This is a genomic window from Paenibacillus sp. FSL M8-0212 (genome assembly GCF_038004645.1).
Taxonomy (GTDB): domain Bacteria; phylum Bacillota; class Bacilli; order Paenibacillales; family Paenibacillaceae; genus Paenibacillus.
The window spans coordinates 6,516,492-6,574,162 of the sequence record NZ_JBBORP010000001.1 but is presented as its reverse complement, the minus strand read 5'-3'; the positions used below and the strand labels follow the sequence as shown (position 1 = coordinate 6,574,162).

Genomic DNA, 57,671 nt, shown 5'->3' with positions numbered 1-57,671 from the left:
TAATGTTCAGGCAACCTCCATCGGTGTAGGTGGCGTACCGGGATTCCTGTCGATCTTCCCTAACAAGTGGGGTGTCTTCTTCATCGGCATGGCGATTGTTTTGGTTGTACCGTTTGTACTGACCGTCCTTTTTGGCAGAGCCAAACTGAGAAAAGAAGATCGTAGTGCAAGCAACGGAACCGTTGCTGAGCCCACAGCGGCTACATCGCAGTCTGCTTCGGGTGTTACCTCTTCAACTGCAAAAACAGATCCAAACCAGCGCACACGTAGTGCAGCTCAAGTAGGGGACGAAGCAGTGAATACGCTGGAAATCATGGCGCCATTAACTGGCCAGGCCGTATCACTGGAGCAAGTGCCTGATCCGGCATTTGCCGAGAAACAAATGGGTGAGGGTGTAGCGATTGAGCCTTCAGGCAACCTGGTTGTTGCTCCGTTTGATGCGCAGGTAGCCCATGTGATTAAGAGTAAACATGCGGTGATTCTTGAACACGCGAGTGGATTACAAGTTTTGATCCATGTCGGGATTAATACGGTATCTCTCAAGGGTGAAGGTTTTAACATGCATGTCGAAGCTGGCGAACATGTAAAGGCTGGACAAAAGCTGTTGGAGTTTGATCGTAAGGTCATTGAAGATGCGGGATACCCGCTGATTACACCGATTATCATTCCGGATGGTCAGGATATGGTTGAGCGGGTGGAAGTCACGACAGGTGATGTTACATCCAATCAAAACGGTGTGTTGAAGGTTCATCTGAAAGGTTAATCAAATACAACAACATGAAGGGGCTGCGTGATGCGTAGCTCCTTTTTTGTTGTTATATCGTTATTTTCATGACGATCATGATAAACTGTATATAAAATGGAAGAATCACATTTTTAAAATAATGGTTACTAGAAGGTATCGTTCGATAAAGCAAGCAACAGGCATGTTCGAGTTGTGGCGTTCATATGGTGGAGAAAGAGTTCCTAGTCAAGTGATGAGGAGGAGAGCCATGACACGTATTGCGGTGATGGTCATTCATGGGCTGGGTATGCGAAAGGATGGGTACGCGGACAAGCTGATTGCTTGTTTGCATAAGGAATTGGACAAGGTGATGGTCTTGCCTGGAGCCTCCAAACAGATGCTGGATATCGAACCTGTATATTGGGCGGATGTATTTGAGGAGCGGGAAGAAGCGCTGTTTCAACAGCTCGTCAGCTCTCCGGGATTGAATTACCAGACGCTGCGTCGATTTGTCATCCATTACCTGGCAGACGCGGTTGCTTATCAACCGGTGGAAAATCAAGGCCATAACTATGATGCTGTACATCGAACGTTAAATCAGGCGATGCATACCCTTGCACAGCGTAACGGACCCGAAGCTCCGCTCTGTGTGGTTGCCCATAGTTTGGGTGCCGTAATCGCGAGTAACTTTTTCTACGATCTGCAATATCCGTCCAGTCGGATTCCTGAGGTTGTGGATGTGAATTCGGCTTTGGAGCGGGGGGATACACTGACCCATTTTTACTCGTTTGGTACAACCCTGCCCTTATGGAGTTTGCGATACCATGACTTTAGTCGCCCGATTCAGGTGCCCTCTCCCCATGTGAATCAGTATTATGCCGGACTGGAAGGGGAATGGGTGAACTTCTATGATCGGGATGATATTCTGGGTTATCCGTTACGCCCCATTGATCCTGCTTATGAGAAAGCCGTCAAAGAAGACATTGAAGTGAACTCGGGTGGCCTGGCCTTGAGCTGGAATCCGTTAAGTCATGGAGGTTATTTCTCCAATGCAAGCATGAATCGCAGAATCGCGCAGGGGCTGGCTCGCACATGGACCTGGATAAATCGTTCATAATATAAGAGGTAGTTCAAAAATCCCGTTTTTGATTACGAAGGATGCCTAATGGCATCATCAGCATCGAATATGGAATTCAGCCCATTTTCTTGGTACTGAAAACCGGTATTTTTGAACACGTATTGTAAGTTCTATAGTTATTGAAATGAGGAGGGAATACGTATGGAATGCAGGACAGGCTGTGCCGCATGTTGTATCGCGATTTCCATATCATCACCGATACCGGGCATGGCTCATGGCAAGCCGGCAGGTGTACGTTGTGTGCAGCTTACCGATGATAATCGTTGCGGAATTTTTGGCCAAAAAGATCGTCCTGCGGTATGCAGTGGATTGCAAGCTGAGGAAGAGATGTGTGGTAGCACCGATCAGGAAGCATTTGATATTCTAACCTGGTTGGAGCAAGAAACTGCACCGAAGGTAATATGAGTAGGTTGTTTTAATGAATAGGGATAATTATACTTAATATGGAAGAAGGTTGATTAGAGAGAGGAGACGCGAATACAATGGGGCTTGTTAAACGTTTTGTATTGGTTGTTGTGAATATGATCGGAGAGTTATGGATGGGGTTTTACCGACGTAACTCGGATTATTATGACCATCAGACTTCGGAGTCCAAAAGTAAGATTGGCTATTATGCATTTATTATTGGGGCAACAGTGGTTACGGTAGGCATTGTGGGCTGGATGTACAACCGAATATATTCATAATTAGTCATTATGCTTAAAATTGAATGAGGCAAAATGCTGAAGCAGAGTCTGTACAAATAAAAGAGGGTATCCGCAGGATGTGACATCAAATGGATACTCTCTTTGGCATGGGATCAGACAAGATATGATCATTAAAGATAGGGCTTAGCTTTCTTTCCCTTTAGCATATTTACAAGAATCATCTTTAGTACGGAAGAGACGATGAAGAAAATAAACAGAATCCGAAACAATTGATACCCGGATACAACCGAAAGATCGGCATTCACTTCATGTGCCATGATACTCATCTGATCCATCCCGCCAGGGGCCATACTGAGTAGTGAGGTTGCCGCAGAGAGGGAGAACACATTCATTAACAGATAACTTAATCCAAGTGCACCAACAATGAGCAGTACACTACTCATCACCGCTAGCGTGACTGTCTGTGTCTTGCGTTGCAACTGTTCCGGCTTGAGCATCAGTCCAACGTGACTGCCAATCATCAATTGCGATACGTTTAAGAGGGAGGTTGGCAGACTGGGTGTGTGCAGCGCTGTGCTTAATTGAACAACACACATGACAATCATGGGACCCAACATAAAGGCCGTCGGAAATCGGAGTTTGCGTGCAACCCATGCACCCGCTACACAGAGCGGAGCATAGAGAAGAATCTCAGGGAAAAGGGTACCCCATGTTGCTACGTCAATGAAAGGCTGATCTGTTCCACCACCTGCAGTACCTCCAATCCAAGGACTGAATAGCAGGAACGGAACACAGAAGACAATCATGATCAGCCGAGTCACCTGCAAAAAAGTAACCAGCGTCAGATTGATGGATTTCATCTCTTCTGCAAGGGACACCATCTGGGATAGTCCTCCTGGAATGCTGCCAACCAGCAGGGAGGGAAAGTCAAAGTCGGTTACCTTCGAAGCGATGTAGGCTGTAAGGACACACAATCCGATTAACAACAAGGTCATCAGAAGCATCATGGGAAGTTGTTGCAAAATGCCGTGCAGTGCCTCTTCTGTTAAGGTGAGTCCAATCGAATAACCAACAATGAGAATGCCATAGTCCCGGATGGAGGCAGGCCACATAAGCGGCCATTTTGCAACTTGGGAACCAAGCAGCATAAATACCATTGGCCCGAGCAACCACGGGATCGGTGTATGAATGACTGTGAACAGCAATCCGCCAAGAACAGAGACACCCAGACTAAGAAAAAACCGAAAGACAACGTGGGAACCGAGCTTATGCATCAGTTCCATCCGTTTAGCCTACCGGTTGAATGAGGTGGTATGAGATTCAGGTATACATTCAGGTTTAATGAAAGATTCATGTTCATGTGTGATCACTCCTGATGATGAGATACGTTGCGTTATCTGCGGAACAACCAGGCTACTTCTGTTCAACTCATTAAGATCCTGCGAGAGCCGTAGCGGAAGGTTTGGGTTCTCTGAACATTACAAAGTACATCAGTGATGAAATAACGTATAGACAGCCTGTGATGCTGAACGTGATTGCATAACCCCAATACGTTCCGTACGTGGTGACCAGATAGGATTGGACAGGTCCCATGGTAGCCCAACCAATCATGAACGAGGTCTGCATCAGTGAATTGGCAATGCCGCGGCGTTTGTCAGAGATCCGATCCACCAGTATGGCTGAATGAATGGGATTGGCTGCGTTCATCAATGCTTGTCTGAATAAGAAACTGAGCGAAGCAATGAACAACAGATTGGTGAAGCCTGTTAATAGAAGGAAGGGCAGCGACATGACCTGGAAAATGACAACGGCTCTTACGCTTCCGACCTTTGCCGCCAGGGTAGGTCCAATCAGCATGGATACAATCGTCATAATCTGACCAAGTGCAATCAGTAAGCTCATACCGCTCAGAGAAACCGAGAACCGATTGGTGAAATACAGATTCAGATACGGTACAACCAGTCCAGAACCTAATCCAATTAACAACTGAGTCACTATAAACTGACCAATCAGTCGGGAATCTTTTTTCTTGGTGATCGAATCGTCGTTGCTTGGGTTATTTGTTGAACTTTCTTTTAGATCTGCATTGGGTTGAAGAACGGGTTGCGCCGGAATTGTGGTCTGCGGAGCAGCCTTGCCTTCGGTTACAAATAACAGTGGAATAAATGCAGCCAGTGTTGCTGCACCACCGACAAATAAAACCGTCTGCAATCCGGTTACTTTGGCGAGTCCTGCCGTATGTAACAAATCTGCGAATACGCCGCCACCCAGGCTACCAAGCACCTGGGAAGCGAGCACAAGGGATGAATAATAACTGAACATTTTCAGCCGCTGGCTTTTTTTGACGTTTTCCGCCAGATAAGGAATGGCCAGTACTTGGAATACCCCAGCGAAAAGGCCAGAAAATACCGCGAACCAAATCAGTCCTGTAGCCGAATAATCGAAGGAGCGTCCGATCAGAAAGATTCCGCTGAATAACGCCCCGGTAATGAGTAATCGCTTGCGGCTGAACAGATCACCGCATAGACCGATAGGAACAAACATAATGGCTGTTGCGAGTGATTGAATACTTACAATCTGGCCGTTCATTGTATCATTATAGCCCAGACCCTGAATGTACAGATTGTACAAGACAGAGAACATGCCATTTCCGATCTGATACAGAATGCTAGCCAGGAAAAACAGTTGAATATTGCGGGACCAGCCGCGAATTTCATCATTAATATGTTGTAAAACTCTCAAGTGGTTCCCCCCAGTCTGCCTGTGCAGTGATTCCAGTTTAACAGGAAAGGGGAATTTGCGGAAGAATTGACCGCTGTTTATTTTGGTTCAGGGGCATCAATCACACGAGCAATGACGAATCCATCGTAACCTTTGCTACCGACCGTTTGCAGTGCTGTAGCTTCAAGTCGAGGGTGATCCGCGATCAACTGCAGGAATGATCGAACGCCCTGAACTCTGGGGTCTGTGCTGTCTGTGCGGATTACTTCACCGTCCCTGACGATATTATCACCAATAATAAGACTCCCCGGCCGAGTCAGTCGCAGGGCCCATCTCAGATAATCGGGATTACTCGGTTTGTCAGCATCGATGAAGATCATATCAAACGGTTCCCTGTATTCTTCCTGAACATCGGGAAGGGTGGTTAGGGCAGGACCAACTCTCAGGTCAACCTTGTGCATCAGTCCTGCTCGTGTGAGATTGGCTCGCGCCAAGTCCGCATGGTGTGGTTCGGATTCCAGTGAGACGATGCGTCCGTGTTCAGGCAGTGCTCTTGCCATCCAGATGGTACTGTACCCACCCAATGTGCCGATTTCAAGTACACGGGATGCGCCTTGGATTTGCAGCAGGAGTTGAAGTAACTTTCCTTGATTTGGTGTTACGTCATGAGCCGGGAGTCCAGCTTCGGCATTGCTTTGCAGTGTATGTTCCAGCAGGGAATCGGATGGAATCAGCAGATCGTTCATGTAGTCGTCGACTTGAGTCCAGGTATGCTGTAGGTTGGTCGTATTTATATTTTTCATTTTCACATGTTCCTTTCTTTGTTTCGTGTATTGGATTTCATAATTCAACTATAGATGGAGTGAATGTATAAATAAAATATATATTATGTATGTTAATATAACTTTAGATTATGTATTTGACGTGGAAGAGGTGTAACACATGAATCTGCATGGATTACGATTATTTCATGCCATCGTGAGATATGGCGGGGTCACTCGTGCCGCAGAGGAACTAAATATTAGTCAACCTGCGGTATCTTCTCAGGTGAAGAAGTTTGAACGTGAATTGGGAATCCAGCTTTTTGTTTCGGAGGGAAGAAGACTGGTGCTTACGGATGCGGGGGTACAGTTAACCGGTTATGCGGAACGCCTGTTCATGCTGGAGCAGGATGTCGAGAATTTTGTGCAGGATTTTCGGGAGGGCAAGAAAGGACTAATCCGTCTTACCGCAACCTACTTGCCTTCGAATTTTCTGTTGCCGGGCTGGATTGCGCGGTTTAAGCAAATGCATGAGGATGTGGAGATTGTTGTGAGCACAACCAACACCCGGATGGCTTTTGACCAGTTACTTCGTTATGAGGCAGAGATTGCAGTGTATGGTGGAAGTGGCATTACACATGCAGGTGTCCAATGGGATGAATTGTTTGACGATGAGATGTGGTTTGTTGTGCACCCTGACCATCCGTATGCGGGAAAAGAAATCGAGCTGAATGAGATGGTGGCAGAGCCGTTCATCATGCGTGAAGAAGGAAGTGCCACACGTGAGCGACTCGTTTCCCTATGCACAACAAATAACCTGGCCGCTCCCCGCATTGCTCTTCAGTTCAACGGGCTGAACGAAACGATTAGTGCGGTGAAGGCAGGTTATGGGGCCAACTTTATATCTTCTTTGGTTGTGAAGGAGGATGTGCAGCAAGGCAGGCTCGCGCGTGTGTTCGTTCGAGGTGTGCAGCTGAGAAATACGGTTGCCGTATGTACACGAGCCGGGGAGGTATTATCGCCTGCTGCACAGCATCTGGTCAAGCTTATCCGCCAAGAAGCTGCTTTGATGAAATAAATAGCGTGATTATACTTAAAATAACTTAAAGTCCATGTTCAAAAAGACCAGTTATCAGTATCCTAAAGTGGATTTTTGAACAGCCTCTTGAAAATGAATAGGTTGCTTCTCCAACTATTAACTTTCGCTTTGTTGTGAAGTTCCCCATGCATGTAATCGGGCGTATAGGGTTACGCCGCCAATGATCAGGACAGGAATCCAGACTGCAATCATGGGCAAACGGTGGAATAACAATGCGGCTGCAATGACGCCGATCAAATAGATGACAACAGCACCTGCACGAAGGTAGGCGTCTATGGACAAGGCTTTGGCTAACGATCGGATATTGGCGTGTCGCAGCTTTTTGAGAATGCTTACGGTATCCTCAACCACAGCAGCCAAATTATTGGTGAGCACGGTTGTTGAGATGCCAGCAATGCCAATGCGGCGTGCCGCAGTTGTTTGCATCCCCATTGCAACGGCTAGGATGACAATTAACAGATAAGACAGTTGCTCTGAAAATGGACTAATCATGGTGATCGCGAACAGCAGGAGTAATATGCTTTCAACAGTGAACACGGCTGTGACCCTGGAAGACCAGCCATTTTTGGTCTGCACAGGTCCAACCATATGTGCTGCAATGGCATTGCCGGCAATAAAACCAATGAGAGCAAGCAATGACCGCAGCACAACAAATTCCTGAGCACGGGCAATGGCAATACCCAATAAAACAATATTTCCCGTCATATTGGCTGTAAGCACATGCCCGAGTCCCAGATATCCGATCAGATCCACCATTCCGGCAGTCATGCAGAGAAGCAGCATAGCGTATTTTTGGAGGGTGCTTTGATTCATTCTATCCGTCCTTTCAGAAAAACGTAGCCCCTCCAGTATACAGCCATAACGCATGATTCTTCAAAATGAAATTCATAGTGAAAGACTTAAGGTGCAGCGAGCCAATCAAACATATTGTTCACCGCTGACTCATGTATTTTCTCGTGAAAATGATGATCCTGCCCGCCATAAGCGTGAAATGTGACGTCTGCACCTCGGCGCTTAAGCCAGTGATACATTCGGGTTCCGTGACTGTAATTCACCTGTGTATCTGATGTACCATGCATGATTAGCACGGGACAAGATAATTTGTTTGCTTTTGACAAGGGAGAGCGGGCGAGATAAGCTTCCGGAACTGCGCGTGGGGAACCTCCCAGCACACGTTTCAATGTGCGCCTCAGGTCGGTTCGCTCTTGGTAAGTGCGTTCGACATCGGAGACACCGCTCCAAAGAATTAACTTATGTACTTTGTCCGGTCCCTCATTGTAGGCAGTTGCGGTATGTACAGCATTAATGGCTCCACGGGAGAACCCCATTAACGATATCCGAGTTGGGTCGACAAAAGGTAAACGCTGTATCAACCGGTAACCGGCATGCACATCTTCGGCATCTCTTCCGCCATACTCGTCACGCCCCTCACCGCCTTCGTTGCCACGATAGGATGGGGCGAACACGATATAACCTTTATGTACAAATTGCTCAAGCCAAACGGTATTTACCCCGCCATAGCTGCCAAGTCCACCGCGACAATAGATCAGCACCGGCCACTGTTCTTGTGTGGGAGTGATATCATGCATGTTTGCAGCAGGGTAGTGGCTGGCGAGTGGTTGCAGATGTAGAGACTTATGTATGGAAGCGAAGCCTGGGAAGGAAGAGGAGACAGAGCCGGGATGAGAAGTTTCATATGTCGTGATATCAGGTAATGAACAACCTTGTGGCAGGTATAAATAAGCTTTAACTCGAAGTGTATCGGATGAATACGTCACTTGATAGAGCAGTAAAATCCACCTCTTTTATTAATATTTGCGTGCCAAATGACAGGGATGCTTCTATATCATGCGCGTAAAATAAGTTCCCATACCTTCCAGGCTGAATCACCAGCCCAAATGTGAGAAATTCGTTTATTGGCTCCATATGATTTATAATGGTTCAGGAGACCTGTGGATTGACCGCTTGTTCTCATATTCATAAAACTAATTTTAGTGTGCAGAAAGAAAGGGAGAAAGCCATGATGAACGCTCCACATCCAATTGATCAATTCAAGAAATTCAAATATGAAATTACCAGATTTATGATGATCTATAAATTTGCTCTGGATCAAATGGAGACCAAGATTGAAGTCCTGAAGGAAGAATTCCAGTCTTTGCATGATTACAGTCCAATTGAGCATACAAAGTCCAGACTGAAATCTCCTGAGAGCATTATGAACAAGATGTTCCGCAAAAATCATGAGTTAACATTTGAGAGCATCAAGCAAAATATCAAGGATATCGCCGGGGTACGGATTACATGTTCCTTTATCTCGGATATCTATCGAATTAAGGATATGCTGTGCAACCAGAGTGATCTGCGTGTACTGGAGGTCAAAGACTACATCGAAAATCCAAAGCCAAACGGCTACCAAAGCCTTCACCTTCTGGTGGAAGTGCCTGTGTACATGTCCAATGGTGAGGAACGAGCATGTGTGGAGATCCAGATCCGTACAATCGCGATGGATTTCTGGGCGAGTCTGGAGCATAAGATTTTTTATAAATACAATAAGGATGTTCCCGAGCATTTGACGAGAGAGTTAAAGAGTGCGGCAGATTCGGCAAATGCGCTGGATCAACAGATGGAGCGACTTCACCGGGAAATTCAGGAGATTAAGGACGCCGATAATGAGCGGGATGAAGAAGAACTGCGCCGTATTATTATTAACAATCAACAGTTCACACTGCCGTCCAACCTGCTCAAGCTACTGGGTAGCGGGGAGTAGTATTTGATGAAAAGTACAACAGCTTCATTGAACACAAACTCCACATCTCGTGTACGGATGGCTTTAATTCTGGGGACATTGTCGGCCTTCGGGCCGTTGTCCCTGGATATGTATTTACCCGCATTGCCCACGCTGGCTGATGAGTTTGGTTCATCTACTTCGTATGCTCAACTCAGTCTGACGGCGTGTGTGATTGGACTTGCGGTTGGACAGTTGCTTGCCGGACCTCTAAGTGATGTACGTGGTCGGCGAACACCGCTCATTGCAGGGCTTGTGCTCTATACGATCGCCTCCATACTTTGCCTGGTCAGCCCGACGATGGGCTCTTTTGTTGTGCTGCGGTTCATTCAGGGTGTAGCTGGAGCAGCAGGGATTGTCATCTCGCGCGCAATCGTCAGAGACGTATATTCGGGCCCGGAACTGACACGATTCTTCTCCCTGTTAATGCTGATAAACGGCGTAGCCCCGATTGCTGCACCAATCATTGGTGGACAATTGTTGACGTATACATCGTGGCGCGGCGTATTTATTTTGCTCAGCCTTATCGGTATACTGACGCTGTTGGCTGTCATTTTCGGTCTTGGAGAGACATTACCTTCCAATCGCAGATCAAGCGGAGGATTGAAGCAGACATTACTTACGTTTCGCCAAATCGCAGGGGATCGTCAGTTTATGGGTTATGCGTTAACCCAAGGATTTGTAGCTGCTGGCATGTTTGCGTATATATCAGGTTCACCGTTTGTGCTTCAGAAAATATACGGGGTGTCCCCGCAAATGTTCAGTGTCTGCTTCGCCATTAACGGGTTAGGCATTATTCTGGCCAGTCAGATTGCCGGCAGACTTGCAGGAAAGGTATCAGAGACTCGCCTGTTAATCGCGGGGCTGCTAACCGCGGCGCTCGGAGGAACTTCACTGCTCATCGCCATTCTGGCTGGAGGTAATCTAATCTCTGTACTGATTCCGCTATTTTTGGTGGTATCCAGTGTTGGGTTGGTCAATACCGCGTCCTTTGCCTTGGCGATGGCCAATCAGGAGAAATCGGCAGGCAGTGCGTCTGCGCTTATTGGTGTGATGACATTCCTGTTCGGAGGTATTGTCGCTCCCCTCGTAGGTCTCGGGGGAGAAGGAACAGCTGTGCCAATGGGAATCGTTATTGCGTGTGCTGATCTCGGTGCCTTGGTGATTTACTTCCTAATGGTCAGTAGAGGCAGGAAGCGCCAGAACGATCAGGTGTTGAGTTAAATGTACTGATTCTGAACACCTTGCGTTTATGAAGTCTTAAAATAGTGTAAAGTTACTTTGGGTTAAAGAACGAACAAGAGCCTCACTTGGAAGGAATTATGCTTCCAAGTGAGGCTCTTGCTGTAGGTAAGGACAGGTTTAGCAAAGCGCAAACAAAATCTGTGTATTGGACAGTATACCTGGCGTGAGGAATGGATAGAAGTACCCCACCACAAAACCAAACAGATTAATCGCAGGCCACATCAGGTAGACATCATTGTATGTGAAGACAAGGGACCACCGGTTATAGCAAAAGTTGGGCAGCGCACGTTCTTCGTTCTCTCGTGGTGCCGCTGCACCAGTCTGTGCAAATTGCACAGCTTGAGTGAGACTTTGCGGCTGTTGCTGGAGGAAGAGCGGGAGCAGACCCGGGCTGCTTTTGATCAGGTTATACAGAAAAAGCATTTCTGCCGGAGGCTGACCTACCGGACGAGGATAGGCACTAAGTAGGGTGGGCAGGTTGCCTTGAGTCAGTTGCGCAGGTACGCCCGGTGCTGTACCCGGAATTGTACCTGGAATGCCTCCAGGGATATATGGACCGGGTCCTCCGCCTGGAATGTATGGAGGATAGGTGCCTTGACCGCCAGGGATACCAGGAAACGTCGGACCCCCCGGTGTGCCGCCACCGCCACCTCCTGGGAACAGGGGAGGCAGTTGAAAGGAACGGTCTTCTCCATAACTTAGATAAGGGTTATATTCGTAATACATGTACAGAACATCCTTCCTGTCGTCGTATTCTGCATTCAGCATATGGCGGCATCCGCCTATATGTGAGTGCCGCCAAGAAGATTTTATATGATCTATATAGTTGAACTAATCATTTACACCAAACGGAGAAGATAGAAAAAACCTGAAAAAGCGAAGCGCTCGCCTAAAAGCTTTCTGAAAGAAAGCTGCATCGGAAGCATACGCTATCACCGGATTTTCCCTTAGAGAAAGGGGGATCGAAAAAATCTGGGGATAACAGCGATTGGAAGGTTGTTCTATCATCGAAGTGTCAGTGTAAATAATCTTTAGTTCAACTTTATAGCGCAGAGCATAATCGAATTGACAACTGAACTGATAACAATTATCATTGTCAATGGAATCGGACAAATGTACATACGGATATTATATGTATCAATAATAGTATCAATATTTTTGAACGTAGATATCTGTCATAATAACGCCTAATGAGGTGTTCATATTGAAAGGGGTTAATACAGTGTTTAAGAGAAATAGAAAGATGATCATGCTTCTAATTACGGTGATGGTCATGTCCATCTGGTTGGCCGCGTGTGGAGCGAAGCCTGCAGAGAACGGAGCAGCAGGAGAGAACGATACAACAACGGAGGCAGAGACGCAAACAGAAGCCGCTACAGAGCGCACATTAACAGATGCAATGGGACACGAAGTAACAATTCCCGCAAATCCGGAGCGCATTATCGCTTCTTATCTGGAAGACAATCTGGTAACACTAGGCGTTAAGCCAGTTGCCCAATGGTCCGTAGCCAACGGAATTCAGGAATATTTACAAAAAGATCTGAATGGTATCCCCACGATTGCTTTCGATCTGCCTTTTGAAGCGGTAACAAGTTTTAATCCGGATCTGATTATTATCGGTTCCGAAAGTGTAGTTGAAGGTGAGAAGTACGAACAGTACAGTAAGATTGCACCGACGTACGTACTCGGTGATGAGATCAATAGCGACTGGCGCAAAACGCAGCTGAAAATCGGTGAAATTTTGAATAAGAGTGCCGAAGCTCAAAAAGCGCTGGATGATTACGAAGTTAAAGCTACAGAAATCAAGGAAAAGATCAACACCGTTACAGGGGGAACGAAATCGGCAGCGGCTATTTGGTTGGTTAGCGGCAAGTTCTTCATCGTAAGTGACAATGTATCGAGTGGAGAAGTAATGTACAAAGAACTGGGACTTGTAGAGCCTGAAGTTGTAAAAGAAATCTCTGCCAATGCGACAGGTAACTGGTCTTCCATCTCTATGGAGAAGCTGGCTGAAATGGATGTAGACTACTTGTTCTTTGTGAATAGTGATGAAGGTACAGGGTCAGAAGCACTGAAAGATCCGGTATGGCAAAGTATCCCGGCTGTGAAAAATGGTAATCTGTTCGAGTTTACCCGTTCCAGCAGCTGGCTGTATAGTGGTGTTCAAGCGAATCTTCAAATTATGGAAGACATTCAAAAGAGCATTGTTAAATAAGAAATGGTCAATTGTAAAACATGTTTGAACTCCTTGGTGCAATGGACACCAGGGAGTTTTTTTGTTAATACAGCATTTTAGGATATATAATAAAGAAGTTAGTTTATTCTATTGTCATGAAGTAGAGTGGTCATATACTTTGTGGCAGGGAAGGAGATATTACATATGTATACATTGGATCCACGTGAAATAACGGGAAGAGACAACTATAAATTGATGAGTGGTTCGGTGGTGCCACGTCCAATTGCTTTTGTGACGACACTTTCAGATGAGAATGGTGTGATCAATGCAGCGCCTTTTAGCTTCTTTAATGTGGTTAGTTCGGACCCACCGCTGTTATCCATATCCATTGCACGTAAAGACGGTATCATGAAAGATACCGCACGTAATGTGCTTGCTCATAAAGAACTGGTCGTGCATATATGTGATGAAGCGATCATAGCAGAAGTGAATGAGACAGCAGCTATTCTTGAACCCCACGAAAGTGAGCTTGAGCGGACGAAACTGACTACAGTGCCGAGTACAAAGGTCACCGTGCCAGGAATAAAAGAAGCACTTATTCGGATGGAGTGTGAGCTGTATCAACACATTCCTATCACGAATGATGATGGTAAACCGGTGAGTGACCTGCTGCTGGTACGCATTGTGCAGTATCATTTCAGCGAACAAGTCTATAATCCGGACAAAGGCTATATCCTCATGGATCATTTGAAACCAGTCAGCCGACTGGCAGGTAATGATTATGCCAAACTTGGGGAGAGATTTACTATAATTCGGCCTGAGTAGTTCTGACAGATCGAATATGTAATATAGGAACGGGTTTAATCCGGTAGCAAAGGCGGACAGCACGTGCGAAACTCGCATATGTTGTTCGCCTTTGCTTGTTAATATGAACATAAACAGGACAGGTAGTGAATAGACTTGTACTATATCCTGCACACATGTCATATGAACCTATTTTATATATAGGTTGTTTAAAAAGCCTACTTTTGAACACGTACTATAAGGGGGTTAAGCCGATGAACCAGCTTGAGGCAACTACTGGGGCAAGTATTATGGGAATAGGAACGGCGTGGCCTGCCCACCGTATTGAGCAAAAGGATGTGTCTGCCCGTCTCGCGCAAGCGCTGGAACATGAGCCAGATGCGAGAAGGTGGGCCAAACGAATCTTTAATCAGTGCGGTGTGGAGACTCGGTATACGTGTGAACCGAATCTGCTTGAGCCTGTTGATTCTTGCCGATATTTACCCTTTACCAATGCGGACGAGGTTCCGACTACATCCGAACGTATGGGCAAATACAAAGCTGCTGCTGTTCCACTTGGTCTCGAGGCGGCCGGACAGGCCATTCAGGATGCAGACGTAACCTCCTCGGAAATTACACATCTCATTACGGTGAGTTGCACGGGGCAATTCTTGCCGGGACTTGATGTTCGGCTGATCCAACAGCTTGACCTGTCACCGCAGATCAACCGGATTCCACTGGTGTTTCAAGGATGTGCAGCCGGTCTGAAGGCGATCCAACTGGCGAATTCCATTGTAACGGCAGATCAGAAGGCTACGGTTCTTATCGTGTGTGTGGAACTATGTACACTTCACTTTCAGCCATCTGCCAAACGGGACGACCTGTATGCCGCATCGTTCTTCGGAGACGGCGCCTCTGCCTGTGTTATTGGTGCGACCGGAACAGACCGCAATGAATGTTTTCGACTGGGTCGTGGGCACTCAACGCTCCTCCCGGATTGTGCAGAAGAAATGATCTGGGAAGTGGGCAATACAGGCTTTGATCTCTACCTGTCACCACAGATTCCGAAGCTGCTTGGTTTACATCTTGGTCCAGAGGTAGAACGGTTGCTGGAGGGTAGCAGTTTACCGGAAATATGGGCGATCCATCCGGGAGGCAGAGGCATCGTGGATGCCGTTCAGAAGCTGTATCAGTTGACAGATGAGCAGGTCTCCTACAGTCGAAACATCCTGCGGGATTATGGCAACCTGTCGTCCGTGACGATTCTTTTTGTTCTTCAAGCCATCCGCGAGGATTACAGACAGAAGGAAGAGCATTCCAGTGGGATAGCGTTGGCCTTTGGCCCGGGACTGACGGCAGAGTTACTTCCTTTTACATACATCCCTGCCCGCATAGCGAACAGAACACCTGTGAATCATGGCATCCAATAGTTCGCGAACCCGAGTGAAGGAGATATACACCGCAAGTGTATGAATGTGCTTAGATCTTACCGATGAACATAATCGAAGGACTAATCTGATCGCAGAGGAGCTTAGGTATGGGTTATCGCAGACTTGCTGCCTTCATCAGCCGATATCCGAGGTTCATTATTCTCTGCTGGGTATTTATCATCGGGATGTCAGCGGTCTGGGCATGGAAGTTACCTGACATAGTTCAGGATCACGGATTAAAACGGGTTCACGGGGATGCGCAAGCAGTTGATGCTGTTCTGGAGGACGAATTCGGTTCTCCTGCTGATCCGGTTATTCTGGTTTTTGAGAAAAAGGAAAATACCTCGCCGTTACAGTTCCGGCAGTGGATCAAGGATCAATTGACACAGGTTCAAGTATTGCCTGCGGTAACCTCTATCACGGCCCCTTTGGATGTTAGCGAAAGAGTGACGATGCAAGACCAAAGGGCATATGCTCTTGTGAAAATGGATGTGCCCGCGCATCAGATGGGTCCCCCACTGGAGCAGTTGCGCGCCGTGTTGGCAACAGATGGTCCAGGTACGGTGCAATTGACGGGAAAGGCAGTCGTGCAGCAGGATGTCAATCATCTGAGCTTTCGTGATCTGGAACGTGCAGAAATGGTCGGCCTGCCGATTGCCCTGATCGTTTTGTGTTTTGCATTCAGGGGGCTATATGCCGCGTTGATTGCTGTTATGATGGGCATCAGTGCTGTGATTACCGCTATGGGAGTCACGTCACTCCTTGGTTATCATCTGGAATTGTCCAATTTTATCATTAATGTGATTCCCATGGTGGGCATGGCACTCAGTATAGACTTTGCCCTGATCATCCTGAGCAGGTACAGGGAAGAACTTCAGCGGGTCTACGAAGATGAAGGCAAAGCTAACGTTACGGGCAGCAGCCTGGATATGCAAAGCGAGGTTTTGCGGAGCGAGATTTTTCAGCGAACATTGCGTACAGCAGGTAGAGCGGTATTGTTCTCGGCAGCTTGTGTGCTCCTTGGGCTGCTGGGTTTGCTCTGGATCAGACTGCCAATGTTTCTGAGTGTCTCCTCGGGGGCCATTATTGTTCTGCTCCTATCGCTATTGTTAAATGTTACGCTGCTGCCAGCTCTACTGTCACTGTCTGCGGATCGGGTCTTCAAGCGAAAGTTAGTCCATTCGTTACCCAGACGCTCGGTCTGGCATAGATGGTCAGCAATGGTCATGAAACGACCAGTCAGTATGGCCATTGGAGGTACGGTTGTACTGCTCCTGTGTGTTTATCCAGTCACCAGACTGGAACTGTCCGTTCCGGATGCCTCATCACTGCCAGAGAGAATGGAGTCCCGTCAGGCAGCAGAGCAGTTGCAACATGATTTTGGTCAAAAAAATACCTCCGCCATCGAGATCGTGATTGGCGGACAGCAGGAACTGTTGACTGCCTCTCACTGGCAGTTGGCCCACAACAAAGCCCGTCAACTACTGCAGGACTCAGACGTATTGAGCATTGTTTCACCATGGGGCCTATTACAGCCGAATCAAACTGACTCGCGGAGCCTTTTTCAAATTCCACCGTCGGCGCTCACTCCTTCCATAGAAGGCAAGGAGTCAACAAGGACGGCATGGCTGCGTTCAACGGTCTCTGACCATACCATACGATTGATAGCCACCGTACACGGGGAGCCCGGGTCGGAGCAGGTCGCAGATTGGCTGGAACGAATGAGGAATAGCGATTATACGTTTGGTTCCAACACCGTAAAACTACGTTATGGTGGGGAAGCTGCCAAGCAGTATGAAATAATGCAGGAAGTCACAAGTCAACTGCCCAAAGTGCTGGTATTTGTAGTGGTCACCAATTATCTTGTGTTACTGGCGGCATTCCGATCGATGCTCATTCCAATCAAGGCAATTCTGATGAATCTGCTCAGCTTAGCCGCTTCATTTGGCATATTGGTGTGGGTGTTCAATGAAGGACATCTAGGTATGGAGCCGTCAGCCATTGCCATTATGATTCCTGTATTCATTGCAGGATTGGTGTTTGGCATATCCATGGATTATGGTGTGTTTATGCTGAGCCGTATTCAGGAAGTGTATAGACGAACCGGAGACAGTGATGTGGCTGTCCAACAGGGATTGGCTTCTACGGGTCGTCTGGTCACCTCCGCAGCGGCAATACTGCTTGCGGTGACCGTACCGTTTGCTTTTGCCGAAGTCGCAGGTGTGAGGCAGTTAGGGATCGGAATCACGGCAGCGGTGTTGATTGACGTTACATTAATTCGGCTAATACTGGTACCTGCATTGATGAAATTAATGGGCAGGTGGAACTGGTGGCTGCCAGGTCAGATAAAATGAAGGGTATTTCCGTAACCTGTCTTCAGGTTGGAGATATCCTTTTTGGCTAGAAATCGTGTGATTCTATTCAAAACAGGCAAACATGTTCAATTCATGGCTGACCTAGATGTTCTATAATGGATGGGATTAATTCCATATGACAGTCTTTTATCTATGTTATCCTACGAAAAACAGGAGGGACACAGGCCCATGTCTGATATTGAAGCCTATCTACAACAACAAATGAATCTTCGTGGTCGTTCCGCGTATCATGCAGATCAACCCCTGGAGTTATGGCGCAGTCAGTTACGTACTCGTGTCAAAGAACGGCTGGGCGGTTTCCCCACGATGGCGGCAGCACTGAATCCTGTCTTACTGGAGCGCATTACATGTGACGGATATATTCGGGAGCGGATTGAAATCACGACCTATGCAGGACTTCGTATGCCTGTATATTTATTAATTCCAGGTGATGGAAGCATTATCGAAAACAAGACACCTGCTATCGTTGCTTGTCATGGGCATGGCTATGGTAGCCGAGAGATATCGGGCATGGAACCTGATGGGTCGCCACGGACAGGAGAGCCCGGATTACACAAGGACTTTGCAGTAGCTCTTGTGAAGCGTGGTTATGTGGTTGCGGCTCCAGAACTGCTCGGATTTGGTGATCGAAGACTGGACGAGGACCGTGATGCGCCACCAGGTGTAAGTTCCTGCACGAAGATTGCTGCGCATCTGCTCATGGTGGGGAATACCCTTGCCGGTCATAGGGTGTATGAAACAACACGTGTATTGGATTATGTATCGACTCGGCCAGAAGTGGATTCGGAGCGAATTGGAAGCATGGGTATCTCGGGCGGTGGGCTGGTGACCGCATTTACAGCCGCATTGGATGAACGGTTCAGGGCAACTGTGGTAAGCGGTTATGCAAATACATTCCAGGGCAGCATATTGGATCGGAACCATTGTCTGGACAACTATGTGCCAGGTATCCTGCGTGAAGCGGAGTTGCCGGATCTCATCGGCCTGATTGTGCCTAGGCCACTTTTTATTGAAGCCGGAAGTGATGATCAGGTGTTCCCCATCCATGCAGCGAGAGAGGCGTATGCCCGTTTGACACACATATATGAGCAGGCGGGAGCATCAGAATCACTGGATGCGGATTTCTTTACAGGTGGACATGAGATTAGCGGAGCGAAAGCCTATGACTGGCTTGATCAAGTTCTGTGAAGCTGAGGCTTAAAAAAACTGAAAAAGCGAAGCTACAAGCTTTCTTGAAAAAACGCTACATCGGAAGCATACGCTATCACCGGATTTTCCCTTGAGAAAAGGGAATCGAAAAATCTGGGGATAACAGCGTTTGGAAGGTTATTCTGTCTTCGTAGTATATTCGAGAGGAGAATTCAGTGATGAAATGGTCAATATCGGTAAAGCTTCTGCTCTGTCTTGTTCTGTTTGCGAGTACAATGGGCATCGGTTTGGGAAGCAGTGGAGGGCGAGTCGCCGAAGCGGCAACAGACAATTACAGATTTGATTTTGGTTCGGGTGCTGTTGAGAGCGGTTACACAGGTGTGTCCGCAGGAGATGCCTATACACCTACGAAAGGTTATGGCTTCAACACACCTGCACAGATGAGGAATGTGTCTGCCTCAGGAAGCGGGGTTAAGAGTGACGCTGTGCAGTTTCTGACTTACGGCACCAAGAGCACCAATACCTTCAATGTGAATCTGTCCAATGGACTATATGAAGTTAAAGTGGTCCTGGGCAATACAGCCAGAGCGAGTGTAGCGGCAGAAGGTGTATACCAGATCATCAATATGACAGGCAACGGGGCAACGGACCAATTTCAAATTCCGGTGACTGACGGGCAATTAAACCTGCTGGTTACGGAAGGAAAGACAGGCACCGCCTTCACACTTAGTGCACTCGAAATCCGGAAGTTATCCAATCAGACCGTTACCAACCGCACAATCTACATTGGTGGGGATTCAACAGTCTGTAATTACTATCCACTGGGTAGCAGTGTACAAGGAGGTTGGGGACAGTTGTTTCCGTCCTATGTGAACAATTCCACCTTCCAGGTTCGCAATATGGCGGCAAGTGGTCAGTTTGCGAGAGGATTCCGCGATGATGGTCAGATGGAAGCGATTCTCAAGTATATCAAGCCGGGAGATTATTTTATTTTGCAATTCGGAATTAACGACACCAATGCCAAGAACAATACAACAGAGGCGCAGTTCAAGGAGATTATGCGGGATATGGTGCGTCAGGCGAAGAACAAAGGAGCAACGGTCATTCTCTCTACGCCTCAAGGCCGGGCAACGGACTTTAATTCAGCCAATGTGCATCAAGCGGAGAACCGCTGGTACAATCAATCCACCCGTGCACTAGCTCAGGAAGAGGGAGTCACCCTGGTTGAACTGAATAAGTTAAGTTCTGCCTATTTCACGTCCATTGGTCCAGCGGCAACACTTGGTCTATATATGACAGGGGATAGTCTGCATCCGAATCGTCAAGGGGCTGCGGAGCTTGCGCGTATTGTGGCTGCGGATCTGAGAAGACAGGGACTGAATGGATTTTGACTTTACTACTTAATCAGTCTTCATAATCAGTGCTTGATATGATCCGTGTATGAAAATAAAAAATACCCCCAGGACGTACCGCAAAACGAGCGGTTGATCCGTTGGGGGTATTCGTTATGGGCCTAGGCTTGGGATTATTCCATCATATCCTTGGCCTCATGGTTCACCTTTTTCCCTTTTAACAAAGGTTCCAGTTCATCTTGAACGCTCTGCTCCCACAGTGGTACATCTGTGCGATAGGCGGCCCGTCCGTTCAGATGTCCGGCCACCGGAGCCGTGATGAATACAAACAGGATACCAAGCAACAAGCGGGCACTGATATAGTTATCGAAGTACCAGAAGTAGAAAAATGTAGCGCTTAATACACAGAATACTCCAAGTGTCATACTTTTGGTTGCGGCATGGGCTCTCAGATATACATCAGGCAGACGAATAAGTCCGAATGCACTGAGTGCACTGAGTAGTGCACCGAGCAGTACGAGTAGACCTATAGCGGTTTCAGTGGTTACTTTAACGATCTCCATCATTTTTGAATACCGCCCCCCGTTCGATATAACGTGCAAATGCCACTGTACTTAGAAAGGCCAGAATACCAATCAGCAAGATGATATCCAGATAGGCTTGGGTTTGCAGCATCATCGACAGAACGGCAACGATGGCAATTACATTGATACCGATGGTATCCAATGCTGTAATCCGATCAGCCATGGATGGTCCCCGCAGCACCCTGTACAAGCAACCCAGAATGGCTAAGGAGAGAATGAGCAATGAGATGAACAACAGTGAGGATAACATTAACGCGTCACCTCCATAATTGCTTTTTCGAATGTATTTTGGATATCATCTCTCATTTTCTGTTCATCCTTGATATCCAGTGCGTGAATAAACAGTTTGCGTTGATTACCCGAGATCTCAAGCGGCAGAGAACCCGGTGTCAATGAGATGAGTAAGCAGAGCAGAGTAACCTCCCAATCCGAGGACAATTGAGTTTTATACGTAAAAATACCGGGCCTTATATCGAGCTTGGGCTTGATAATCTGGCGTATAACCTCAATGCTGGCTCGCACCAGTTCCTTGAACAGCAGTGTAATCAGTTTGAAGATGGCCCAGACCCGCACAATATAGAAGCGCTGGGGGAAGAATCTGCGCATCCCCCCGATGAGAAGCAGTCCAAGCAGGTAACCTATGAGAAAACCAACACCATTCCAGGCATTGTTCAGAAACATCCATACAAAAGCAATGATAAGATTCAGTACAATCTGAAAGGCCATAGACATCTACTCCTTCAATACGGCATCAATATAAATATTGGGATGCAGTAGAATATCGCCTGCGCGGGAGGTCAATTGGAACATGCCTTCAGCCCCCACACCCATTACGATGATGAATACAAACAGAATTCCGGCAGGAATCAGCAGGCCGTTCACCGCGTAAGGGCGTCTTGTAACCCCGGCAGGCGGTTCGCCCCAGAACGCTTGTATGAAGATGCGTAGTACCGAATATAACATCAACAAGCTCGAAAGCACCGCAATGCCGGTAAGACCATACAAGCCTGCCTGCAAGCCTCCTTCAAAGAGAAGCAACTTCCCTGGAAATCCACTAAATGGCGGCAAACCTGCCAAAGCAAGTGCGCTAATGAAGAACATCCAGCCGAGCAGCGGATAGCGATGGATTAGCCCACCCATGTTATCGAGTTTTGATGTTCCGGCAACAGCGATCAAGGCACCGCCGAGCAGGAAGAGCAATGTTTTGATCAACATATCATGCAGCATATAGAAGAGCAGCCCCTCCAGTGCAGGACGACTGGCCGAAGCCATACCAAAAGCGACAAAACCTACACCTGCGACCACGTTGTAAATGAGAATTTTGTTCACATCGCGGTATGAGATCGCACCAATGACACCAAGGACCATCGTTGCACCAGCCATCCATCCGATCAGTGTATGGAAGAAATCAGGATCATGATAGAAGATCAGTGTGAATGTTCGCACAATTGCGTACAAGCCAACTTTGGTGAGCAATCCTGCGAACAATGCAGTGACGACAGCAGGTGGTGCAGCATAAGAGCCCGACAGCCAGAAGAACAGGAACAGTCCGGCCTTGATGCTAAATACGATTAGGAAGAGTACGGCAATTAAGGTAATAACCCCGCTCTGTCCCACTTCAGCAATTTTTACGGACAAGTCTGCCATGTTCAATGTGCCAGTAATAGAGTAGAGGAAGCCGATGGAAGCGACAAACAGTGCTGAAGAAACGATGTTAATCAAGACATATTTGATCGTTTCACGCAATTGTCTTTCCGTCCCTCCCAATACGATCAGTGCATAGGAAGAGATGAGCATCAGTTCAAAGCTGACAAACAAATTGAACAAATCTCCGGTTAGAAATGATCCATTAACTCCCGCAATCAGGAAATGAAAGAACGGATAGAAGTGGTGCTCTTCCCGCTCCTTGTTCACACTGCGGAAAGCATACAGTAGACACGCCAGTGCAATGATGGAAGCGGCTACGACAAGTAGCGCCGACACCATATCCGCAACAAGCACAATACCATAGGGAGGTGCCCATCCACCCATATTAAGCGTTAGAACTCCAGTCTGTGCTACCCGCGTAATGAGTATCGTTGACACCGCTGCTGTAAACAAAAGTCCAATGACACTAATGATCCGCTGGATATTTGTTTTTCGGAAAAATAGCAGAGCCAGAACACCTGTAATCAAAGGCAACAGAATCGGCAGAACGACGAGATTATTCATATGGGCGCCCCCTTACTTCTTCCATATCGTCTGTTTTTAACTTCAGATAAGAACGATAGGAGAGAACAAAGAAGAACGCAGTGAGGCCAAAATTAATAACAATTGAAGTTAGTATCAAAGCCTGAGGAAGTGGATCGACATAACGTTCAGCCATCTCCCCAAGCAGTGGTGGTGCCCCAGTTTTGAGACGTGACATGGTGATCAAGAGCAGATGCACGCCATGGGTTAGTATGGACATGCCAAGTACGATACGGAGCAGGCTCCGCGACAAGATTAAAAAGACGGCAACCGCAAACAGAATGCCAACGGCTACACACATCAATATTTCCATATCAGCGATCCTCCCCGATCTGTAGAATGATGGTCATGGTGACACCCAGGACAGCGAGATACACGCCAAGATCAAACAGCATGGCCGTGGCGAGTTCTGTCTCTCCCAGCAAAGGAAGTTCGAAATAGCCGAAGGTTTGACTTAGGAACGGGACTCCGAATATAAATGAACCCGCACCCGTAAGTAACGCTATACCCAATCCGATCCCTGTGAGAACACGGAAGTCAACGGGTAACGCTTTGCGTATTGTATCAGTAGTGAATGCCAGGGCAATCAATACGAGCGCTGCCGCTGTTACCAAGCCGCCGATGAAACCTCCGCCCGGATTGTGGTGACCTGCAAAGAAGAGATGCATGGCAAACGTCAGAATGATGAACACAACGACCTTGGTGGTCGTTTGCAGCAATACATCATTACTCTGCAAGGGGACAGTATCCCACGAGGATGAGCTGCGTTCCCGGTTACCATACTTTTTCGTATTGTCTGTTTCATCATCCAGATCGGGCTCGGAATCCTGACTTTCGTCCTTCTTACGGAACTTCAAGCGGGCTCCGAGATCCTTCGCTTCGAGGTTCAGATTAATCATGGAGTAGATGGACAATGAAGCAACCCCAAGCACCATAATCTCCAATAACGTATCGAAGCCTCGGAAATCCACCAACAACACGTTCACGACATTTTTACCACCAGCCGAGTCATACGCTTCCTGAAGGAAAAAGGTAGAAATGCTGTCCAGTGAGGCTGTTCCGCTTGCGGCCAATGCAACAAAAGTCATCACAATTCCGACTGCAATCGCTACGATCATATTCACCGTGAGATAACTGCGGCTTGATTTGCCACGTTGAAGCTCAGGCAGATGGTAGAAGCAGAGCAGGAACAGTGCAACGGATACCGTCTCAACAATCATCTGTGTCAACGCCAGATCCGGCGCCCGGAAGAGTACAAACAGCAGGGTTACGAGGTAACCAACCGCCCCGGTCATAATGACTGCCGACAATCTGTTCTTGGCAAAAGGAATCGAGACTGCTGCACCGATGAGCGTGACTAGCAGTACCACCTCATAGAATGAGTAAGGTGCATTGCCCTGCAGATTCCAGGTAATATTTTCTCCTGAACGGAAGAAGGCATAGACCAGCAACGCGACCGTGAATGAGAAAATGTAAACGAGATAATTACGAACCGAGCCATTCATATAGGCTTCCGTCCATTTGCGTGCATAATGCTGAAGATTATCCAGCACGACATGGTACATATTATTAATTGTTAATCCTTGTGGATAATGCTCATAAATATTCCTCCATCGTGGCAACAGCTTGTAGAGAGTGATTCCGAGAATCACAACTCCGATCGTCATAATCAGTTCCGGAGTCCATCCATGCCACAGAGAGAAATGTACATCGAAGCGCTCATTCCCATTCAAGAGGGATGGAAGCACAGCGGCCATTGCCGGTTCAATCAGTGATCCGGCCAGCAGATTCGGGAAGAGTCCGAATACGATGACAAGAACACCTAGAACAACAGGCGGAATGAGCATGCCAGCAGGCGCTTCGTGCAGTTTCTCGGCAGGGATCTCGCTTTGGCTACGACCGAGGAATGTTTTGAACACGATAATAAGCGCATAGATCAGGGTAAACACACTTGCAAGCCAAGCGAATACCGGCAATAGAACACTGCAGGACCCAAGTCCAAAGATTCGCAGATGCGTGACTTCTACCATCGCCTGGAAGAATAACTCCTTGCTCAGGAATCCGTTGAACGGCGGAATACCCGCCATGGCAAGTGAACCAATCAATGCCACGGTGAATGTAATTGGCATGAATGAAGCAAGTCCACCGAGCTTCCGAATGTCACGTGTACCCGTTTCATGATCGACAATGCCTACGACCATGAACAGAGCGGCCTTGAAGGTCGCATGATTAAACAGGTGAAGCAGCGCAGCGGTTATTGCCACGGTATACATCGCAGAGGATTCGCCATATCCGAAGTAGAGAGCAGCAGATCCAACCCCTAACAGGGACATGATCAGACCAAGTTGAGAGATGGTCGAATAGGCGAGAATCGCTTTGAGATCGTTTTTTTTCACCGCCAGGAATGATCCATAACACAAAGTTAGAAGACCAACGCCAGTAACGAGCCAGAACCAGAGTCCCTCTCCACCGAAGATTGGTGTGAATCGGGCCACAACGTACAGTCCGGCCTTGACCATGGTGGCTGAGTGAAGATAGGCACTAACAGGTGTGGGAGCTTCCATGGCATCCGGCAACCAGATGTGGAACGGGAATTGAGCTGACTTGGTGAAAGCTCCAATCAGGATCAAGATAAGTGCGGGTAGAAATAGTGCGCTTTCCTGAAACTGACCCAATCCTGCAATGGTTGCACGAATACTGAATGTTCCGGTAATGAGATACATCATCATGAATCCGGTAAGCATGGCGAAACCGCCAAATACCGTAATCAGGAATGATTTTTGTGCACCTGAAGTCGAGGCTTTACGTTTGTAATGAAATGCAATCAACAGGAATGACGTAATACTGGTCAATTCCCAGAATCCGTAGAGCACGATCATATTATCAGACAGCACTACGCCCAACATGGCTCCCATGAACATCAACAGATACAGGTAGAAACGGTTCAGCGCTTCTTTCATATCCATGTAGAAGATGGAGTAGAGAACAACGAGGACACCGATTCCGGTGATTAGCAGTGTCAGCATGAGGCTCAGACCGTCCAGATACAGGTTAAATCCAATGTCCAGTGAAGGAATCCATGGGATATTTCCAGATACGGTATTGCGCTGTGACACAGCGGGTATGAGACTCGCAAAGTATACAAATAATAGTGCCGGAACAAGGAGAACCGGCCATCCCAAATGTAATTTACGGAAGAAACGATGCAGCATGGCAAGAAGAATGCCAGCGGCAAAAGGCAGAATAACGGCAACATGAAGCAGGCTCAACATTACACCCCCAATGTTTAGTAGTTCGATTACTCTCTCTGTGACATACAGGCGCATGATCCTTTGAAGGATATGCTTGCTCTCTATATTCATAACCCAAGTATGTATATACAGAATCGTGTCTATTCTTTGAATGGAAGAAACACGGTGAAAATTTCAGTATAATATTGTATGGGCATGTATAATAAATAAACACACAAGTTCCGATAAATATGAAAACGATTAGGGCGTGTCTGAAACTCCGAAGAAGCAGATTTTGCCGAATTTTCGTTCCAAGCCAGGAAGTTTTCCGCAGGCGTGCCGGGGCACGTCAAGGGAAAGTGACGCAGCAGGGGGCGAAAAGGCGGTAAAAGATGCACTTCAGCGAGTTTTGAGACACGTCCGAGGTGACATTCCGTGTACTCTTTACAGCATAGTTATGTTGAAAAGCAAGATGGTTTCACCGTGTAATGGAGGAAGTAATGTCATTCAAAATTAGAACTGTGCTTACAGTCATCTTCGCTGTGTTATCCCTGCTGGTTACTTTGACGATTGGGTCTATTTTTAGCCAAAAGTCATTTGTTGCTGTAGAGACTGAGATTGGTCACTCGCTTACAGGCACGGCCTCACAGGCTTCGGACAAGCTGGATCGATTCATGTCCGCTCGCGCGGGTGAACTGGACCTGCTGGGCCGGATGGTTTCGTTGGAAGATGGATTCCAACCTGATGAGATTCAGATGCTGCTGGATCAGTTACAAGATAGCTTTCCCTCATTCTCATGGGTTGGATTCATGAACCCAAAAGGAAAAGTGTTAGCTGCCACGGATGGTATCTTGCTTGGGGAAAATTTATCGGAGCGACCTGTGTATCAGGAGGGAATCAAGGGTAAATTCATTGGAGATGTGCATAATGCAGTACTTCTTGCCAAGCTGCTTCCGAATCCAACGGGAGAGCCGTTGCAATTTGTCGATATCAGTTTTCCGCTGAAGGATAGCAAAGGACATATTCAAGGTGTGCTCGCTGCACATTTAAGCTGGGAATGGGCGAAGGAAGTGGAGGAATCCGTTCTTGCCCCATTGAAAAGGGAAGAAAAAGACATTGAGTTCTTTATCGTGAGCAAAAAGGAACATACAGTGCTACTGGGGCCGAAGGAATGGGTTGGTAAACCGTTGGTATTGCCCGGCATCGAAGAGGCCCAGCGCAACAAAAGTAGTTGGTCCATTGAAAAGTGGCCTGACGGTAATGAATATGTGACAGGGTTTGCCTACAGCCAGGGTCATCTGGATTACCCCGGATTAGGCTGGACCGTAGTCATTCGTCAAGTCAAGTCTTCTGCTTTTGCTTCTGTGTTTGACCTGATGTGGTTTAATGTGTGGTCTGGACTCGCCGTTACCGTGCTGTTTGCACTGATTGGCTGGTTTGTCTCACGTCTGATCTCTTCCCCACTAGTACGTCTTACCAGAGTAGCCAATCGACTGCGTGCAGGGGAAGAGCTTGAGATTCCTGCGAATAAGGGGATAAAGGAGATTGAAGTGTTGTCCCGTTCGCTTCGGGATATGCTGACCTCTCTTATGAATAAAAACTCAGAGCTCGTCGTGATGCAGAATCTGGCGCATTTTGATCAGTTGACTAGTCTGCCGAATCGCACTGCTCTTGAAGTGTATTTGGAGGAGTCTCTGGAGACCGAAAGTGAAAATCACACGCTGACTTTTCTCTATCTGGATCTCGATGGATTCAAAAGGGTCAACGATACACTTGGACATCAGACTGGAGATGTGCTGCTACAGAAAGTGGCCCAGCGACTGTCGGCTCTTGGTCAGGAGAAGGGTATAACAGTCCGATTGGGCGGAGATGAATTCCTGATTGTACTTCAGTCTGTTGGAAGTCATCCGAGGGAAGAAGCCATGGCTTATGCAGAAGCCATCATTCAAAGTCTGAACAAGCCGTTTATTATCGAATACGAGCGAATTCGAATTGGATGTAGCATTGGAGGTGCTGAATATCCAACCAACAGCGACAACCCAAGTGAGATTATTCGGATGGCGGACGAAGCTTTGTATGAGTCCAAACGTGCAGGCAAGAACAGAATGACATTTTATTCCGAGTTGAAGCAGGATCGTTAGCGTATAATAACAATAGCTGGGTTATCCCAATTACCTTTGTGCGAATGTGCGTATAGACAAGGAGGGGTGAAATGTCTGGAAATCATACATCTGTACCTTATGGTTATGAGCCACCTGCGGCCAGCCGTAAAGGCACACTGACTTTTTATGACTCGTTTGAACATGTGACGGATGAGCAACTCGAGCGCGCTGCTGCAACGGTGGATACCCGTTCATTCATACAGCTTGTGCTGTATCCTTTACATGAGAGCACGTTCAAACGAATGAGCAAGGATACAATACAGGCATATTACAAAAGAGAAGACCGCCTGCATGATTGGCGGCGGGAACATCCAACTTCACGTATACGTGTGGAGGGGCTTGAGGGCAAGAGAAAGAAATATACACCTGTGGATAGCGCGCTGCGCCATATCACTGCGGAATATCCAGCCCCTCATTTTCTTTATTTGACGATAGAGATGGCGAATATGTTTGCTTCATTTGATTCCTTCAAGGATTGGATCAAAGAGCTTCGTCTCATCATTGACGGGCCATCAGGTGATCTTCATCCCAGGCTGGAGCAAAATCGTCATCGCTGGGAATGGGCGGAATGATGTACAGACATAGTTGCAGGTATGGATTTAGGGAGAAGATCGGCTAATTAATCATAAGCAAACCCAAAAAAAGTTGTGTTGTACAAACCGGAATTCCGGTGTACAGCACAACTTTTTTATTTATATTTTCTCTACGAAGGAGACGGAGTCAGATCAAGTGATGTTACGGTTTTATTTTTACCTGTTCGTTTGGCGGCATACAGACAGGCATCCACTTCCTCGAACAATTTGTCTTTGCTTAGATTAGGACTGTAGCTTTTGAGACCGATACTCACCGTGATGGAAGCTCCTTCAAGTTCCAGATGGCCCATCAGGGCAATCTTCTGACGAATCTGTTCCACCAAGGCATAGGCCTGCTTGAAAGATTGCTCAAACATCAATATGGCGAACTCTTCGCCCCCGTACCGTGCTGCAATATCACTTGAGGTAATCGTTTCCTGAATGATCAGGGACACTTTCTCCAGAATGATATCTCCAACCCGATGACCATACGTATCATTAATGGATTTGAAGTCATCAATATCGATCAGGGCCAGATGCAGACTCAAGCCACTGTTGGCATACTCAAATGCTTTTTCGTAATAATCCTTGAATGAGCTTTGATTATAAAGGTTCGTTAAACCGTCAGTTTTGGACTGTTTGGTCATAATGGCATTTCGCACAATAAGGTCCTGCTTGGCAACCATACTGGCCTGAAGATCTTCCAAAACTTCAACGCCGCTGGTTACGATAACCTGTGCTACATATGTACCAAGGATTAGAAAAGCCGGAATGGATACCATGTCAAATGAAGACAGGTACAACCGGTAGGCCGGATCGAACAAAACCAGAAGGTAACCAATCATCTGCATCAGAAAGACAATCCAGACTCTTTTTTTACTGAAGAACAGTACCGAAGCAAAGATGGGCAACAGACAGATTGCTAATATAATCCGAATGTCATAATTGACATGAATAATCGTCCAGGCGATAACCGTGCTGGCTATAGACATGGTGTAAAAGGAATATGAACTGAAGCGCCGATCAACCCAACTTGCGAACAAAATGCATGAACTGCTGACGGCCGTAGGCCAGAAAAGCACATTCATCAAGAAATCTATCGGTGTGCGCTCATACTCCAGAAACAGGAAACAGCCAATCTGAATGGCGAAATGTGCAATGATAACAACCCAGTAGGCATGGAGCATTTTTTGAATCCATTTGGAATGTTTGAACTCGTATTCTGTTGGAATATGGCTATTGCGCGTATGGAAACCTTTCATATATCACCGCTGACTGCATCATAATGGTACGACAGAATTACTCTCGTATATGATGATTATAAATCACAATGAACAAAACGCAAATGTATTTAACTGTTATGTGAGAACAAAACTCACAGAAGTTTCGAGTTGTCACAAACTTTTTATGGAGGACAAACAAAACTCAACGATACACTCATAGACTATATACATGGCTCCGTTCCATATGTAGGAAATCATTGATGAAGGGGAGGTGATCTTCATTCCTCTTGTCGTTCGTTCAACCGTTAATGCTACGGGAGCAATTACATTTACAGGAAATACGCTTGGACTGAGTCGTTCGGAAACAGCGGGGGTACCCGGAACACAGGACAGTATTGGAGGTTTTATCACAACCAACACCAGCCTCCAGTACGGCACCTATCCACTGGGAACGACAAGCCTGTATCAGAGCAACAGTTCAGCAGCCATTCTTACGCTGCCGGCTGGAAGTACCGTTCTGTATGCAGAATTGATCTGGGGCGGCAGTTACATCAATGGTACAGTCAATCTGAGTGCTGCCATCAACAATCCGGTTACGTTTATTACACCGGCAGGGACTTCCAGTGTTACCCCCGATCCACTTACCTACAATCAATTTGATCTTGGGGGCGGTGCTGCTGGCTATGTACGTTCTGCCAATGTGACGACACTTGTACAAAATGGGGGAGCAGGTACATATATCACCGGAGCAGTAGTAGGGACTATTGTTATTACAAATGATTCCACGGCCAATCATGCGGGATGGACACTTGGAGTCATTTATCAGAATCCCAATCTGCCTTTTCGCAACATGTCTTTGCGTGCAGGAGGCGTACTCGTTCAATCCACTTCACCACCTGTCGTTACCACATTGACTGGATTTGCAACGCCCCTTTCCGGTGTACTGGGAGGAAGAATACTGTTCAGTGCGCAGGAGGGCGACGCGAACCGGACCGGTGACCAGGCATTATTTGGGCCAACCTCAGCTACATCGGTTGCTTTGTCCGGGCCCAATAATCTAGCTGCGAACTTTTTTGCTTCTCAGATTAACGGAGATACCGGAGCGCTTAATACAACAGGAACGTTTGGGACACGAAATCAGATCAACGGGGCTCCAGGCACCAATATTATCGGTGGACGTCAAGGCTGGGATATTACCAATGTGGATGTTTCAGCAAGATTGATCAATAACCAGTCATCTGCGGTGTTGACATTAACCACCTCGGGGGATGCCTACATTGTCAACGCCAATGCAATTCAAGTTGATATTAATGCGCCCAAGATCACATTGGCTAAGGCAACGGTCGCCGCCGGTGCAGTTGCCGGGGATAGTATTTTATATTCGGTTACCGTTACCAATGCAGGCACTGCGAGTGCGGCCAGTGTTGTTTTATCCGATTCACTTCCTGCAGGTCTTACCTTTATTCCAGGCAGTGTCACTGTTGCAGGTGTATCCCGTCCAACACTTGATGTGACGGCAGGCATTCCGCTGGGTTCGTTAACTTTATCCAGCAGTGTCGTTGTAACCTATCGAGCACTCATCGGTCAGGATGCAAGCATCCTGCAACTGGTGAATTCGGCCAATGCAGCCTTTACCTTTCAAAGCGTAGCAGGGGGGCCGGTCATTACCGGAGTTATTCCGTCCAATAACTCCACCCTTCCTGTTTATTCGCCAAACCTGTCCATTGTGAAATCGGCGAGTACCACCAATGCCACGGTGGGTGACCTGGTAACTTATACACTCCAAGTGAACAACGGAGGGAATGTTGCTGCCAACGTTACATTGAGGGATAACATTCCAAGTGGTAGCTCATATGTAGCAGGCAGCTTTCGTCTGAATGGAAATGTGATTGCTGGCGCCAATCCGGTTACCGGCGTTAATCTGGGGAGCCTTGCGGCAGGAAGTGCCAATACCGTGACCTTTCAGGTACTTGTAACAAGCTTGCCGACACCGCCGACTCTTGTGGATCAAGCTACGGCTTCTTATTCCTTCAATTCACCTGATGGTCGGACGATCACGGGAAACATCGCCTCGAATACTTTAACAATCCCGGTAACCTTGCCAAATGTGACCACGGTAAAATCAGCATCAGTCACCGATGTTGCTGTTGGGGAGACCTTCACGTACACCGTAGTTACTACCAACAGCGGTATTCAGGTGATTAACAATGTGGTACTTACAGATGCGCTCCCTGCTGGAATAACTTTTGTTCCCGGCAGTGCAACCGTAAGGGGAACTGTCGTACCGTCTGCGAATCCGAGCAGTGGTATCTCTATTGGGACATTGGCGGCCGGAAGTTCTGCGACGGTGACGTTTCAGGTGAATGTGCAGTCCCAGCCTGCTTCGGGTTCGTTAGTCAACCGAGCGGTAGTATCGTATAGCTCAGGTGCGTTCACGGGTATTTCCAACTCCAATTCCATTACAACCCCTGTATACCAAGCTGTTGTTGGTATCAACAAGTCGGCAAGCCAAACCAATGCGACACTGGGGGATCAGATTGCATACACACTTGTGGTCACGAACAGTGGAAACATAGCGACTCAAGTGAATGTGACCGATACGATTCCAGCGGGGCTGACGTTTGTCCCGGATTCGGTAACTGTGAATGGTACTGCACGTCCTGGAACAAGCCCATTAACTGGAATAACACTGGGCAGCCTCCTGCCGGGAGTTACGGCTACGGTGGTGTTTCGCGCTACACTCACAACACTTCCGACTCCCCCGACACTGGAGAATCAAGGGACTGCAAGTTATACGTACCAGCTTCCAAGTGGACGGAATCTCTCCGGCAGCAGCTTATCCAATATCGTTCGTATATCTGCATCGGCTCCCAATATTTCTATTAGTAAAACAGTAAACACACCAGATGCGACAGTAGGAGATGTGCTTACGTATACCGTTGTTGCAACAAACGCAGGAATTAGTGCAGTACAAAATTTGGTGATTTCAGATGCACCATCCGGCTCTGAATTTGTCCCAGGTAGTGTCACGATTAATGGATCTGCTGTTACAAGCGCAAGCCCCGTTGCGGGAATAGCAGTGGGTACATTGAATAGCTCAAGCAGTGTAATTGTGACCTATCAGACCCGAGTGAATTCTGTTCCATCCACGGGTTTGGTTAGTAACCGAGCCAATGCAGCATTTACATCAGGCAGTTTTAATGGTGTTTCTTCTTCCATATCAGTAAATACCCCCATATTTCTGCCAGTGATCCAAGTGGTGAAGTCAGCAAGTACAACAAGTTTGACGGTAGGCGATACGTTTAATTACACCATCCAAATTAACAATACAGGTAATATAGCTGCAACGGTTACCTTGACTGATCCCATTCCTGCAGGAGCAGTATTCAGTACAAATAGTGTCATTATTAATGGCGTACCTACACCTGGGGTCAGCCCGGAGATAGGAATCAGTCTAGGAGAGATTGCTGCGGGCTCAGGTGCAACGGTCACCTTTGTTGCGACGGTTACCAGTTTGCCAGATGCAAGACAGTTAATTAATCAGGCGGTTGCTTCGTTTGCCTACACACTCCCAAGTGGGAGAACGATTGCCGGTCTCTCGTCATCAAACACCATCACTATTCCAGTGTCTCTGCCCAATGTTACGATTGTCAACAGTGACAATGTAGAGTACGGCGTAGTCGGGGATGTCATTCGATACACATCTGTTATTCGTAATAACGGCACAGTAGCCGTTAATAATGTGGTATATGTCAATCCTCTTCCTTCAAATACCCCATTTGTACCCGGAAGTGTCATTGTGAACGGGACTTCGTTCCCGCTCTCCAATCCGACAGCCGGCATTCCAATCGGTACGTTGGCTCCAGGAGCCGAGGTTACCGTAACTTTTGAGGTGACGATTACCATGCCGATTCCTTCACAGATTAACAATCAGTCGACGGTCAGCTTCACATCCGGTTCATTTTCAGGGTCATCATCGTCCAATACGACTCAGACTCCGGTCATACAACCGCAGATTTCACTTGTCAAAACGGCAAATACCGTCAATGCAACCGTAGGTGATACGGTTGTATACACGGTAACGGTTAGCAACACAGGCAATCTGGAGGCAAATGTTACAGTGACAGATACCATTCCAGCTGCGACTACTTTAGTAGCTAACAGTGTTGTGGTATCTGGTGTACCCCAACCTGGAGCGACGCCAGCAGCTGGCATCCCGGTAGGCATTGTAGCAGCGGGGGCGACGGCTGTTGTCACGTTTGCTGTTGTTGTGGATTCCCTTCCATCTCCGCAGCAGCTTAGCAATTTTGCTACATCATCCTTTACATTTACACCTCCAGATGGGCGGACGTTGACTGGCTCAGCCACTTCGAATACGCTCACGTTCCCGGTCTCGTCACCAAACGTGTCTGTTGTCAAAAGCACAGCTTCCACTGCGGCTACGGTAGGCGATACGGTGACCTATTCCATTCTGGTGACTAACAGTGGAATTGCACCAGTGAACAATATTCAGTTTTCGGACCCGATTCCAGCTGGAGCCTCCTTTGTTACAGGTAGTGTCACAGTGAATGGGGTTGCGCAACCTGGAGCCAATCCGGCAGGTGGGATATCCCTTGGTACATTGGGGCCCGGAACGTCCGCAACGGTCACGTTCAGTATCCGTGTCGACGCGATCCCGCCAAGCAATCAGTTGAGCAATCGCTCTACGGTCAGTTTTACCTCAGGTACATTCTCAAGCACAACCTTTTCAAATACCGTGGTCACTCCGGTGTACCAGCCTATTCTTTCAGCACAAAAAACAGCCAGTACACAAAACGCTACCGTTGGGGATACGGTTAGCTACACGATCACCGTGAGCAATCAGGGAAACTATGGAGCCCAGATTAACTTGACAGATAACCTTCCAGCCGGAACCATCCTTGTTCCAAATAGCGTTATTGTGAACGGTCAACCGCTGCCAGCAGGAAGTCCGGCAACCGGCATCCCCGCAGGCAATGTGGCTCCCGGAGCTACGACCACCATTACCTTTTCAGTAGTTGTTGATACGCTGCCAAGTCCGCAACAACTGGTGAATCAGGCTACGGTAGCTCTATCATATACATTGCCGGATGGGCGGAACATCACGGAGTCTGTTCTATCCAATGTGCTGACCATTACCGTATCGGCACCGGATGTCGATGTCGTCAAATCCACAACTTCAACGGCGGTATCTGTTGGTGATGTCGTAACGTATAGCATCGCTGTAACCAATAACGGAATTGCAACGGTCAACAATGTGGTTTTCACGGATGCAGTGCCGACAAGTACCGTTCTTGCGCCAACCGGCGTGTTTGTCGATGGTGTTCTGCGCCCTGGTGCCAATCCTTCTACGGGAATAACACTTGGTTCCATCGCACCTGGTGTTACGGTAACCGTTGTATTTAGTGTGCAGGTTACGGCGCTCCCGGCAAGTGCAGTGTTAAACAATCAGTCCACGGTCAGCTTTACATCAGGTACTTTTTCAGCGACCACATTCTCCAATACAGTTACAACTCCGGTCTATCAACCTATTCTGTCGGCAGTGAAAACGGGAGATCAGACGATAGCAACGGTAGGGGATACCGTTGTGTACAGCATCGCCATCTCCAATGCCGGGAACTATGGGGCATCCGTCACGTTGACCGATACCATTCCAGCCGGAACAGAGCTTGTTCCAAATAGCGTTATTATTAACGGAGCTTCTGCACCAGGTGCAGATCCGGCTTCGGGTATTCCGCTTGGTGTCGTTTCCACAACAACTCTGGTTACCTTCTCCGTTGTGATTGTGACATTACCTTTGAGCCAGTCCATCACCAATCAGGCTTCTGCTACATTTTCGTACACATTACCTGATGGAAGAACACTTGGAGGCACGATTACGTCCAACGCACTCAACATTCAAGTATCTGCTCCGAATGTCAGCGTTGTGAAGACCACTCCGGTGATTGATGCTGTGGTGGGCGATACGATTGTATACGAGATGGTTGTGACCAATGAAGGAATTGACCCGGTAAACAACATTGTGATAACCGATCCGATCAACCCAGCCACTACATTTGTTACAGGCAGTGTTCTGGTGGACGGCGTCCCACGTGCCTTGGCCAACCCTGCGCTGGGCATAGCCCTTGGTAGTTTGGCACCTGGAGCATCGATAGCGGTATCGTATGCAGTTCGGGTCAATACACTGCCAACACCACCACAAGTGAGCAGTCAGTCTTCCGTAAGTTTCACATCGGGTGTTTTCTCGGGAGCAGCGTATTCCAATACGGTTGTAACACCAATCTATCAGCCGATTATTGCCGTAACCAAAACAGGGAGCACTTCCAATGCAACGATTGGTGACACTATCACCTATTCTTTTGCCATTAACAATAGCGGAAATCTTGATGCAAATTTGACATTAACGGACAATATACCGAATGGAGCCGTACTGCTTCCCAACAGTGTTCTGATTGATGGTGTTCCACAGCCAGGTGCCAATCCGGAGACGGGTATCGTTGTGGGTACCATACCGTCCGGAGGTACGGTTATTGTAACGGTTACCCTCGAAGTGACTGTAGATACGTTGCCGCAGGATCAGCAACTGGTTAACCAGGCGGTGGCCAATTATACATTTAGTCCACCCGATGGCCGTCTGTTGACGGGCACCGTATCTTCGAATGTTCTGGTTATCCCGGTATCTGCACCAAATGTTGTTGTCGCCAAAAGCACAAGTGCCATTGATGCTGTTGTTGGTGATGTAATCACCTATACGGTTGTAGTAACCAATAGCGGCATTGAAGTGGTGAATAATGTGGTCATGGTTGACCCGGTACCTGTCGGTACAGTATTTGTGCCAGGAAGTGTTACGGTGGATGGTGTGCCAAGACCAACAGGGAATCCGAATACAGGCATCACGCTTGGTTCGATTGCTGCGGGTGCTTCCGTTACGGTTACATTCAGAGTAGAGGTTGTGGTGATATGAGCCAATCTTCCGGTCCGTTGTCCCACTGGCTAAAGAATCAGTCCCTGGTTCGATTCAGCTCGGGTGCGACTGAACTGGAACAGGTATCTTATTCAAATACGGTTGTAACACCGTGGATCGGCCCCAGGCTTGAAGTCAGAAAAGTGTGCAATGTCACGGAGGCTGCCTTGGGGCAGTCTCTTATCTACCGTGTTGAAATTGTTAACACCGGAAATCTTACGGCCGTAGTGCGCCTATTGGATCAGCTATCTGCAGAGACGGCACTGCTTCCCAACAGTGTATTACGTGATGGTATTCCGTTACCGGGAGCATCACCGGAGAGAGGATTGCCTCCAGCTGAAATCGAGCCCGGAGCCACGTTGCGATACCACTTCCAAGTTGTAATCTTGCGTTTACCTGAGACACTGAAGCTGTTGAATCAGGCACAGGTTAACTATGAGTTTTTGACACCGGAAGGCAGAACGGTTACAGGTATGGAACAATCCAATATCGTGGAGGTCAATCTGGTCTCATCCCGGCTGGAGATCTCCTTGCAGGCGGATCACATCTATACCTTCTCAGGGGATATTGTCATGTACACCGTCATCGTGAGCAATCCAGGTTTTATTTCGGCCACGAATGCCCAAGTAACGGTTTCTTTGCCACAGGGTATTGTTTTTATACCTGCGAGTGTCATCGTAGATGAAATGTTTGCGCCACAAGTAACGCCTGATACGGGCATACAACTTGGAGAGATTTTGCCCGGAAGCTCAATTAGAATACAATATCGGGTTCAGGTTATGGGGGGAAGCGATGCAAACGGAATATCAAGTGTAGCCGTACTGGCGTATATTTCGGCAGGACAGCAGGAGACGGTCTACTCCAATCAGGTTACCCTGGAAGTGATACAGCCCCAGGTCTCTGTGGTGAAAAGTGTGCTCCCGGTAACGGCCACATTGGGTGATGCCGTCCACTATAATATTACCGTCTCCAATGCAAGCAGTTATGCGGTGGATGGAACTCTCCTGGATGTACTGCCCACAGGTGTGACATTTGTTGAAGGCAGTCTGCGCTGGAATGGGGTTAAACGTCCCGGAACCAATCTGGTTAAAGGGCTTAATCTGGGGACGCTGACAGCCCGTTCGGTTCTGAATATTCAGTTCGAAGCGAAACTTCCAGATCGAGATGAATCGATGCCTGAGGACTACAGGTATGTGAATCATGCTAGCCTGATGTATACATTTCGATTGCCGGATTCACGGTCAGTGCAGCGGATGATTACATCCAATGAAGCTGTGGTCGAATTAAAAGCGCCGATAATTCAGGCTTATGTTCAAGTGACACCCACATTGGTCGAGCAGGGAGGTACCGTCACTTTTCAGGTACGTGTGGGGAATACGGGCAATTTGCCGGCACGTGTACAACTTGGGAGCATTTTACCTGAGGGTGCCAGATGGCTTGGGCAAGCTACGGGTGAGATCCAATTGAGCATATCAGAGTATTCTACACCACGGGTTCTGCATGTGGGCGTGATTGAGCCTGGAACGGAAAAAAACATCTCGTATGTAGCGCAGTTAGCTTCTGAGAAGGCGGGGACGCTGCAAGGAGACTTGATTGCCATGTACACGTATGAATGGAATGGACAAAAACGGGCTGGAGAAACCCGATCGAATGAGTACAGCATCATTGTGGAGTATGGAGAAGAATAGGAGGTATCACGGTTAACGGTAAATTGCCTGAGGAATTTGCTCATTCTGGATGCCATGAGATTACACGAACGTAAATGAATGGTATACTAATTGAATATGAACTCGGCAATCAACCCGTGGAATCGGGACGTCGGAGTAGAGGAGGCAGCCATATTGGCAAAAGCAAAAGTAGCAAAAAGACCTACACGGGATGAGTTTGAACTTGAAGAGTTGGGAAACCAGCTGGTTGAAGCCTTTCGGGAACGTTCGGAAGTACTGTTGACGGTATGGGGCAAGGAAGATCAGGTGCAAGGAGTCATCGTCAAAATGGACTCCCGTACACGACTTGTGCATGTAGAGTATACCGAAGAAGAGTTCACAGCGAAGGTACCTTTTCTGGATATCATGCGTGTGCAATCTCCCCGGTACTGAACGAAAAAAACAGCAATCTGAATAATTAGGGCATCCGCCCTGTCAAAGTCGTTCTTCCTGCATAAGATAACCCATACCTGTTGCAGAGGAGGTACGGTCAATGAGCGAAGTATTAGGTGGAGAAACAAGAGGCTACGGATACGGAGGTTTCACTTCTGTAGGTGCCATTCTGGTTCTGTTCATCCTGTTGGTTATCATCTCCAAAGCGTTCTTGGTATAATTGCATATCTCTAAAGAATGAAAGAAGCTCTGCCATCGCGGCAGAGCTTTTTTTGTTCGTTCAGTCATTGGCGAATTTTGTAGAAAATCGGTGTAAGTCCTGCTTACGTTATGTTAGAATGTAACCATCCCTAGAGAAAGAAAGAGGTGTTTTGATTATGAGCCAAGCGTTAACAGAGTCTTTAAATGAACAGATGAATTTTGAGTTTTATTCCGCTCATGTATATCTGGCTATGGCAGCCTATTGTTCCAGCAAAAGTCTGGATGGATTTGCGAACTTCTTCATCGTGCAAGCGGAAGAAGAGCGATTCCATGGCATGAAAATATACAAATTCCTGAATGATCGTGGACAACGTGCCACACTTGCGGCTTTGCCAGAACCGAAGAATGAATATGCTTCGATGCTGGATGTATTTGAGCATGGTTATGCTCATGAACAGCAAAACACGAAAAAATTCTACAATCTGGCTGACATCGCTCTGAATGAACGTGAACATGCAACGATGTATTTCCTGAAATGGTTCATTGATGAGCAGGTTGAAGAGGAAGCTTTGTTTGACAATATTATTCAGAAGCTTCGCCGCATTGAAAAAGACAGCAATGCCTTCTACATGCTGGATGCCGAGTTTGGCAAACGTTCGTTCACTGCTCCAACTGAATAAATTGCACGTAGGGAGTCGAGAAGATTCCAGCGTCAAAACACCATGTACATATAGCATGAGGTAATGATCCTGAAAGCAATGGGGGCAATCCCCTTGCAAGGGATGATGGTTTGATGCCATATGCTGATTGAAAACAAAGAAGCCTGCACTTGTGCAGGTTTTTTTGCATGCAACGATATTTAATGATTGTATAGATTTGTTTGAATTGGAGTAAAAGTCTATCAAAATTCTGAATGTGGGTAATAGAGGATATGTCACAATTGATCTATCCTGACGGGATCTTTTTTTTACTTAAATCTATCAAATTCGTATTAAATTTTAGGTTTATCTGACAAAAGTGTAACTCTACCGTAGCCTTTAAAGCGAGAACAGGAGTCACTATCTTTGATAGTATTAGGATTAATCGCCAAGGGATGAAGGTAGAAAAACATGGACACCTGGGGAAATATAACACACAAGGGAGATTTTTAATTATGTTACATATTCGCAAATCTATCATGCTCACACTTGCTATTTTACTAATCATTCCACTATTATTGCCGCAGTCGGTATCTGCCAAATCAGCTGCATCCAAGGGTGGTGCAAGCAAAGCAAATTCCAAAATCATATACCTGACTTTTGATGATGGGCCAACCGCTCATACGGGTCAATTACTGGATATTCTGGATCAGTATAATGCAAAGGCAACTTTTTTCATGCTGGGTCCTCAAATGGAGAAATTTCAGAAGGCTACCAAACGAATCGTAGCTGACGGGCATGGATTGGGTCTGCATGGTGTGACTCACGTTCCAAGCAAATTCTATAAATCTGCATATAGCGGATTGAAAGAGATGCAACAGGCCAATGTAAGTCTGAATAAGGTTGCCGGAGTTAAAACAAGTCTCGTTCGGACGCCATATGGTAGTAAACCATATCTCAAACCGGCATTCCGTGATGTACTGCTGGGCCAGGGTGGATTCCATCTATGGGATTGGAATGTGGATTCGGAAGACTGGAAATATCAGAAAGATCACCAGAAAGTCTATAACAGTGTAATGAAGCAGATCCACAATGTGCAAAAGAGCGGAACAACGCCAGTTGTGCTTATGCACGACCAGGAAGCAACGCTGAAAGTATTACCGCAAGTGTTGAAAACATTGAAGGCAGAAGGGTATCGTTTTGAAGTATTAAGCAAAAAAGTGCAGCCGGTTAATTTCTGGAACGACAAGCGTTAATCTTTTTAATGTTTAGATTGGCTACAACGAAGGAGGTACACATCATGAAGAAACAACCATTATGGATCACGATTCCAGTAACGACAGCCGTTTTACTTGCTCTGGCAGGATGTGGCGGACCGGATTCAAATGCAGCATCATCAGAGAACAGTTCTTCACCAACGACAACAGTGGGTGAACAGACCGAGACCGGCAGCGGTGGTGCTGATTTTTCTAATGAAAATGAAACAGGGACCAAAGGGAATACGGGCACAACAGATAATGAAGAAACATCAGGATCGCAGGCGGGCGACAACCATGTTGCTACTGGTCAATCAGGTGTGAATGATATAATCAAGCAAGTTCGCAACCAGTTGAAGATGAAGGATGCAGCGTTACCCACTTCATTCACATTGGACAAGGGTACATCTTTGGGTGCGGCAATACTGTCCAATACTGCTGATACATTTAAGGTAAACTTCTATGCTACCACTCAGTCTGTTGCCATTAATGATCAATCTTTAACCGCATCCGATAGTAAGATACCTGTACTGGCTTCCTATGAAGTGAAGACCTATAAGGACCCGGATCAGCCAGAAATTTTCCCTGAGACGGACCTGAAAGATATTCCAGCAGATATGGCTGTGGATCTGGGACATGGCATCAAAGGCATGAGTGAAGGTGCCGCAGGCAGTCAATATCTGACTTGGCAAGAAGGTAGATGGACGCTGGAAATTCGTTCGGTATCCGAAGATGAAATGAATAATCCGGGCATAGCGAAGAAAATGGTAGAGTACCTGGAGTCCCATACGTTGCCTGTACCCAAAGATAAAGGGTATATCAAGGTTGAATATCCAAGTGGTGGAAAGTCAGTTCATGTAACGATCTCATGGCAGGACGGTAACCAAATTCATCAGCTTAAGACCGATCAAGTGCCATTAGAAGCTCTTGGCATGGCTGTATCTGTGAAATAAATCTTGATTGAGTGTTTTACGGATATTCTGCAGTGTAGAAGAGATGAGTGTTGGATTGTTACGATACACATAAAAAAGCTTGGCCCAGCAATTTTTTCCTGGGCCAAGCTTTTTATTTGGAGCATGTTATCGCAGCTTGTGCAGCCGTGGTACATGCTTATTTTTGTTTCAATGGGTTAAAGCGGTACTTTCATTTGAACCACCCTTTTTCCTTGGAGCGGGTGATGGCCTCAATGCGGTTACTGGCATTTAACTTGTTGAGAATAATGGAGATGTAGTTACGCACCGTTCCCGTTGTGATGAATAGATGCCCGGCGATTTCCTTGGTGTTCTTCCCATCTGCCATGAGGCCTAGTACGGCATTCTCCCGTTCTGTCAGGGGATTTTCTTCTACATAAGCTTCATCGACCAGATCGGGAGCGAAGATTCTTCTGCCGTTCATGACTTGGCGAATGGATTCGGCAAGTTCTTCAATCGGACTGTCTTTGAGCAGGTAACCACGGACACCGCCCTTTAGGGCACGTTCGAAATATCCGGTCCGGGCAAAAGTGGTCAGGATAATGACCTTACAGCTCATTCCTTTAAGTTCTTCTGCAGCTTCAAGGCCGCTTTTCACGGGCATTTCTATATCCATCAGACAGATGTCTGGTGCAAGCTCCTGGACAAGGGCAAGGGCTTCCTGGCCGTTGCTGGCACGTCCGACAACTTCCATATCTTCCTCCAGATTGAGGAGGGAGGACAAGGCGCCAAGCATCATGCGCTGATCTTCCGCGATTACAATTCTAATCATGATTCTGCCTCCTTTATCGGTTTGCGGACGAGTTTCGGAACATGAATAATGATGGCTGTACCCGGGATGTCTGTTGCAGAGCGAATATCCAGACAACCGTTAACAAATTCAAGTCGTTCCTTCATGCCCAAAATTCCTGTTCCGCGCCGATCCTGTTTGCGAGTTCGTTCTATTCCAACACCGTTATCTTGTATGGTTAACACATTATCCGCCAGTGTTTCCTTAATGGTGATGGTACAGGTTGTTGCCTGACTGTGTTTGACGACATTGGTGACAGCTTCTTTCAAGCACATACCGAGCACATTTTCATTTAATTGTGACGTATCCTGTAACTTCGGATTGCCTTCCAGCTCAAATTCAATCGAAGCGGCCTTCAGAATCTGTTCCGCCCGGAACAGTTCATCAATCAATTGTGTACCACGCATGGTGGTGACCATTTCCCGGACTTCCTTCAGAGCTGTACTTGCCGTTTGTCTGAGGTCGTTCAACTCGATCTCAGCCTGATCGGGATTATTGCGGAGCAGCCGTCTCGCCAGATCGGTTTTCAGACCGATCAGAGAGAGCTTCTGTCCAAGTGTATCGTGCAGGTCACGAGCGATACGCTGGCGCTCTTCCATTTTTACGAGATCATCAAGTCGCTTGTTCGCATTCTCCAATTGGCCTTCCAATTGTTCAGTCTTGTTTTTGTTATACGTACTGATTGGAAGCAGGATGGAGGCCATTAAGCTGATGAATACAAATGGGAACTGACTCACCAATAATGAACTTTGATTGATAAAGCCATAATTAATGGTTAGGAAACTGGCTCCCAAGTTCACCGAGTAGAGGGTGAAGAAACCGGCTTTATTTTTAATATTCCCAATAAAAAAAGCAAGAAACAATGAGAAGTAGGCATAATCATAGGCAATCGTCATCGTAATGGATATGGCAATGAGCAATCCAATCCACATGTATACCTGCCAGCCCTTGGTGATGAAGGCGAGAAGATAACAGACGAAGAAAACGAGAATGATAATAATGCCTGTTACCATCGTCCATAATTTGGAATATTGTGAAATGTAATAGAAGGGCAGGATGAAAAAGACGAGCCATACATAAGGGTTCAACCCTGTATTTTTATAAAAAATCTGCATCCACTTTTGAATGTAATTCTCCTCCTTGCACTTGTACTCAACTTTAGCATGACTGTAGCATGACTATGGCTTGAACACAAGAAAACGAATCCGACAGAGTTAAGGCTTCTCTGTCAGACCCGCTGGATTGGTTACTCGGATAGGCGGTTGAACATACGGCTTGCGGGATAAGCTTTTGAGCTGTCTAAAGCTAATAAACTGTTTAGAATCTTCATCCCACAGACGGAAGCGCAGGGCAACCAGACTGGAACGTAGTGTAATAGTCGTAGCTTTTTGCAAGGGTGGTGTTGCGTTATGTGCTTCTTCCAAGAAATAGTTAGGTACACGCGGGCTCAAGTGATGCACATGGTGAAACCCGATATTACCACTGATCCATTGCAATAATTTTGGCAATTTGTAATAAGAACTGCCTTCAACAGCTGCTTTTACATAACTCCATTCATCTTCATGTTCAAAATACGTCTCTTCGAACTGATGTTGCACGTAGAACAGCCAGATACCAAAGAAACCGGAGAAGAAGAAGATAGGTGCCTGCACCATTACAAAAGCCTGCCATCCGACTAACCAGGACATGAATGCATAGAGCACTAAGATCAATGCGGTAGTCAGATGTGTGTTGATGCGTTCTTTACGTCTTGCACCTTTACGGTTAAAACGGTAAGCCAACAGAAACACGTAAATAGGTCCGATACAAAACAATACAAACGGGTTACGATAAATTCGATAGAAAAGGCGTCCCCAAGGAGAAGCTGCTTTGTATTCGTCAACCGTCATAACCCAGATATCACCTACACCACGTTTGTCAAGATTGCTGCTTGTCGCGTGATGGATAGAGTGCTCGTTTTTCCACTGCTGATAAGGTGTCACTGTTAATACACCCGTAATGGTACCGAGAATATCATTGGCGCGTTTGCTCTTGAAGAATGAACCATGACAGCAGTCATGGAAAATAATAAAGGTCCGAAGTACAAATCCGGATGCCACCAAGGCAATAGGGAAAGTCAGCCAGTAGGAAACCGATAAGCTAAAGTAAGCAGCTGCCCATAACAAGAAAAGCGGGAGCAATGTATTGATTAACTGACGGATACTTAATCTGAGATCATTTTTTTCGTAAGGGGTAACTTCTTTTTTTAAGGCCATTTCTTTTGATCTGTTCATAAAATTGTATCCTCCTTCAATCGTTATAACTGTAATCAGCTACAACTTGACGTTTCCCGCTAAGCTTTCCTGTAGGAAGCGTTTTTATCATTGTAAAACAATCCGATCATGACAGTAAGTCATAAACGTCAGCCTTCTGTAATGATGAATATCAATGATGGACCATGACATTTGTCATGGGTGCATGATACTCAATAGCTCTGCAGCAGACAGAAGAGCAGGTTTTTCAAATTCCTTTGCACAAATTACGCAACAATTTGTATTATGTATACAAATTTTGTTGAGAGCATGGTAAAATCTATCTTTGAGTGGTTATGACAACTTATGAGACGGGTCGATTAGGTTGATTTCTGATGGATTGGATGGAATGCATAATGAAGAAACGAATTACGGATATCCTATTTATTATGGCAGGTGCATTTCTGTTTGCACTGGCGGTGAACCTGTTTGTCATCCCGAACGATTTGGCTGAAGGCGGCGTCACGGGTATCACGATTATTTTGTATTACCTGTTTGAATGGTCCCCTGGACTGATGAACTTGATCCTGAACGGTATTTTGTTAATTGTGGGATACCGGTTTCTTGATAAAACAACTACGGTGTATACGATTATTGCGGTTGTATTCAACTCGTTGTTCCTGCATCTGACGGAGAGTTGGACGATTGCATCGGATGAACTCTGGATCAATACCATCTTTGCCGGAGTATTTGCCGGTCTTGGTATTGGCTTAATTGTTAGAGTGGGAGGCACAACGGCGGGAACAGTGATCCTGGCCCGACTTGCCAACAAATATCTGGATTGGAATATCAGTTACGGACTTCTGTTCTTCGATCTGATTGTGGCTTTCTCCTCATACTTCATCATTGGACCGCAAGGATTAATGTGTACAATTGTCTTGCTGTTTGTCGGAACCAAAACAATGGAGTTCATTATTGAAGGACTCAATCCGAAAAAAGCAGTCATGATTATCTCTTCCAAACAGGATGAAATCGCGAAGCAAGTTATTGAGAAGATGGATCGCGGAGTAACCGTCCTGTCTGGTCATGGCTATTACACGAAAAATAAGAAAGAAATTCTATACATTGTGATTAGTAAACAGGAAGTTTCTATGCTGAAGAAGATTGTACGAGCGGAAGATGAGATTGCTTTTATCACCATTCATGACGTGCGTGATGTATTCGGTGAAGGATTTATTGAACTCTCCAAAACTTAATGAATATGTATATAAGGAAGAAAGGAGTTGCGGTGAAATATCACCGCAACTTTTTTGATAGGTTAATGGTATCCGGTATTAATCTAGTTCAAATAGAAAGAACCCTTCTCTATAGAGAAGGGCAAAAGAATATTAATAATGTTTTCTTTTTTTGACTGGACAATATTCAACAGTGACACAACAATGTTTTTTACACTTTGTAGGGACATATTTGATTTTGGTAACACAAGTTTTCGTAATTTTTTTGTAAAAACACTTTGGTCTTGGATGATGACATTTATGATGTTTTCTATACATATTAAAACCTCCCTGATCGTGATAAGGTATTCTATGACCGCGTCACTGTTTCGGAAATGTATAAACGTCTATTATTGTATAATAATTCCTTTATTAGGCTTTTGTGTTACAGGTGAAGGTTGGTTCTTTCTAGTAAGAGAGTGCAATGACAAAAAGCTGTACACCGACTAAGCACGATGATATATTGAATTAATCAATTTGTTAATAAACCTAACTAACTAAGCATTTAGCATAATTTCCAAGAGCGTTTTACAATCAGCAAGATATAGATCGAAACGGTGTTATTCGTCTATATTTTGTACCCGAGAGCGACTTTAATCGAATTATGAAAAATGCTAACTATTAGAGGAGGCGATAACATGGCTGGCACACCGCAGTATATCCGCAATCTGAATGAAAATCTCATTATGGATGCCCTGATAACTCAGGGAACGATGTCGAGAGCGGATATCAGCCGTCAGACCGGACTTAGTAAACCAACGGTGTCTTTGGCGATCGAACATCTGATTGACCGTAATCTGGTGAGGGAAATGGGGAGAGCTGACAACGCTCAGGGTCGCAAAGCAACCCTCATTCGTTTCAATGAAACGGCTTATTATGTCTGTGGGATAGATATCGGCGCAACACGTATTCGGATTGCATTATCCGATCTGAATGGAGAGATCATTGCCTATCGAACATATCCTATGGTTGTTCAAAAAGCTCATGAGCCAGCAGAAGCGACGATGTTGGAGCTTCTTCGAAGCCATATGAACGAATTGCTTGATAAGAATCATCTGAATTGGGATCAGATTCAATGCATCGGGTTTGGTATACCAGGCGTAGTGCTGCCTGATTCAGGGCGTATCCATCGTATTGTGGACCCGTTAGCGGGTCTGGAAGAAGCTTTCTCTCTAGAGTCGTTGTCAGGAGCTTTTCCCTGTGAAGTAATTCTGGAAAATGATGTGAATCTAGCGGCGCTTGGGGAGTATCGGAGTGGTGCAGCAGCAGGGTATCCCTTGTTTGTTTTTTTCTCGATTGGTACAGGGACGGGTGCTGGCATCATGGTACATGGCCAACTGCTTCGAGGTTTAGGTGGCTTAACTGGCGAGATCGCAGAGATGCTGGTGGACGATGGTCGACGTCTGGAGGAAGTGCTGTCCGCTGATGGTCTGATGCAACTGGCGAACCTTCATCTTAATTCGCATGATGAACTATTGGAAGTTGCTGATTCGGATTCGGATGTGGATGCGGATGTAAAAGGACATGTAGTTACAGATGATCTTCACAGACACCTGACTCCCGAGAAGTTATTTGAAGCTGCACGTCGTGGAGAAGTAGAGGCGTTAGAGATTTTAAAGCAATACAGCCAGAAGATTGCTTCAGCTCTGCGGCAGATTAGCGTTGTGCTTGCTCCAGATCTCATTGTGCTTGGCGGAGGCGTAGGAGGAAACGGTGATGTGTTATTGCCTTTACTGAGGCAGATTATATCTGAGCAATTCCCGGTGCAACCACAGTTAATCTGTTCCAAACTTGGTGAGCAGGCTGTGGTCACTGGTGCGGTGCAGGTGGCCATCCAACAAACGATGCTGAACCTTCAGCAGGAAGCGTTGGACTAAGAGAATGGATATACAACATGTGAGGAGGAAACGGGATGACAGAATCCGTGAAAAATGTAAGTAATGATGATCTGTCCAATCAGGATGGTACGGTTGGAGGTGATCCATCCGGTTGGATAGCAGGTATTGACATTGGAGGCACCAAAACATTGATGCTTTTATCATCACAACAGGCTGGAAGTGAAGTTTATGAACGTATCTTGCCTACACTTGCCAGTGATCAGCCGGATGAGTTCTTCCGATGGTTATTCACTGAATTGGAAACATTCTGCCGTGAAATTGGTTGCAGTCTGAGTCAACTTTCGGGTGCAGGTTTGGGATTCCCTGGAGTGATTCTACAGGAGGAGGGAATACTGCGAAGTGCTCCAGCGTTTCAATGGCCTGAGCAAGATATTCGCCCTGTTATTGCAAAGTATTACAGCGGGAATATCATGTTGGACAATGATGTGAATCTGGCCGCAATGGGAGAATATGATCGAGGGGCAGCGCAGGGACATCAACACTGTGTGATGGTCACGGTTGGAACAGGCATTGGAGCTGCTCTTATCCTGAACGGACAACTCTACAGCGGCCAGAATGGAGCAGCAGGTGAGATTGGGCATTTCATTGCAGGAGACGAAGGGCTTCATGCCGGTTACGTTGCTGATGCGGATTCCTTTGGCGTATTTGAGCAAGTGACTTCAGGTACGGGAATTACCGAACAGGCGAGGCGTTATTTTGCTGCTGGAAAGGGGAGTTTCTTATCCCTGATTATGAGTCTGGCAGGAGGGGAAGTGGAACAGATTGAAGCCAGACATGTATTCAGAGCAGCCGAATCAGGTGATGTTGCTGCACTTGAGATTCTGGAACTGCCTATGCGTTATATGGCTAGAGGTCTGGCGAATATTACGGCTTTACTCAATCCTTCCATTATAGTGATCGGTGGTGGCGTGGCTGCATCCAACCCATCCTATTATCTAAATGAAGTGCGCACACGCCTCCAACGTTACACCGTTCTGCCTACACTTTTAGCTGTAGCTGAACTGGGGAACAAAGCAGGAGCAATCGGGGCATTGGCTGCAATCAAATCGAGTCTGACACGCTCATAAAAATAGAGAATAGGCGAAGCAACTACAGAAATAAAGGATGGAGATCCGGATGAGAAGTAGACATATGAAGGCTTACACAGAGAAAACAAAAGCCGATTCCAATGATGCAAAACGTGTTTTACTCAAATTACAGGGCCTATATCTGTTTATGGGGCTTGCCGGGGGGATGTTTAACCCGTACATTAATCCCATATTGGTTGCACAAGGTTTTTCAAGTAAAGAAACCGGATTTATTATGGCGTTTGGCACACTTGTATCCATTATTCTTCAACCTATATGGGGAATTCTGGTAGATAAGTTTAAAAAGACACGGTTCGTCCTGGTCATAAGCCTGCTTGTTCCTGCGTCGTTAGCGTACTTCTACAATATTCAAGTGTACTTTATATTAATATTGATTTATACTTTATGCACTATATTCCAAGTGACTCAAATACCCGTTGCTGACTCCTATGCGGTTACAGCCGCGAGAGCCGCAAACACCTCATATGGCATGATCCGACTCTTCGGCAGCATAGGAACGGGAGTTGGTGGATTTGCCGCAGGGATGTATCTCTCCCAGTTTTCCATTCACATGTTATGGCTACCATTTCTCCTGTTTAACATTCTGAGCGCTATACTGGCAAGTACACTTCCCCGGCAGACGAGTATCTCCTCGTCCTCGGTAACCTTCTCCGTAGGTTTGGCAAGATTGCTCCGAAACCGGACATTCCTTCTATTTCTAACAGGCTGTTTCCTGGTTAACCAAACGCTCACTGCGTTTAACTCCTTTTTTGTTATTTCATTTCAGATGGCTGGCGGTTCTGTGACCATGACGGGTACAGCACTGTTGCTGGCGTCGATTACCAATGTTCCATCCATGTTGGCAGCAGCATTCATACTCCGAAAATGGGGACATGAACGGACGATGCTGCTTGCAGCCGGGGCGTATATGTTACGTTGGGGGATACAATGGCTATGGCCGACGCCTGAGGTCATGATTGGCGTTCAGGTGCTGCATGGGTTATCCTTCGGATTCTTCTATATCGCAGCAGTGGAATATGTGGCTTCCGTTACGGGACGGGAGATGCAAGCCACAGGACAAAGTTTATTTAACATGGTGTTTGCTGGCCTGGGCGGAATTGTTGGTAATATGCTTAACGGATATTTACTCGATTCCGGCGGTCCATCACTGATGTATCTGGCTTGCACGATCAGTGCGGCACTAGGATCAGTGATTCTGTATATCGTCAGCAGGCAGGCCAAAGAACAGAGAAGAGCATACTCATTAGAATAGAGATGGAAGGAGTTGGAGCCTATGAAAGTAAATCTGAAGCGGAATTGGCACACCAAGTTGATGTATTCGTATTTTCCTATTTTTCTGCTTACGATTTCCATTCTGATCTTTCTCTCCTTCCTGATTGTCAACGAACTCTCACGTAACGAAACACAAAAAGCCGACATGATCTCCACCCGCTATATCGTGGATACACTGGAGCGCTCGCTAAGTGACATTGAACTTCGGTTGCTTGAAGACATTGGCGCAAACAAAACATATAGTCGCTTTCTGGAAGCTGGCCAGGGACAATTATCGAGTCAGTTCATCTATGATGCAGCAAGTGGGCTGGGACGTATGCTGGATCAGCAGGATATGATTCAATCCATTTATCTCTATCGCATGTCCGATTCCCAGATTCTTACGCCCAGAGGCATGATGCGTTTGGAAGATTTTGAAGATCGCGCCTATATTGAGCAAGCCTTGAAAGATCGGGAGAATCTCGGTTGGAACTTGCCACGTGATTATAAGGAACGTTCCTTCGACGTACCTTCACAGGTAATTAGCATGAATAAGTGGCTTCCTTTGCCGTGGGGCGGGGAAGGACTGCTCGTCATTACCATCCGCATGTATGCAGTAGAACGGCAGATTGATAACATGACCAATGAAAAGTTATCTGTTCTTCAGGTTCGAGATAAGAGCGACAATCTGATCTATACCGCGCATCAAATGGACCCTTCTGCAGGTGAAATCCTTAATCGTGTGACTGCGGACAAGCTTGGTCTGGTCTTTGAGAGCGGCATTCAATCCGGACAGCTGTATTCATGGGTATCACTCGTCTCTTATGTGTGGATCGGTATTGGATTATTAACGATTGTTGGTGCAGTGGCGGGACTAATCTACATTACGCGCAGAAATACGCGGCCCATCCAGCTCATCATGAATCGAATTCAGGCGTTACAGCCACGTGCCGAGGAGGATGAAGCAGCACCATCCGTCAAGGATGAACTGGCACTCATCGACCGTGCGCTGGAACATCTGATTGCTCAAACGGTTGACTATGAGAAACAACATCATGAAAATTTGCTGATTCATCGCAGACAGTTGCTTGTTGATCTGATGGAAGGAGAGCGAATGGATTCGTTCCGTCAGCGACTTCGCCATCTGCAACCACTAGAGGAACGATTCATGGAACCGAAGAGTGTTGCTGTCCTCATTGCAGAGATGAATGGTGACGATCTCTCGACCAATCAGAATATTCTGAAGATTGCGCTCATGAACGTAGTGGAAGAACTTGTGCAGAACGAGACTCAATTCGGTGGTTGGGCTGAATGGTTTGGGAACCGCAGGCTTATTGTGGTGATTGCGTCGGATGAGCAGGAAGGACTGGACCGTGAATTGCTTATGGATCTGGCTAAACAGATGCATATGTGGATTGCGGAAAACTTCCGCCTCCGGTTTACGTTCGGGATTGGACGAACCGTATCGGGCTGGGAGGAGATTACTCGTTCCTATGCGAGTGCAGATGCGGGTTTGCAGCATAGACTTACCCTTGGTAAAGATGCCATCGTTCTCAGTGAGCAACTGCCGGATCGTATTGAGCTGCAATCGTACAAGTATTTGCAGATGCTCGCAGACTTTGTCCGTGAATTCAGACTAACCGGTGATGGTTGGCGGACGCAGCTGGACCAGATGTTTGTTGCTTTCAGCGAAGATCAGATTACAGATAACGATATTCGCATGTTGCTGCAGGCGTTAATCCAGATGTTGTCCCGTGAATTCGGGGAGCTGTCTGAGCGGTTGCAAAGCCAATTTGCCGAGGAAATCCTGACTCGTCTTCGCAGTGATATCCAGCAGGTGGATACACTGGAGGGAATTCAAGAGATTTTGCAGGAATGGCTTAAAGAGGTCTATCGCAATTATGTGTCTGTGAATGAAACGAAAAGTCATCGTGCGATGATCAACGAGCTGCGAATTTATATCGAAGAGCATTTTGATGATCCGGATCTGTCGCTAAAACATCTGAGTGATCGGTTCCAGATCTCGGGTAAATATGCGAGTTATTTGTTCAAGGAAGAGTTTGAGATGAAGTTTGTTGATTTTCTGGTGAAATTGAGGGTCGAAAAGGCCTGCCGTCTGTTGTCTGCATCTGATATGGCTGTTCAGGATATTGCTCTGCAAGTGGGTTATGCCAATGCCATCTCCTTTGGCAGAGTATTTAAACGGATTATGGGCGTGACACCAGGAGACTACCGCAAGCAGAGTGGAAAACAAGGAGATCAATAACGGTATTGCACGTGTTAGAACATCCGAGTATCGGGTGAAATCCAATAATCTTAGAGATATCAATGAAATCTCCTGAATGAGGCAATAAGGTTTTTCCCTTATCGTCCTTTGCAGGAGATTTTTTGGATGTTCAACAACGATCTTAGGCCAGTGTAGCTGGTATGTTGTTATGGAATTTTACGAATGTCCTATACTAGCATTATGACAATTCATAGATTAATAGGGCAGGAGTGAAGATGATGTACAAACACGGACAGCAAGTATGGGGGTCAGTAGATATCAGTAAAGGGGTTACCATTACAGCAAACAACAACACATTTATATTTCATGTAGATGACTCGTCATATACGTTAACTATACCTGTTGGTACCTACACGACAAGTCAACAAAGGCATGAATCCGAACTTATTCAGGCCATTTCGAAGGCAGGGGCGGCTCAGAACATTCCTGTACGATTTATTTTGGGCGGAATGCATTATGATGAGAAGTATAATGTATTGATTTTGGAACATACGGATACGAACAACGAACATGTTATCGATCAATTTGCAGGAAATGCCATCGATACGTTGTTTGGTCAAGTGAAGTTTAATCTTCCACCGAGGAATTAGTACGTCGAAACGTTCTACACGTGTTGCTAAACAAGGAGATCACATAAGATGTGGTCTCTTTTTCTTTTTTTGAAGAGAGATTCAATGGAAAAAGGATTATTGCAAGATGGGTGATGCCAAATTAGGCATGAGAAATCGATCTTAATACAACATTATATGTTATTATAGTTAACATTAATGGCGTGAAAATTGTATATTGTCAGGAAATATGTTTATATATCGCGGTATTTAACTTAAAAAACGTGAATTTTACATTTTGAAAATAGTTTATTGTCTAAATATCAGATCATATGTAATGATTAGTGACATTCACAGGTGCAACAAAATGGGCTGAACAAAGTGGAGTGGCAATCATGTGAATTCATTCAGAGAGTGTGCGAAAGGGGAAAGGTCAAATGAGATTATTTCAAAGACGTAAGGCAGGCAAGGCAAGTTCAATCCTCGCAGTGGTAACAGCATTCACTCTATTATTATCCGCATGTTCATCAGGAAGCGAATCTGCATCTTCATCAGGAGAGTCGGGTTCGGGGGAAAAAACGACTTTGAAAGTAGAAATCTTCGACCGCGGAAATACTCCGGCGGGCTACACCATTTCGGACAGTTATCTGACTCGCTTCATACAAGAGAAGTTTGGTGATCCAAACAACATTGATGTTCAGTTTGTTCCGGTACCACGTTCGGAGGAAGTACAGAAACTTAACGTTCTGATGGCGAGTGGATCTGAAGTACCTGATATCGTATTTACCTACGACTCGGGAACATTCAATCGGTATGCAGAGCAAGGAGGTCTGACCGAACTTACGGATCTGATCAATCAAAGCGGTCCTAACCTGAAGAAGTTCCTGGGAGATGAAACGCTGGCCTACGGTCAATACGATGGACAACAGTTTGCGGTTCCAGGTAAACGTCTTGTTCTAGGCAAGTACGCATCCTATGTTCGTCAGGACTGGCTGGATGCGCTCGGATTGCCTTCCCCTGAGACAGCTGAGGAGCTGCATACAACATTGAAGGCCTTTAAGGAAAAAGATCCGGGTAAGGTTGGCACAGGACTTATCCCAATGGGGATGTCGATTGCCTCGGCTCAATATGAACCCCTGATCTGGTCATTCATTGAACCGCTAACGGAAGAACAAAAATATACATTAACGCAGCAACTGGGTTCCAATGACTATCCAACGTTGTTGCCTGGTTTCAAGGACGCTCTGAAATATATGAACACACTTTATAATGAAGGATTAATGAGCAAGGACTTTGGACTAGATAAAGACAAGAAAAAGCTGTGGGAAGATGTATCTAACGGCAAAGTTGGATTCTACACCGAAGATGCAGGGGAGATTTACATTTCCGGTACGTACAAAAACTTGCAAACCAATCAACCGGGTGCAGTGATCACACCGATTGATGCATTCAAGAACTCCGAAGGCAAATTTGCCAAACCGGCATATGCTCCCAATGCGATGTATGTCATGATTCCAAAATCGAGCAAAAATGCGGAAGCAGCGATGAAGTATCTGGATTGGATGGCTTCGGGCAACAACCTGTTCGACCTGCAATTCGGTGTTGAAAATGAGAACTATGAGCTCGTGGATGGTGTACCACTGATCAAAGATGATGCTTCACCTGAAATCGCAGGTCGTATCTATAATTCCGGTGACATTGCCATTATCGTTAATGGTAAATACGTTGGGGATGACAAGAAAAATGAAGAGGCTTATGTCGTACAGGTAGAGTCGAAGTATCGGGATGACATGCGCAAGTCGGTAGCAATTTCCAACACGGACACGATTCAACCGGTACGTTTCTCCAAACCGATTGATGCAGAAGCACGTTACGGTAACGGCTTGAAAGACAAATTCATGGAGTTCTTCGTGAAAACAACCATTTCCAAACCCGCTGATTTTGAAGCCACGTATGACAGCATGATGAAAGACTACATGGCAAGCGGTGGTCAAGCGATCCTGGATGAACGTACAGAAGCTTACAAAGCGATGAAATAAGTAGAGTAGAGTTCACATCTAATGTGTATGACAACAAAGAACAGGGAATTCATTAGGGCGATGGCAACATCGCCTTGATGAAGAATCCTGAATGACATGGGGGGAAGGTTTATGAAAACAAGCATCTATTTCCGCAGAAACTGGCAACTATATGCGTTGCTCCTACTGCCCATGATCTACTTCATTATTTTCAAGTATGGGCCAATGTATGGCGTGCAGATTGCGTTCAAGGACTTTAACTTCTTTCAAGGGATCTCCGGTAGTGAGTGGATTGGCTTGGATGCATTCAGAGAAGTGTTTCAAAATCAGGGATTTTACACGGCATTACGCAACACGTTAGTGCTTAACATGCTGGATCTGCTGGTGTCCTTCCCGGCGCCGCTTATATTGGCCATCTTATTGTTCGAGCTTAAAAAGGCTTGGTTCAAAAAACTGGCACAAACTTTACTGTACATTCCTCACTTTATTTCGTGGGTCATTATTGGAGGGATCGTACTTCAAGTATTTGGTACACAATCGGGTTTTATTAACAATATCTTGATGAGCATGGGATTTGATCCATTACCATTCCTTTCAGACAAAAACTATTGGCTCTTCACGTATCTTGCGGTAGGCGTGTGGCAGAGTGCCGGCTGGGGTACGATTCTGTATCTGGCATCCCTGACAGGAATTAACCGGGAACTGTACGAAGCGGCAGAAGTGGATGGAGCAAGTCGGCTACGCAGAATCTGGCACATCTCCTTGCCAGGCATCAAAACAACGATTGTTACCTTATTGATCATTAATGTCGGCAACATGATCTCTATCGGGTTCGACCGACCATTTATTATCGGAAATGTGGCTGTACGTGAATACTCGGATGTGCTCAGCACGTTTGTCTATCGTGTCGGTTTACAATCCGGTCAGGTCACGCTCGCAACAGCTGTAGGTTTGTTCCAGGCATTAGTTGGACTTGTCTTCATACTCGGAGCAAACTATACGTCCAAGAAATTGACCGATGAGAGCATTATGTAGTGGATTTGATTCACATATGATCTGTAAGGAGTGAGTGAGATGTCTGAAAACACGGCGAATCGAATATTCAACACGGTAAACGTCATTCTTATTATCATTACGATGGTGCTGTGTCTTGCACCATTCATTCATATTATTGCGATCTCGCTCAGCTCAAACCGGGCGATCGGTTCAGGAGAAGTTTCTTTTTTCCCCAAAGAGTTATCCTTTGAGGCGTATACCAAAGTATTTGCAGATGGATCGATGATTCGTTCCCTGATCTATACGATCTGGCTGACCGTCCTGAGTACGGTGTTAAGCATGGCGATGACCATTGCAGCAGCTTATCCACTGGCGAAGAGTAATCTGAAAGGGCGTAAGTGGTTCATGCTTGTCATTGTGGTGACGATGTTCTTCAGTGGGGGCATTATTCCCGAGTACATTCTGATCAAAAATCTGCATCTACTCGATAGCACATGGGGACTTATTCTGCCTGGATTGATTAGTCCATTCTATATGATTATCCTCATCACCTTCTTCCGAGGGATTCCCGAAAGTCTCGAAGAAGCGGCGGGCATTGATGGAAGCAGCCACTTCGGAACACTTATGCGTATTATTTTGCCGCTATCCCTTCCGGTTATGGCGACACTGAGCCTGTTCTACGCAGTAGGACGGTGGAATGGTTTCCAGGATGCACTGATGTATATCACCAAGCCTGAGCTTTACCCTTTGCAATTGAA

The 57,671-nt window shown here is 46.5% G+C and carries 47 protein-coding genes (2 of these 47 cut by a window edge); 31 read left to right on the top strand and 16 right to left on the bottom strand.

The annotated features are described in order from the left end of the window. From treP to MKX68_RS28525, 4 genes are all read left to right on the top strand, one after another. Positions 1-763, top strand: the end of a protein-coding gene (treP, locus tag MKX68_RS28540; RefSeq protein WP_340915211.1) for a PTS system trehalose-specific EIIBC component. Its footprint begins 1,256 nt before the window's first position; the window shows 763 of its 2,019 coding nt (coding positions 1,257-2,019); its start codon lies off the left edge, out of view; its stop codon occupies positions 761-763. A 229-nt stretch (positions 764-992) separates the two neighbouring features. Further along, the gene (locus MKX68_RS28535) at positions 993-1,841 is read left to right on the top strand and encodes a chemotaxis protein (protein ID WP_340915209.1); all 849 of its coding nucleotides are present in this window, start codon (positions 993-995) and stop codon (positions 1,839-1,841) included. A 162-nt stretch (positions 1,842-2,003) separates the two neighbouring features. Next, on the top strand, positions 2,004-2,267 hold the full coding sequence (locus tag MKX68_RS28530) for a YkgJ family cysteine cluster protein (RefSeq protein WP_017688873.1): 264 nt from the start codon (positions 2,004-2,006) through the stop codon (positions 2,265-2,267). A gap of 77 nt (positions 2,268-2,344) precedes the next feature. Beyond that, complete coding sequence (locus MKX68_RS28525) at positions 2,345-2,548, top strand: hypothetical protein (RefSeq protein WP_017688872.1); 204 nt, start codon at positions 2,345-2,347, stop codon at positions 2,546-2,548. 131 nt (positions 2,549-2,679) lie between these two features. On the opposite strand, the gene MKX68_RS28520 is transcribed toward MKX68_RS28525, so the two are convergent. From MKX68_RS28520 to MKX68_RS28510, 3 genes are all read right to left on the bottom strand, one after another. Then, a complete protein-coding gene (locus MKX68_RS28520; protein ID WP_340915207.1) occupies positions 2,680-3,792 on the bottom strand; it encodes an AbrB family transcriptional regulator in 1,113 nt (370 codons plus the stop codon). Between the two features lie 148 nt (positions 3,793-3,940). Continuing rightward, the gene (locus MKX68_RS28515) at positions 3,941-5,251 is read right to left on the bottom strand and encodes an MFS transporter (protein WP_340915206.1); all 1,311 of its coding nucleotides are present in this window, start codon (positions 5,249-5,251) and stop codon (positions 3,941-3,943) included. 77 nt (positions 5,252-5,328) lie between these two features. Then, positions 5,329-6,033 carry an O-methyltransferase gene (locus MKX68_RS28510; RefSeq protein WP_340915204.1) on the bottom strand — a complete coding sequence of 235 codons (705 nt, stop codon included), beginning with the start codon at positions 6,031-6,033 and terminating at the stop codon, positions 5,329-5,331. A 139-nt stretch (positions 6,034-6,172) separates the two neighbouring features. Here MKX68_RS28510 and MKX68_RS28505 point away from each other — a divergent pair, with 139 nt between their 5' ends. Next, positions 6,173-7,069 carry a LysR family transcriptional regulator gene (locus tag MKX68_RS28505; protein WP_340915202.1) on the top strand — a complete coding sequence of 299 codons (897 nt, stop codon included), beginning with the start codon at positions 6,173-6,175 and terminating at the stop codon, positions 7,067-7,069. 117 nt (positions 7,070-7,186) lie between these two features. Here MKX68_RS28505 and MKX68_RS28500 read toward each other — a convergent pair whose 3' ends face one another. Both MKX68_RS28500 and MKX68_RS28495 read right to left on the bottom strand, forming a co-directional pair. Continuing rightward, on the bottom strand, positions 7,187-7,903 hold the full coding sequence (locus MKX68_RS28500) for a YoaK family protein (RefSeq protein WP_340915200.1): 717 nt from the start codon (positions 7,901-7,903) through the stop codon (positions 7,187-7,189). An 86-nt stretch (positions 7,904-7,989) separates the two neighbouring features. Continuing rightward, positions 7,990-8,868, bottom strand: a complete 879-nt coding sequence (locus MKX68_RS28495; protein WP_340915199.1) for an alpha/beta hydrolase family protein — start codon at positions 8,866-8,868, stop codon at positions 7,990-7,992. Positions 8,869-9,113: 245 nt separating this feature from the next. Here MKX68_RS28495 and MKX68_RS28490 point away from each other — a divergent pair, with 245 nt between their 5' ends. Together MKX68_RS28490 and MKX68_RS28485 are read left to right on the top strand one after the other, a co-directional pair. Beyond that, the gene (locus MKX68_RS28490; protein ID WP_036608962.1) at positions 9,114-9,857 is read left to right on the top strand and encodes a GTP pyrophosphokinase; all 744 of its coding nucleotides are present in this window, start codon (positions 9,114-9,116) and stop codon (positions 9,855-9,857) included. A 6-nt stretch (positions 9,858-9,863) separates the two neighbouring features. Further along, a complete protein-coding gene (locus tag MKX68_RS28485) occupies positions 9,864-11,099 on the top strand; it encodes a multidrug effflux MFS transporter (protein WP_340915196.1) in 1,236 nt (411 codons plus the stop codon). 138 nt (positions 11,100-11,237) lie between these two features. Here MKX68_RS28485 and MKX68_RS28480 read toward each other — a convergent pair whose 3' ends face one another. Continuing rightward, positions 11,238-11,888: a hypothetical protein gene (locus MKX68_RS28480; protein ID WP_339187927.1), complete on the bottom strand. Its 651-nt coding sequence runs from the start codon at positions 11,886-11,888 to the stop codon at positions 11,238-11,240. Positions 11,889-12,363: 475 nt separating this feature from the next. Here MKX68_RS28480 and MKX68_RS28475 point away from each other — a divergent pair, with 475 nt between their 5' ends. The 6 genes from MKX68_RS28475 (at position 12,364) to MKX68_RS28450 (ending at position 20,424) form a co-directional block, all read left to right on the top strand. Beyond that, on the top strand, positions 12,364-13,335 hold the full coding sequence (locus tag MKX68_RS28475; protein ID WP_340915193.1) for an iron-hydroxamate ABC transporter substrate-binding protein: 972 nt from the start codon (positions 12,364-12,366) through the stop codon (positions 13,333-13,335). Between the two features lie 165 nt (positions 13,336-13,500). Continuing rightward, the gene (locus MKX68_RS28470) at positions 13,501-14,121 is read left to right on the top strand and encodes a flavin reductase family protein (protein WP_340915191.1); all 621 of its coding nucleotides are present in this window, start codon (positions 13,501-13,503) and stop codon (positions 14,119-14,121) included. Positions 14,122-14,354: 233 nt separating this feature from the next. Next, positions 14,355-15,509 carry a type III polyketide synthase gene (locus MKX68_RS28465; RefSeq protein WP_340915189.1) on the top strand — a complete coding sequence of 385 codons (1,155 nt, stop codon included), beginning with the start codon at positions 14,355-14,357 and terminating at the stop codon, positions 15,507-15,509. 107 nt (positions 15,510-15,616) lie between these two features. Beyond that, positions 15,617-17,863 (top strand): MMPL family transporter, encoded by a 2,247-nt coding sequence (locus MKX68_RS28460; RefSeq protein ID WP_340915186.1) that lies wholly within the window; start codon positions 15,617-15,619, stop codon positions 17,861-17,863. A 189-nt stretch (positions 17,864-18,052) separates the two neighbouring features. Then, positions 18,053-19,072, top strand: coding sequence for an alpha/beta hydrolase family protein (locus MKX68_RS28455; protein ID WP_340915185.1), 1,020 nt, complete (start codon positions 18,053-18,055; stop codon positions 19,070-19,072). 236 nt (positions 19,073-19,308) lie between these two features. Then, positions 19,309-20,424, top strand: coding sequence for a rhamnogalacturonan acetylesterase (locus MKX68_RS28450; RefSeq protein ID WP_340915534.1), 1,116 nt, complete (start codon positions 19,309-19,311; stop codon positions 20,422-20,424). Between the two features lie 134 nt (positions 20,425-20,558). Here the strand turns inward: MKX68_RS28450 and mnhG are convergent, their stop codons facing one another. The 6 genes from mnhG to MKX68_RS28420 are packed head-to-tail and all read right to left on the bottom strand — an operon-like array spanning position 20,559 to position 26,467. Continuing rightward, on the bottom strand, positions 20,559-20,951 hold the full coding sequence (gene mnhG, locus MKX68_RS28445; protein WP_074094788.1) for a monovalent cation/H(+) antiporter subunit G: 393 nt from the start codon (positions 20,949-20,951) through the stop codon (positions 20,559-20,561). After that, the gene (locus tag MKX68_RS28440) at positions 20,935-21,219 is read right to left on the bottom strand and encodes a Na(+)/H(+) antiporter subunit F1 (RefSeq protein ID WP_017688855.1); all 285 of its coding nucleotides are present in this window, start codon (positions 21,217-21,219) and stop codon (positions 20,935-20,937) included. The genes mnhG and MKX68_RS28440 overlap by 17 nt, the downstream gene beginning before the upstream one ends. Beyond that, positions 21,219-21,695 (bottom strand): Na+/H+ antiporter subunit E, encoded by a 477-nt coding sequence (locus MKX68_RS28435; protein ID WP_036608718.1) that lies wholly within the window; start codon positions 21,693-21,695, stop codon positions 21,219-21,221. Before MKX68_RS28435 ends, MKX68_RS28440 begins: the two co-directional genes overlap by 1 nt. Positions 21,696-21,701: 6 nt before the next feature. Further along, positions 21,702-23,180 carry a Na+/H+ antiporter subunit D gene (locus tag MKX68_RS28430; protein ID WP_074094789.1) on the bottom strand — a complete coding sequence of 493 codons (1,479 nt, stop codon included), beginning with the start codon at positions 23,178-23,180 and terminating at the stop codon, positions 21,702-21,704. Then, positions 23,173-23,511: a Na(+)/H(+) antiporter subunit C gene (locus MKX68_RS28425; RefSeq protein WP_036670645.1), complete on the bottom strand. Its 339-nt coding sequence runs from the start codon at positions 23,509-23,511 to the stop codon at positions 23,173-23,175. The genes MKX68_RS28430 and MKX68_RS28425 overlap by 8 nt, the downstream gene beginning before the upstream one ends. Position 23,512: 1 nt before the next feature. Then, the gene (locus tag MKX68_RS28420; protein ID WP_340915178.1) at positions 23,513-26,467 is read right to left on the bottom strand and encodes a Na+/H+ antiporter subunit A; all 2,955 of its coding nucleotides are present in this window, start codon (positions 26,465-26,467) and stop codon (positions 23,513-23,515) included. 461 nt (positions 26,468-26,928) lie between these two features. Between MKX68_RS28420 and MKX68_RS28415 the strand changes: the two genes are divergently transcribed. Together MKX68_RS28415 and MKX68_RS28410 are read left to right on the top strand one after the other, a co-directional pair. Next, complete coding sequence (locus tag MKX68_RS28415; RefSeq protein ID WP_339784187.1) at positions 26,929-28,569, top strand: sensor domain-containing diguanylate cyclase; 1,641 nt, start codon at positions 26,929-26,931, stop codon at positions 28,567-28,569. 71 nt (positions 28,570-28,640) lie between these two features. Continuing rightward, entirely contained in the window at positions 28,641-29,162 is a 522-nt protein-coding gene (locus MKX68_RS28410) for a hypothetical protein (RefSeq protein WP_340915175.1), read from the top strand. A 131-nt stretch (positions 29,163-29,293) separates the two neighbouring features. On the opposite strand, the gene MKX68_RS28405 is transcribed toward MKX68_RS28410, so the two are convergent. After that, positions 29,294-30,424 (bottom strand): GGDEF domain-containing protein, encoded by a 1,131-nt coding sequence (locus tag MKX68_RS28405; protein WP_339784185.1) that lies wholly within the window; start codon positions 30,422-30,424, stop codon positions 29,294-29,296. Between the two features lie 232 nt (positions 30,425-30,656). Here MKX68_RS28405 and MKX68_RS28400 point away from each other — a divergent pair, with 232 nt between their 5' ends. From MKX68_RS28400 to MKX68_RS28370, 7 genes are all read left to right on the top strand, one after another. Then, positions 30,657-37,367, top strand: a complete 6,711-nt coding sequence (locus MKX68_RS28400; protein ID WP_340915173.1) for a DUF7507 domain-containing protein — start codon at positions 30,657-30,659, stop codon at positions 37,365-37,367. Next, positions 37,364-39,055 carry a DUF11 domain-containing protein gene (locus tag MKX68_RS28395; protein WP_340915171.1) on the top strand — a complete coding sequence of 564 codons (1,692 nt, stop codon included), beginning with the start codon at positions 37,364-37,366 and terminating at the stop codon, positions 39,053-39,055. The genes MKX68_RS28400 and MKX68_RS28395 overlap by 4 nt, the downstream gene beginning before the upstream one ends. Positions 39,056-39,208: 153 nt before the next feature. After that, positions 39,209-39,466: a YolD-like family protein gene (locus tag MKX68_RS28390; protein ID WP_036608707.1), complete on the top strand. Its 258-nt coding sequence runs from the start codon at positions 39,209-39,211 to the stop codon at positions 39,464-39,466. A 100-nt stretch (positions 39,467-39,566) separates the two neighbouring features. Beyond that, positions 39,567-39,686 (top strand): hypothetical protein, encoded by a 120-nt coding sequence (locus MKX68_RS28385; protein WP_017688846.1) that lies wholly within the window; start codon positions 39,567-39,569, stop codon positions 39,684-39,686. Positions 39,687-39,843: 157 nt separating this feature from the next. Beyond that, positions 39,844-40,347, top strand: coding sequence for a ferritin (locus MKX68_RS28380; RefSeq protein WP_339784182.1), 504 nt, complete (start codon positions 39,844-39,846; stop codon positions 40,345-40,347). Between the two features lie 473 nt (positions 40,348-40,820). Further along, complete coding sequence (locus tag MKX68_RS28375; protein ID WP_338594241.1) at positions 40,821-41,561, top strand: polysaccharide deacetylase family protein; 741 nt, start codon at positions 40,821-40,823, stop codon at positions 41,559-41,561. A 44-nt stretch (positions 41,562-41,605) separates the two neighbouring features. Continuing rightward, positions 41,606-42,514: a hypothetical protein gene (locus tag MKX68_RS28370; protein WP_340915168.1), complete on the top strand. Its 909-nt coding sequence runs from the start codon at positions 41,606-41,608 to the stop codon at positions 42,512-42,514. Positions 42,515-42,704: 190 nt separating this feature from the next. Here the strand turns inward: MKX68_RS28370 and MKX68_RS28365 are convergent, their stop codons facing one another. The 3 genes from MKX68_RS28365 to MKX68_RS28355 all read right to left on the bottom strand — a co-directional run bounded on the left by MKX68_RS28365 (position 42,705) and on the right by MKX68_RS28355 (position 45,595). Further along, entirely contained in the window at positions 42,705-43,304 is a 600-nt protein-coding gene (locus MKX68_RS28365; RefSeq protein ID WP_036608692.1) for a response regulator transcription factor, read from the bottom strand. Beyond that, entirely contained in the window at positions 43,301-44,449 is a 1,149-nt protein-coding gene (locus MKX68_RS28360; protein WP_340915532.1) for a sensor histidine kinase, read from the bottom strand. Before MKX68_RS28360 ends, MKX68_RS28365 begins: the two co-directional genes overlap by 4 nt. An 87-nt stretch (positions 44,450-44,536) precedes the next feature. Continuing rightward, entirely contained in the window at positions 44,537-45,595 is a 1,059-nt protein-coding gene (locus tag MKX68_RS28355) for a fatty acid desaturase (RefSeq protein ID WP_340915166.1), read from the bottom strand. A gap of 374 nt (positions 45,596-45,969) precedes the next feature. Here MKX68_RS28355 and MKX68_RS28350 point away from each other — a divergent pair, with 374 nt between their 5' ends. The 9 genes from MKX68_RS28350 to MKX68_RS28310 form a co-directional block, all read left to right on the top strand. Then, positions 45,970-46,809 (top strand): YitT family protein, encoded by an 840-nt coding sequence (locus MKX68_RS28350; protein WP_062834072.1) that lies wholly within the window; start codon positions 45,970-45,972, stop codon positions 46,807-46,809. Positions 46,810-47,465: 656 nt separating this feature from the next. Beyond that, on the top strand, positions 47,466-48,704 hold the full coding sequence (locus tag MKX68_RS28345; RefSeq protein ID WP_340915162.1) for an ROK family transcriptional regulator: 1,239 nt from the start codon (positions 47,466-47,468) through the stop codon (positions 48,702-48,704). A 35-nt stretch (positions 48,705-48,739) separates the two neighbouring features. After that, positions 48,740-49,792, top strand: a complete 1,053-nt coding sequence (locus tag MKX68_RS28340) for an ROK family protein (RefSeq protein WP_340915160.1) — start codon at positions 48,740-48,742, stop codon at positions 49,790-49,792. A 64-nt stretch (positions 49,793-49,856) separates the two neighbouring features. Continuing rightward, complete coding sequence (locus MKX68_RS28335; protein ID WP_340915158.1) at positions 49,857-51,065, top strand: MFS transporter; 1,209 nt, start codon at positions 49,857-49,859, stop codon at positions 51,063-51,065. Between the two features lie 21 nt (positions 51,066-51,086). Then, the gene (locus tag MKX68_RS28330; protein ID WP_340915156.1) at positions 51,087-53,330 is read left to right on the top strand and encodes a helix-turn-helix domain-containing protein; all 2,244 of its coding nucleotides are present in this window, start codon (positions 51,087-51,089) and stop codon (positions 53,328-53,330) included. Between the two features lie 239 nt (positions 53,331-53,569). After that, on the top strand, positions 53,570-53,941 hold the full coding sequence (locus tag MKX68_RS28325; protein ID WP_340915154.1) for a hypothetical protein: 372 nt from the start codon (positions 53,570-53,572) through the stop codon (positions 53,939-53,941). A 395-nt stretch (positions 53,942-54,336) separates the two neighbouring features. After that, a complete protein-coding gene (locus MKX68_RS28320; RefSeq protein WP_340915152.1) occupies positions 54,337-55,938 on the top strand; it encodes an extracellular solute-binding protein in 1,602 nt (533 codons plus the stop codon). Between the two features lie 111 nt (positions 55,939-56,049). Beyond that, positions 56,050-56,952, top strand: coding sequence for an ABC transporter permease (locus MKX68_RS28315; protein WP_062834078.1), 903 nt, complete (start codon positions 56,050-56,052; stop codon positions 56,950-56,952). Between the two features lie 39 nt (positions 56,953-56,991). Next, positions 56,992-57,671, top strand: partial view of a carbohydrate ABC transporter permease gene (locus tag MKX68_RS28310; protein ID WP_062834079.1) — the 5' portion only. Its footprint extends 193 nt past the window's final position; 680 of the gene's 873 nt are visible here — the first part of the coding sequence; it begins with the start codon at positions 56,992-56,994; its stop codon lies off the right edge, out of view.

What these genes read in the sequence shown, in the direction of transcription:
- MKX68_RS28335 (WP_340915158.1), top strand. Translation starts at nt 49,857, where the DNA reads ATGAAGGCTTACACAGAGAAAACAAAAGCCGATTCCAATGATGCAAAA.
- MKX68_RS28520 (WP_340915207.1), bottom strand. Translation starts at nt 3,792, where the DNA reads ATGGAACTGATGCATAAGCTCGGTTCCCACGTTGTCTTTCGGTTTTTT.
- MKX68_RS28525 (WP_017688872.1), top strand. Translation starts at nt 2,345, where the DNA reads ATGGGGCTTGTTAAACGTTTTGTATTGGTTGTTGTGAATATGATCGGA.
- MKX68_RS28440 (WP_017688855.1), bottom strand. Translation starts at nt 21,219, where the DNA reads ATGTTATCCTCACTGTTGTTCATCTCATTGCTCATTCTCTCCTTAGCC.
- MKX68_RS28350 (WP_062834072.1), top strand. Translation starts at nt 45,970, where the DNA reads ATGAAGAAACGAATTACGGATATCCTATTTATTATGGCAGGTGCATTT.
- MKX68_RS28530 (WP_017688873.1), top strand. Translation starts at nt 2,004, where the DNA reads ATGGAATGCAGGACAGGCTGTGCCGCATGTTGTATCGCGATTTCCATA.
- MKX68_RS28505 (WP_340915202.1), top strand. Translation starts at nt 6,173, where the DNA reads ATGAATCTGCATGGATTACGATTATTTCATGCCATCGTGAGATATGGC.
- MKX68_RS28375 (WP_338594241.1), top strand. Translation starts at nt 40,821, where the DNA reads ATGTTACATATTCGCAAATCTATCATGCTCACACTTGCTATTTTACTA.
- MKX68_RS28500 (WP_340915200.1), bottom strand. Translation starts at nt 7,903, where the DNA reads ATGAATCAAAGCACCCTCCAAAAATACGCTATGCTGCTTCTCTGCATG.
- MKX68_RS28475 (WP_340915193.1), top strand. Translation starts at nt 12,364, where the DNA reads ATGATCATGCTTCTAATTACGGTGATGGTCATGTCCATCTGGTTGGCC.
- MKX68_RS28315 (WP_062834078.1), top strand. Translation starts at nt 56,050, where the DNA reads ATGAAAACAAGCATCTATTTCCGCAGAAACTGGCAACTATATGCGTTG.
- MKX68_RS28340 (WP_340915160.1), top strand. Translation starts at nt 48,740, where the DNA reads ATGACAGAATCCGTGAAAAATGTAAGTAATGATGATCTGTCCAATCAG.
- MKX68_RS28345 (WP_340915162.1), top strand. Translation starts at nt 47,466, where the DNA reads ATGGCTGGCACACCGCAGTATATCCGCAATCTGAATGAAAATCTCATT.
- MKX68_RS28470 (WP_340915191.1), top strand. Translation starts at nt 13,501, where the DNA reads ATGTATACATTGGATCCACGTGAAATAACGGGAAGAGACAACTATAAA.
- MKX68_RS28480 (WP_339187927.1), bottom strand. Translation starts at nt 11,888, where the DNA reads ATGCTGAATGCAGAATACGACGACAGGAAGGATGTTCTGTACATGTAT.
- MKX68_RS28410 (WP_340915175.1), top strand. Translation starts at nt 28,641, where the DNA reads ATGTCTGGAAATCATACATCTGTACCTTATGGTTATGAGCCACCTGCG.
- MKX68_RS28510 (WP_340915204.1), bottom strand. Translation starts at nt 6,033, where the DNA reads ATGAAAAATATAAATACGACCAACCTACAGCATACCTGGACTCAAGTC.
- MKX68_RS28490 (WP_036608962.1), top strand. Translation starts at nt 9,114, where the DNA reads ATGAACGCTCCACATCCAATTGATCAATTCAAGAAATTCAAATATGAA.
- MKX68_RS28465 (WP_340915189.1), top strand. Translation starts at nt 14,355, where the DNA reads ATGAACCAGCTTGAGGCAACTACTGGGGCAAGTATTATGGGAATAGGA.
- MKX68_RS28455 (WP_340915185.1), top strand. Translation starts at nt 18,053, where the DNA reads ATGTCTGATATTGAAGCCTATCTACAACAACAAATGAATCTTCGTGGT.
- MKX68_RS28460 (WP_340915186.1), top strand. Translation starts at nt 15,617, where the DNA reads ATGGGTTATCGCAGACTTGCTGCCTTCATCAGCCGATATCCGAGGTTC.
- MKX68_RS28325 (WP_340915154.1), top strand. Translation starts at nt 53,570, where the DNA reads ATGTACAAACACGGACAGCAAGTATGGGGGTCAGTAGATATCAGTAAA.
- MKX68_RS28425 (WP_036670645.1), bottom strand. Translation starts at nt 23,511, where the DNA reads ATGGAAATATTGATGTGTGTAGCCGTTGGCATTCTGTTTGCGGTTGCC.
- MKX68_RS28385 (WP_017688846.1), top strand. Translation starts at nt 39,567, where the DNA reads ATGAGCGAAGTATTAGGTGGAGAAACAAGAGGCTACGGATACGGAGGT.
- MKX68_RS28435 (WP_036608718.1), bottom strand. Translation starts at nt 21,695, where the DNA reads ATGGCCTTTCAGATTGTACTGAATCTTATCATTGCTTTTGTATGGATG.
- MKX68_RS28370 (WP_340915168.1), top strand. Translation starts at nt 41,606, where the DNA reads ATGAAGAAACAACCATTATGGATCACGATTCCAGTAACGACAGCCGTT.
- MKX68_RS28450 (WP_340915534.1), top strand. Translation starts at nt 19,309, where the DNA reads ATGGGCATCGGTTTGGGAAGCAGTGGAGGGCGAGTCGCCGAAGCGGCA.
- MKX68_RS28415 (WP_339784187.1), top strand. Translation starts at nt 26,929, where the DNA reads ATGTCATTCAAAATTAGAACTGTGCTTACAGTCATCTTCGCTGTGTTA.
- mnhG (WP_074094788.1), bottom strand. Translation starts at nt 20,951, where the DNA reads ATGATGGAGATCGTTAAAGTAACCACTGAAACCGCTATAGGTCTACTC.
- MKX68_RS28405 (WP_339784185.1), bottom strand. Translation starts at nt 30,424, where the DNA reads ATGAAAGGTTTCCATACGCGCAATAGCCATATTCCAACAGAATACGAG.
- MKX68_RS28355 (WP_340915166.1), bottom strand. Translation starts at nt 45,595, where the DNA reads ATGAACAGATCAAAAGAAATGGCCTTAAAAAAAGAAGTTACCCCTTAC.
- MKX68_RS28430 (WP_074094789.1), bottom strand. Translation starts at nt 23,180, where the DNA reads ATGAATAATCTCGTCGTTCTGCCGATTCTGTTGCCTTTGATTACAGGT.
- MKX68_RS28485 (WP_340915196.1), top strand. Translation starts at nt 9,864, where the DNA reads ATGAAAAGTACAACAGCTTCATTGAACACAAACTCCACATCTCGTGTA.
- MKX68_RS28380 (WP_339784182.1), top strand. Translation starts at nt 39,844, where the DNA reads ATGAGCCAAGCGTTAACAGAGTCTTTAAATGAACAGATGAATTTTGAG.
- MKX68_RS28395 (WP_340915171.1), top strand. Translation starts at nt 37,364, where the DNA reads ATGAGCCAATCTTCCGGTCCGTTGTCCCACTGGCTAAAGAATCAGTCC.
- MKX68_RS28365 (WP_036608692.1), bottom strand. Translation starts at nt 43,304, where the DNA reads ATGATTAGAATTGTAATCGCGGAAGATCAGCGCATGATGCTTGGCGCC.
- MKX68_RS28330 (WP_340915156.1), top strand. Translation starts at nt 51,087, where the DNA reads ATGAAAGTAAATCTGAAGCGGAATTGGCACACCAAGTTGATGTATTCG.
- MKX68_RS28535 (WP_340915209.1), top strand. Translation starts at nt 993, where the DNA reads ATGACACGTATTGCGGTGATGGTCATTCATGGGCTGGGTATGCGAAAG.
- MKX68_RS28320 (WP_340915152.1), top strand. Translation starts at nt 54,337, where the DNA reads ATGAGATTATTTCAAAGACGTAAGGCAGGCAAGGCAAGTTCAATCCTC.